This is a genomic window from Actinoplanes subtropicus (assembly GCF_000721705.1).
GTDB classification, from domain to species: Bacteria; Actinomycetota; Actinomycetes; order Mycobacteriales; family Micromonosporaceae; genus Actinoplanes; species Actinoplanes subtropicus.
The window spans coordinates 1-55394 of record NZ_JOJL01000035.1; the positions used below are offsets into that span (position 1 = coordinate 1).

Consider the following 55394-nt stretch of genomic DNA (forward strand, 5'->3'; position numbering starts at 1 on the left):
CGCGTACCGCAGCAACTGCCCGTCGCCGGGGACGCGACGTTGCAGGGAGTGCCGTTGCAGGTACTGCATCAGCGTGGGCGAGACCGGCTGCCACCGGAAGGTGCCGCCCTTCTCCCGCAGCAGGATCAGGCATTGGTCCACGTCCAGATCCATCGGCCGCAGCGCGAGCGCGCCGCCGCGACGGCACGCGGTTTCGATGTGCAGCCGCACGAGCAGCGCGTCCAACTCCGGATCATTGCCCGTGGTCGCCGCGGTCGCGACCAGTTCGGCGATCCGTTCGTCGGCCAGGGCGCTGCGGGTGCTCGACAACCGGCTGGGCTTGGCGACCTTCATCGCCGGGTTCGCGGCCTCGGTGATGATGCCGTCAGCGACCGCCCGTTTGTACAGGCACCGCAACGCCGAGATCAGATGCTCCGTGGCGCTGCGCCCACCCCTGCTATTGCGGCGCTGCAACGCGTTCGCTTGAGCCTCGCGGGCCAGCGCTTCGATCTCGGTCGGCGCGATCTCGTCCAGCCGCCGCTGCCCCCACTTCGCAACGACCTTGTTCCAGTAGGTGCCATACATACGCTGCGAGCCCGGGGGCACCGCGGCCGCCACGATCGGCACGTACTCGGCGAACGTGGGCACCGGCCGGCGGGTGCCGCCGGCAGCCTGCAGCAGGTCGGTCGCGCTGATGCCCATCTGGGTGAGCATCAGCCGCGCGGCCTCGAGGACCTCGGGACGGACCTGAGGTGCGGTCATCGGCCCTCACCGCCCGTGGCCGTGTCGTGCAAGGTTGCGGTCAACGTCGCGAGGGTCGCCGGCGGATGGAGGATCAGCCGTTGCTGGGTGGGTAATGCGGCGAGCAGGATCCGGTCTCCGGCCTGCAGCCGACAGGCGCGCCGTACCTCCACCGGCAACAGGAGACTCCCGTACTTGCCGAGGTCGCGGTGTCCCAGCGGATCGACCATCGCCACGATCAGACCGTCGCGGACGCTGAACCGGATCCGGTCGCCGGGCGACCACCGCAAGCTCGCCACAGTCGTCCGGGCGGTGATACGGCCGCCACAGTCAAGGCTACTCATGCCGAACACCACGTCCCGGCGGGACGGTTCGGGCAGTTGCGGCAACGACAGCGGAGACCGGCTCGATTCCCCGCCACGGCGGGGCTTACGTTGCCCGCCCTCCCGGTCCTGCTTGGTCAGCCGAGGCAGCAGCGGAGGCAGCGGCACGCTCCTCATCGCACCCACCCCCGACAGATAACGGCGTGGATTCCTTGGCGCACAAGTGATACGGGCAGGTGGTCGCGTGTGGACTGACACGCAGGTGTCCAAATTGCAGTGAATGCTACCCGTGGGGGTTCAATTCCCCCTCCGGACACAGATTTGTCCTGAAATGTCGGGTTTGAGCTGAGGCTTAGACCCAATTTTCGTGTTCAAGTGTCTCTTGAAGCACTTCTGCAACGCACGAGTGCTCTGATTTGGTGCTCAAGCGGGTTGCGACGTGATCCGGCAACCGAATCGCAACCGGCGCTGAAGCGAAACGGTGAGTTGGCCGACGAGATCGGTATGACTCGTTTCGCAGCACCTCAGGTTTCACAGCATCCACACCACGACGGCACCGAGGCGACTCGGAGGGTTGCCTGGCGCGCGCCGCGACCATTGCCGGGTATCAGAGGCATGTCCGTACGCCGTGTGATCGGCGAGGACGGTATGCCCGATCGGCGACTGCCCTGGCCACCGGGCACGGTTGTCGAGATCAACCCGGCCGGGGGTAGCGATGCGTAGGCGGATACCAACGATCGAGGAGGCCATCCCGAGAGCGCTGGTCGGCCTGGCTCCCCGCAGTCGTGACCTTTACGCCTACTACCTACAACTGCTGGCCGACCGCCACGGCCACCGGAAGATCGACCAACTCACCGTCTCGGACATCACGGAACTCGGCGCCTGGGTCCAAGCGATGGCAGTCAGGCGCCGCACCTCGGTCAACGGAACCAGCGCCCGAGAACACGCCATCGCCGCCTGCCGGCGCCTGTTCGACACCGCTATCGCCGACGGCTATCTTCTGCACAACCCTGCCAAGGCCGTTCGCAAGCCCCCGCGGGGAGAACGCCGGCGGACAGCGCTCACCGATGATCAGGTAGCCGAGGTCTTCGCTGTCGTCCGCGACGAAGAAACCGGATTGCTCACGTTCCTGCTCGAGACCGCGTGCCGGCGAGAGGGCCTGCTCGGCCTCACGCCCGAGAAGCTTCACCCGGCCCGCCAAACGGTGCTCCTCGACGAAAAGGGCAGCCGCAGACGCGAACAACCCGTCTCCGAACTGATGATGGAATACCTTCAACAGCCCGCGTGCCCCATCTACTCATGGACCCGACGCAGGCTGGACAGCCTATGGCAGCGAGTACGCCGAGACCTGCCCTGGGCGAACGAGATCGGACTGAGCACGCACTGGTTCCGGCACACCACCATCACCAACGTCGAACGCGTCACCCGATCACCCGTACTCGCCGCGGCATTCGCCGGACACCGACTAAGCAAGTTCGGAGCCACAGCCACATACATCGCACCCTACGGCGTACCGGACGTCGCCTGGGCGTTCACCCAAGTCTTCGGAGGCACGCATCCACTCGTCACGCCCGCCAACACGTCCGTCGAGCCGGAGCCGTCGACTGAACAACGCACGTAGACAAGACCGAGCCGAGACCCGATCCGACACCTGGCAGGCATCGATCACAACTTGGCTCGAAGCCGGCGAGAAGATGATCAACCTAGCCGCCGATCTCCGCGAGTTCCTGCGCATGCCGACACCATCGCGGTAACGCCACCGCGACTTCGAGGAGACCGTTCGGCACATGCGCCGAGCTGTGGCCCGAAACTCGTGATCACAGGAATCGCCGATCAACCCGTGGGCTCCAAGGTCACGAACATCTGGCGAAACAATCGCGGGGGGCCTGGCCGGTTATATCGGGGAGCCACAGCATCTACCGGCGACCCACGGAGATCAAGAGGCCCAAGCGAGGCATCATGTCGATCCGGCCCGCCGCGAGCCTTTCCGTCTGGCTTGCGACCTCGGCCGGTCCCTGGGGCGATGGCGGACCGGATGTTTGGCGGCGGCGGCCTATACCGAGCGACGTATGCCTGGCGGGCGATGCCCCGGCGAAGGCGATCCCGCCATCATGAACGCCGCCTGCACCGTCGACTCGGGAGGACCCCTGTGGCATCGAAGCGGACGACTCGTCGCATGCTGCTCACCGCCTGCGCCGGGATGGTCGCGGCCGGCTTGATCCCCGGCGTCGCCACGGCCGCCGAGGCCGGCGCCGTCGCGGCGGCGGCCGGGCGAATCCGGCTCACCCTTCCGGCTCCGACCGGCCCGTACGCGGTCGGCACGATGCCGCTGCACCTGAGGACGCCGGCCGGCCGGGAGCTGATGATCAGCCTCTGGTACCCGGCGCGCGACACGGGCCGCAGTCCGGTCGCGCCGTGGCTGCCGACCGGCGTGGCGCAGCGGTACAAGGCCGCCGAGGGCCTGCCGGCCGAAGTGGAACTTCCCCTGACGCACGGCCATGTCGGCGCCGCGGTGGATCGGCGCGGTGGTCCGTTGCCCGTGGTGCTGTACTCGCCGGGCAACGACGCGTTCCGTTCGACCAACACCGTTGTCGTCGAGGAACTGGCCAGCCGCGGCTACCTCGTCGTCACGATCGACCACACCGGCGACGCGTACGTCCAGTTCCCCGACGGGCGCGTCCTCGTCCCGCTGCCCGACGGTCCGGACACGCAGTGGATCGCCGCGGCACGGGTGACCGATGTCCGGCACGTCCTGGACATCCTCGGCCACCTCAACCGCGGCGTCAGCCCCGACCTGGAGCAGCACCGGCTGCCGGCCGGCCTGACCGGCGCGATCGACCAGCGCCGGATCGGGATCGCCGGATACTCCGCCGGCGGCGTGACCGTCGCGTCGGCGATGTACGCCGACGACCGGATCGACGCGGGACTGAGCCTGGACGGCGGCGTCGGCGGACCGGTCGTCACCGCCGGCCTGGATCGGCCGTTTCTCTTGATGACCGCCACGAAAGCGGTTCGCGCCACGGTGCCGGAGCTTGCCGAGTTCTGGACGCACCTCCGCGGCTGGAAACGCAACATCCGGATGGCTGACGTGTCCCACGTGTCCTACAGCGACGATGAGGCGCTGGTGCCGCAACTGACGACGGGACAGGACACCACGGCGCTGATCGGGAGCGCCGACCCCGCCCGCGTCCTCGCCGTTCAGCGCGCCTACCCGCGCGCCTTTTTCGACCTGCACCTGCGCCATCGAGGTCACCTGCTGGACGGTCCCTCGAAGCTCTACCCCGACGTTCAGTTCATCCCGTGAGCCGACGGCCGCCGCGAGACCTGAGGACTTCGCGAAGTCAGGTGGCAAGGTGCGCCTCGGGATATCGATGGTCTACCTGTGGTGCGGGTCCGCCGCGCAGCACGTGGTCCGCGAACGTGGTGGCATACGCCGATACCACGGTCAGGCAGCGGTCGCCGTTGATCGGGCCCAGCTGCGCCAGACCGTGCAGTGGCGCCGGAATGTAGTAGGCGCCGTAGTCGCTGAAGTTGAGATGCCTGGCGCCGGCGATCTCGTAGCGGAAACTGGGGCCGGTGCTGCTGGCGTGCAGGTTCCGGCTGGCGGTGTCGATGTCGCGGTCCACGGCGTCCGAGGGGCGACACGAGCCGGCCACGCAGTCGCCGGGAGTGCCGAGCAGCATCATCGGCGCGGCCAGGCCCTGGTGCACGACCGCACCGTACGGGGTTCCGTCCATGTCGACCGCGCCCGCGCAGTGCGGGTCGTCGTGGCATGCCTGCAGCGAGGCCGCCCCGCCGAAGGAGTGTCCCAGGTAGACGACCCGTGATCCGTCGACGTGGCCCACGAGCGACCCACCCGCGGTGACCATCCGGGCGGCGACGAAGCGTGCGTCCGCGGCCCAGACCGTCACGAGCCGATCCTGTCGGGCGCGGTCGATGTCCGACGGCTTGCCGGCGAGCGTCGGCCCGACCGCGCGCCCGTTCAGGACTGTGACGTTGGCGCTGTACGTGGGCGTGACGCCGGCGACCGCGTAGCCGTGGCTGGCCAGGTCCTCGGCGAGCGTGGCGAACTGCGGGACGGACAGGCCCATCCCGGGCTCGAGCACGATCAGCGGGAAGCGGCCGGCGGCCACCGGAGCATCGGCGACCGAATGCGTGCGCACCACGTCCAGGCGGCTGGCCAGGATCCCGAACTGCAGCATCCTCGCCCAGTGGCCGGGCGCGTACGGCGCGGGCCGCCCACCGGTGGTGGCCGGTGCGGGGTACCAGATCCAGATCGACAGCTCGCGACGCCGGTTCGGTTCGGGGGCGAGCGGATCGATGCGGTCGGTGTCGGTCCAGTCGAAGGTGGTCCGACCCACCCGGTACGGCCCGGTCGGCGCCGGAAGGGCCAGTGGCTGGCTGTGCCGCACACCCAAGTAGCACACCGTGCCGACAATCGTCAGCAGCAGTGCCAGCGGCAGCGCCAGCAGTGTCTTGGTGAGCCAATGCCGGCGCCTGCGGATCGCTTGTCCCAGCAGAGCGATCAGGCCGGACGTCACCGCGATGACCATCACGAGGCCGGCCAGCCGGCCCCAGCCGGCCACCGGGACGTCGAGAAAGCTCCCGATCGCGGCGCGAAAGCCCACCGTGACCGGCACGCTCGCGGCGGCCACGTAGGCGGCGGCGCGCCACGCCGTCAGCGACCGGCCGGCCGGCTGCGGCACACCCTCGATGTGCTCATCCATGCACGTCCCCCGTCCCACTAGTACGTGCGACGGTACTACGTGACCCGATGTATCGCCAGGCGATATAGCACGGCGGAGGGGGAGCGAACGCCCGGGTACGCCCTCGGCGTACCCGGGCAATCGGGTTGGAATTTGGGGGTTCGGTCAGCTCGCGTCCTTCACGAACTGGTCGGTGTAGGTCTTGGTGAGGTCGATGGTCTTGCCCTTGACGTCCTTGTTGAACGTGCTGAGGACCTTCAGGTTGGTCGGCGGGCCGTTCGGGGGCATGATGCCGGTCGGGTTGTAGATGCCCTTCTCGTTGTTCAGGGCGTCGATGTAGGCCTGCTTGCCGGCGCCGGCGTAGTAGTCGGCCGGCATCTGGTCGGTGATCTCCGCGGCGCTGTGGTCTTGGATGTACTTGAGCGTCTTGACGAACGCGTTCACCAGCTTCTGGACGATGTCGGGATGGGCCTGGACGTAGCTGGTCTGCATGTAGAGGCTGGTGGCCGGGTACTCGCCGCCCAGTGCGGCCGAGGCGCCGTCCGCCGAGCGCATGTCGAGCAGGATGTACGCCTGTTTGGTCGCCAGCAGCTGCGACACGGTCGGTTCGGTGGTCATCGCGCAGTCGACGTTCTTGTGCGCCATGGCGCCGATCAGCGTGTTGCCGGCCTGAACCCCGAGGCGGTGGATCGAGCTCGGGGCGACGCCGTTCTTCTGGGCCAGGTACTGGGTGAGGAAGTCGGTGGACGAGCCGATGTCGGTGACGCCGAGGGTGCGGCCCTTCCAGTCGGCGGGTGACTTGATCTGGCTCTTGAGATCGCTGCGGCACAGCTCGACCTCGCCGGGCGTGACCAGCATCGACACCACGGACTCGGCGTTCTGCCCGAGGCCCTGCAGATCGATGGTGTGGTCGTAGAAGCCGCCGACGCCGTCGACCTTGCCGGCCATCATCTGGGTGGTGGCGTCGACGCCGGCGCCCTCGTCCTGCAGGTTCACGTTGACGCCCTCGGCCTGGAAGTAGCCGAGCCGCTGGGTGAGCATGAACGGAAGGTAGATCTGTTTGCTCAGGCCGCCGACCATGATGCTGACGGTCGGTGCGCCGGAGAGGGTCGCGGCCGGCGCGGCGCCCGCGTTCGAGGCCGCTTTGTTGGCGCAGCCGCTCAGCGCGACCGCCGCGGCGGCGCCGATCGCGAGCCATTTCCTTGTCCGCATGAATCTGCTCCTTGTTTAGAGGTCGGGTCCGGAGAGCTGAGGCGGGCGCCAGCGCAGCAGGCGTTTCTCGAGCCGGGTGATGAGCCATTCGGCGGCGAGCGCGACCGCGCCCATGATCACCATCGCGGCCCAGACGCCGTTGGCGTCGAAGGTGCCCTGCGCGGTCTTGATCAGGACGCCGAGGCCCTGGAGGCCGCCGATGAACTCGCCGACGATCGCGCCGATCAGCGCGAAACCGAAGGCGACGTGCAGGCTCGCGACGATCCAGGTGAACGCGGAGGGCAGCACCACCTGGCGGGTCACCTGCCAGCGGGAGGCGCCGAGGATCCGGGCGTTCGCGATGAGGTTGCGGTCGACCTCGCGGGCACCCTGGAAGGCGTTGAAGAAGACGCCGAAGAAGACCAGGACGATGACCAGCATGACCTTGGACTCCAGGCCGAGGCCGAAGGCGAGCACGAAGACCGAGCCGAGCACGATCCGCGGGATCGAGTTGAGCACCTTGATGAACGGCCCGAAGACGTCGGCGAGGAACCGGACCCGGCCCAGGGCCAGGCCGAAGACGATGCCGAGGACGGTGCCGATCAGGAAGCCGAGGATGGCTTCCTCGATGGTCACCTTGATCTGGTCGCCGAGCGAGCCGACCGCCGTGCCGACCGTGACCCACTCCTTGAGCCGGGCGACGATGCCGCTCGGCACGCCGTACAGGATGATCTTGCGGGAGTCGGCGCCGACGTAGAGCTGCCAGAAGCCCAGCACCGCCACGAGGACGGCGGCCTGTACGCCGTGGACGAGCAGCCGGCGGCGTACGGCATGAAGGTGGAAAGCGCCCGATCGGCGGACCTCCCCGCTGGTAGCCGGCACCGTGGTGGAGGTCATCAGGCGGCCCTCGCCCGGGTGCGGCTGTAGGCGATGTCGACCTCGGCGCGCAACGTCTCCCAGATGCGGTGGTAGAGATCGACGAACTCGGGCTCGAACCGGATCTCCTGCACGACGCGCGGCCGCGGCAGGCCGATCGGGAACTCGGCCTTCACCGTGCCGCCGGGCCCGGCGGTCATCACCACCACCTTGTCGGCCAGCGCGATGGCCTCCTCCAGGTCGTGCGTGACGAACACGACGGCCGGGTGGGTCTGGTCCCAGAGCCCGAGCAGTTCGTTCGACATGAGGGCGCGGGTCTGCACGTCGAGCGCGCTGAACGGCTCGTCCATGAGCAGGATCCGCGGCTCGTTGATCAGGTTCTGGGCCAGCGCGACGCGCTTGCGCATGCCGCCGGAAAGCTGGTGGGGGTAGCGGTCCTCGAAGCCGGCCAGGCCGACCCGGCGGATCCAGTCCCGCGCGTTGGAGTGCGCCGTCCGCTTGGCCACGCCCCGATACCGTGGTCCCGCGGCGACGTTGTCGAGCACGTTCTTCCACGGCAGGATCGCGTCCGTCTGGAACATGAACCCGGCGCCGCTGGTGATGCCGGAGACCTCCTGTCCGGCGACGCGGACGCTTCCCTCGGTGGGGCGCTCCATCCCGGCGACCAGGGTCAGCGTGGTGGACTTGCCGCAACCGGTCGGCCCGACCACCGCGCAGAACTCGCCGACGCGTACCGTCAGGTCCACGTCCCGCAGGGCGGTGTAGATCTCGCCTCCGGGACTGCGGAAGTCTTTTCGCACCCCCCGCAGCTCGATCGCGGGCGGCGCTTGGGCCGGTTGAGTCGTCATCGCATCGGGCTCCCTCCATGCAGTGCCGGGGAGCCTAAATTTCGGCGAGTAGCCGAAACAGATTTCGGAACGGTTTCGCGCGATGGCCGCGTTACTCGCTGTTAAGTGCGTTTTGCTCGCCTGGACTTACCCCTGCCCGCTGTCGCATGCTGCCGATACACCGCGACCCGGAAGCAGGTGAAGGTCATGTGGCCGCCTCGAACGCTCGCTTCCCAGGTGCTGTTCGGAGTGCTGAGCATCCTGCTCGTCACGACGGCGTTCGGCGGATTCCTGTACGTGACTCTGAGTAATCAGAGTCTGGACAAGCAGACCGAGCAGCAGGCGCTGGGCATCGCCGAGACGGTGGCCCAGATGCCGGACGTGCGGGCCGCGCTGCTGGCCGGCGACCCGCAGGGCCTCATCCAGCGCAGGGCGGAGGACGTGCGGGGATCCACGAACGCCGCGTACGTGGTGGTGGCCGACCGGACCGGCCGACGGTACTCGCACCCCAACCCCAGCCTGATCGGCCACATCCTCGAGGAGCCGGTGGTCGTGCTGGACGGCCGGGCGCACACCGGCACCGATCACGGCAGCCTGGGCCGTTCCGCAAACGGCAAGGCGCCGATCTTCGACGCCGGCACGGTCGTCGGGGAGGTGTCGGTGGGGATCCTGGAAACGCGGGTCGCGAGCCAGGTGCACCACCAGGTGGCGGCGATTCTGGCGTACTCGGCGCTCGCGCTGGCCGTGGGCGTCCTCGCGTCGTGGCTGCTGGTGTGGCAGATCAAGCGGGTCACGTTCGGGTTGGAACCGGCCGAGATCGGCTCGCTGCTGCAGGAGCGGGAGGCGATGCTGCACGGTATCCGGGAGGGTGTGATCGGCTTCGACGCCAAGGGCCGGGTCGATCTGATCAATTCGGAGGCCCAGCGGCTGCTGCAGCTGCCGCCGGGTCAGACCGGCCGGCACATCGACGACCTGTTCGCCCGGGGCCGGCTGCGTGACCTGCTCGCGGGCACGGTCACCGGCGACGACCAGATCGTGCTGACCGACGAGTACCTGCTCGTGGTGAACCGGATGCCGGTGGTGCTAGGCGGGCGCAATGTCGGCTCCGTGGTCACCTTGCGTGACCGTACGGAGATGGAGGCGCTGCTGCGCGAATTGCGCTCGGTCAACGGGCTGACCACCGCGCTGCGGGCCCAGGAGCACGAGTACGCGAACCGGCTGCACGTGATGGCGAGCCTGCTGGAGATGGGCGAACAGGAGGAGGCCGCCGACTACCTGGCCGAGATCTCCGCCGGTTCGCTGGCCCGCGCCGACGACATCCGCGCCCGGATCGCGCCGCCCGCGGTGGCCGCGCTGCTGCTGGCCAAGACCACGGTGGCGGCCGAGCAGAACGTGCGGCTGACCATCACCGACGACTCGCACCTCGACCAGCCGGGCGTGGACGTGCACGCGCTGCTCACCATCGTCGGTAACCTGGTCGACAACGCCATCGAGGCACTCGGCCGGCGGCCCGGGCCCCGGGAGATCACTCTCGAGCTCACCGACGAGGACGGCCTGCGGATCGTGGTCACCGACAACGGCCCGGGCATCCCGGCCGAGCAGGTCGAGGACATCTTCCGGGACGGATACTCGACCAAGGCGACCGGCAACGGCGGCCGCCGAGGGCTCGGCCTGGCCCTCGTGCACCGGCTCGTCCACCGGGCCGGCGGCACCATCACGGTCAGCCGCGACGCCGGCGCCCGATTCGAGGTGTGGCTGCCGGTGCCGGTCGCCGAGCCGGTCGTGGAGGTGGCTCGATGATCCGTACGCTGGTGGTCGACGACGACTACCGGGTGGCCCGGGTCCACGCGGCGAGCGTGGAGCGAGTGCCCGGCTTCACCTGCACCGGGCAGGCCCACTCCGCCGCCGAGGCCCGCGCCTTGATCGCGGCCGACCCGCCCGACCTGCTCCTGCTCGACATCTACCTGCCCGACGAGGACGGCCTCTCCCTGCTGCGCTCGCTGCACACCACCCCCGCGGCGCCCGACTGCATCATCATCAGCGCCGCCCGCGACCTGCAGATGGTGCGCTCCGCCATGCAGGTCGGGGCGGTGTATTACCTGGTCAAGCCGTTCGGCTTCCACCAGCTGCGGGACCAGTTGGAGGCGTACCGCAGGTGGCGCAACCGGGCCACCGTCGAAGGCGTGGCCGACCAGGCCACCGTCGACAGCCTGTACGGCCTGTTGCGAGGCTCGTCGTCCTCGACCGTGGCGCGGCGGTACCTGTCCCCGACCGCGCAGAAGGTCCTCGACGTGGTGCGTGCGGCGCCGCAGCCGGTGGGGGCCTCGCAGATCGCGGAACAGTTGGGGGCCAGCCGGCCCACGGTGCAGCGGTATCTCGCCAAGCTGGAGCGGCAGGGGATGATCGAGCTCCACCTGGAATACGGCGCCACCGGCCGCCCCAACCATCTCTACCGAGTCTTGGAGACCTCCTGAGCCTCGCTACGGGTTCGCGGCCTTGTCACGGCGGCGGCGGAGAACGCCTGGCTAGGAAAGCGACGCCACCCCCGAGCCCGCAGTGATGATCATTTGCGCCCGGAACGGACTGGACGCGGTGCAGTCCGGCTCGGTGTAAACCTCGTCGAGCGTGGCAGTCAGCCGGAACTGGCCCGCGACGCGCTGGTAGGCACCGCTGCCACCGGCTATCGCACCGTCCGCCACCGCCGCGGCGGTCGCTGAGCAGGCAACCACGTTCGCATGCCGCCCATCCTTCTGCCCCGCATGTTTTCGAGGTATCAGGTTTACCCCGGAGATCTTCCCTGGCTGCGCTGGCGCTCTCCTCAGGCCCGTTCCTGAGACAACGCTGAAGAGAGCCGAGAAGCAGATCCCTCAACGGGCAACGATGCGTGCCGACGATCTCGGGCGTCCCCGCCGCCCCCGCTGGAAGGTCACACCGTGATCGCCCGTTCGTCGTTGCTCGCCGCTGCCGCAGGCATCGTCCTGCTCACGTCCGGAGCCTGTGCCAGCACGACGCCGGTCAAGGCGTCGCCTCCACCCGCGCCGTTGCCCTCCTCCTGGTACAACTCCGGGGTCGCGGCGGCACCGTCGGTGGCGTCCGCTCAGGTAGCGCCCGGCGCCTATCACCCGGCACTCTCCTCGACCGGGGTCCTGCTGGCCGTCGCGCCCGGCAAGTTCTCGGCCTCTCCAGGCATCACACCTTCATCGGGCCCGGTCGCCTGTGCGCCGATGCTCGGCCCAGCCACCAACATCCCCGTCACCGCGACGCCCGGCACGGGAACGATCACGGCCCACTGGACCGACCTCAGCGACCCTGCCGTCCTCACTTACCGGCTCGCCGCGATCCCGAACAACGGCGCGCCGACGAAATGGCTGACCGTCGCGGCTACCCACAACTGCACCACGCTGTCGACAACGATCACCGGGCTGACGAAGAACACCAACTACCAGATTTGGCTCGACGCCGTGCACACCGTGACCGCGTACGGAATGAACGCCGTCACCCAAGAAACGATGATCGGCCGATCTGTCGCCGTCGCCGTCCTCTGATCCGCCCAGCCACAAGGAAACCCATGGCAACGCTCCCCCGCCGTCCTGCCGCTCTGCTCGCCGCCGGACTTGCCCTCCTCAGCACACTGGCCGGCTGCGCAACCGCCACAACGGTCACCGCCGCCACCACCGCCACCGCGACGACCTCCGCGGCCAACGCCAGGCCGCCGGCCACCGCGATCCCCTCCCCCGCCGCGCCGACCAGCAAGGCACCCACCCTCACCAACACCGGCACCACCTGGCCGAAAATCGTCGGCTCGCTGACCACCTACGGCCAATGGCTGCTCGCCAACCCCAACCCGGCACTGGCGGCCGCCATCACCGTCCCCGGCTGCGCCGCCGACAACGCCCTCACCGCCGAACTGCAGGCCCGTGTCAACAACGGCACCTACGTCCAGCCCGCCGCACCGATACTCGTCAGCATCTCCGGGCCGACCGGCTCCATCGGTGGCCAGGTCATCGTCGACATTCGGGCGGTACGCGGCGCCGAACCCGTCTACTACCACACACGGCCCCGCAGCACGACCCATGTCGTCTCGGACCGCCCTGCCCTCCCACCCACCGACCTGAGCCTCACCCTGATCCGAGGCTCCGACTCCCGCTGGCGACTCTGCACCGCCAGCAGCGACCAAAATCCGGACACCGAGGCCCTCACCAGCCTGCTCTGAAACACCCGTGCGGACGATCACTGAGCGGAAGACGTTGAGCCGGCCGCCAGGTTCACCACCCGGGGCCGGCCCGCATGAGGCGGTGGATTCAGGCTTGGCCGCGGAGTTGCAGGCTGGCGGCCAGGACGGTCAGGACCACGACGGCCAGGATGATCAGAGCGAGCCGCACGGCTCGTCGTCGTCGCGCCCTCGAGGTCGGCGGGTTGGCCGGCTTCGGTGTGGTCATCGGGTTCACACCTCCCCGACCGGGTCGGCGGCAGGGGCGGATTTGCGGCGCACCAGGTATCCGGTGAGCGCGGCGGCAGCCCACCCGACCAGGGCGATGAGCAGCGTCGTGACCGCGAGGTGGACGACGTTGTTGCCGAGCCGGTCGCTGACCGTGCCGCGGACGGTGAAGCCGCCGTCGGCGTCGGGTGGCCCGCCACCGCCGAGGACGGCGACCGCGACAGTGGCGTACAGCAGTTGCAGCAGCCCCGCGCTGAGGGCCGCCAGACGGGCGACACGGCGGCCCGCGGCCGGGTCGCGGCGCCACAGGGTGCCCGCGGCGCCGATGGCGGCCGGGACCGCGAGGACGAGGACCCCTCGATGCCAGCCGGTCGAGATGTAGGTGACCTGGTCGACCGCGGTGAACCCGGACAACACGAGTCCGACCAGGGTCGCGAACAGGCCGCCGACGAGGCCGGGCAGGGCGATCCCGGGCCGGCGCAGCAGCGCGCTGGCACCGAGCAGGCACCCGACACAGATGAGCAGGACGACCGCGAGGGCGATCCAGCCGCCGACACCGAACCAGCCACCGACGCCGAGCCGGTACTGGACGGTGAGGACGGCGTAGACCGCGACGCTGGCCGCGGTGATCCCGGTCAACGCCCACAGGCCTACGGCGGCGCGGCCCCAGGGCGGCATGACCAGCGCAGCGCCGGCGCAACCGATAGCGAACCGCACCCGTCGCCAGCGTCCGTCGAGATAGGCCAGTTCGCCGAGCATCGCCTGGCCCCACTCGGCCCGCTGCGGGGACAGCAAGCCGATCGCCCAGCGCAGCAGCCGCAACGGCGCGTCCTCGGTCGGACCGTCCAGGAACCGGCGCGGGTTGCGACGAAACAGCGCGACCGCCACGGCGATCGGCGCCACCAGGAAGACGAAGAAGACCGGCATCACGCCTCACTCAGACGACGACGGGGGTGGGTGACACTACGGTCGGAGCGTGCCGCCGTCAGGGCAGCCACGAAGTCGCGACCGTCGCCGGTCAGGCGGTACAGATGCCGGGGCGGCCGGCTACCCGCGCTCGGTTCCCAGGCCGTCTCGAGCAGGCCACGATCGGCCAGCCGGACCAGGATCGGATAGAGCGAACCCGATTTGAGGTTCACCTCGGCCCCGAGGTCGTAGCCGTATCGCCACCGGGCCGGGTCGGCGGCCAACGCCCGCAGGACGTTGACGGTCTGCGGTGACGGGGGCCGGTTGCGCTGCACGAGCGTTAACTCTACTCATGTAGCGATAGCCGTCAAGAAGCAGCCGTGAGCCGGTCCCGCTTGCGGCTCAGCCAACGGGCTGGATGTGATCACCCGGGTGCAGGCCTTTCCGGGTTTCCTGCACATGGGCGTACGCCATCAGCCCGAACAGCACGGTGAGGAGCACGAGTGACGATCCCAGTGTGCCCAGGGCCAGCCCGCCCTTGGCGGTCGGCTTGGTGAGGAAGTCACCGGCGGTGGCGCCCAGCGGCCGGGTAAGCACGAAGGCGAGCCAGAACAGCACGACGTTGGGGATAGGCGGCACGTACTTGAGGACGAACAGGACCGCGAGCAGGCCGGCGACCAGCGTCGCCCCGCCGGCGTAGCCGAGCCCGGAACTGTCGGACAGGAAGTCGCCCATCGAGGTGCCGAGCGTGTTGGAGACCAGAATGGCGGCCCAGAACAATGCCTCGCCCCGGAAGGTGTCGATGTCCCGGATCTGGAACGTGAGCCCGGTCGCCGTCCAGATCAGGAAGATGACGATCAGCAACGAGATGAGGATCGTCGCGCCGGTCGGATAGCCGAGGCCGAGGCCCTGCGGTCCCCAGCCCAGCGACTCCTCCCCCGCCGGTAGGTAGCTGGTGTCGCGGTTCATGAAGTCCGACATGGTGGTGCCGGCCATGCTGGTCGACAGGATCACCGTCCAGTAGAAGAACGGGTTGTACCGCCGGGCCCGCAACTGAATCACCAGCGTCACCACGAAGATCGCAAACAACGCGACGGTGGTCAGGAAGTACCCGAGCTTCAGCGTCTGGGCGAACAGGTCGCCGGCCGTCTCGCCGAGCGTGGTGGCCGCAATCTTCATGATCCAGAACGCGAGGGTGACTTCGGGAAGTTTCTTCATGACGTATCGACCCGCGCCCGCCACGTCCATTTCCGTGAATACTTCCGGCTGCCTGATCGCCATGATTCCCCCCGCGCCCGCTGTCTTCGCCATCCAGCATGAGCGCCGGAAAGCGGCGTCCGGGGAGGCTCGCCGAAACCGGCGGGAACATCACCTACAAGGTGTAGGATTTGCGGTTCACGTCGATGTTTCCGTCATCGGGATGACGCAGTAACTCGACATTGTCGAATAGGCAGGACAATTGGCACGAGTGCTTGTCGCGCAGTCCTTCTCTCGCCTTCTCAGGCCAGCCTCAGGTACGACCGGACAAGATCTGCGGCCATGGTTCACGCGTCACTGACCTATCCCGAGGCGATCGTCATCGGGCTGTTGCAGGGTGTCACCGAGCTCTTCCCCGTGTCGAGCCTCGGGCACAGCGTCCTGCTCCCCGCGGTGATCGGCGGCCAGTGGGCGCGTGACCTCAGCATGAGCGCCGACCAGTCGCCCTACCTGGCGTTCGTCGTCGCCGTGCACGTCGCGACCGCCGTCGCGCTGGTCTGGTTCTTCCGCGCCGACTGGGTCCGGATCGTCCGCGGGCTGGTCACCTCGATCCGCAGCCGCGCGATCACCAACGCCGACGAACGGCTGGCCTGGCTGCTGATCGTGGCGACAGTGCCGGTCGGGCTGGCCGGGGTGGCGCTCGACCACGTCGTGCGGAGCACGCTGGGCAAGCCGCTGCCCGCCTCGATCTTCCTGATCCTCAACGGGGTGCTGCTCGCCACGGTCGAGCGGCTGCGCAGCCGGCAGCGCGCAGTTCCGGACCTGGTCGGCGCCGACGGGGTGCACGGCGCAGCGACAACTGGCGGAGTCTCGGCCGGACACGGCGGCGACATCGAGTCGGACCAGCGGATCGCCGACCAGTCCTTCAAGCAGGCCCTGCTGATCGGGGCCGCGCAGATCCTGGCGCTGCTGCCGGGCATCAGCCGCTCCGGCTCGACGATCGGCGCCGGCCTGCTGAAGGGGCTTTCCCACGAGGACGCGGCCCGGTTCGCCTTCCTGCTGGCCACGCCGGTGATCGCCGCGGCCGGCGTGCTGAAGCTTCCCGAGCTGGCCGGGCCGGAGGGCAAGGGCATCCTCGGGCCGGTGCTGGCCGGCAGCCTGGTGGCCGGCGTCGCCGCGTACGTCTCGCTGCGGTTTCTCACCAAGTATTTCGAGACCCGGACGCTGAACCCGTTCGCGATCTACTGCGTGATCGCCGGCACCGCCGGCGTCGTCTGGAGCCTCGCCTCGTAAACCTGCGGTCCCTATGCGCCTGGGGCGCCGGCGTGGAGGGAGCCCCCGGGTGGGCCAGCGGGGCGGGGCGCCGTCCCCCCGTGCGGCAAGCCGCTTCGCTGGATCCCACATTCTGCCGATAGCGTCGATGGGGCCCCGCCCAGCCTCGGAAGATGCCGACGGTGTCAAGCTGCCTCCGTTCCCGCTATATCGCCCAACGTACTACGCCGGACGATATAGCGCGAGAGAGTGCACACTGATCCCTCAGACCGCCGGGAAGTGACTGGGCTAGCGCCAACGGCTCGGGAAGCGGCTTGCCTCGGCGGTCAAAGATGGCTCATCACGGTGGCTTACGGTCAGATACGTGACGGCCCCTACCATCGTCACTAGCGCGGCCGCGGTGGTGGCGGCCGGCCTCGCCACCAAGTCGGCCACCGTGGCGCCGAGCGGGAAGGTGAGCACGTACCCGATCCAGAACGCGAGCGCACCGTTGACCTTCAGGAATCGGTGCGTGGCCCACACCGCCGCGATCGCCACTGCGAGGACCGTCGCGGCACCGCCGTATCCCAGGCCGAATGACTCGCCGCCGGCATCGCTCGCCGCGGCCCCGAGGGCGAAGGTGAACAGGACAGCCAGCCAGTAGTAGGCCTCTCGGCGCGGCGTGTCGATCGTGTGGATCGACAGCGTCCGCTCGGTCGCGTACCAGGTCGCCAAGACGGCGGCCAGCAGCACGGCGAACGCGAGGGCAGCGGTCGTCGCAGGGACATCGAAGATGTCCGTCAGGTTGTCGTTGATCAGGATGCCGAAAACGCCGATCAACAGCACGATGAGCCAGTACAGCCACGGGACGTAGCGGCCGATCGCGAGCTGAGCGACCAGCAGAACGGCGAGCGGCGTGGCGACCAGCATCGTGGTGATGCCCAGACCGAGCAGGCCGGTGAGGTAGTCCACCGTCCCGTCGCCCACCGGGGTCACGAGAACCTTGATGAGCCAGAAGAGGACGGTCACCTCGGGCACCGTGCTCAGGTATCGCCGGAACGGCCGTTGCAGGTCGTCCTGCCATCCGCTGGTCATGCTCAGCACGCTCGCAACCAGCGGCTAAGAGACCGCTGAACGCCTCAGGCCGGCCGGATCGGCTCGGGCGCATCGTCGCGTCGCACGGCAAGGTAGGCGATCAGCGCGACGATCACCGCCGCCCACGCCACGGTCACCGGCCCGGTCCCCCAGCCCAGGCCGCCCCGCGCCACCGACACGCCCATCCAATCGGCGAACGACGCCCCGAGCGGCCGGGTGATCACGTACGCGGTCCAGAACGCTGCCACCGCGTTCATCCACCGCGCCCGGAACGCCAGCGCCGGCACCACGATCGCCGCCGCGAACACGAACCCGGACACCAGATAACCCCACCCGAACGTGGTCGCCGTCAGGTCACCGGCCGCCGTACCCAGCGCGAAAGTGACCAACACGGTCGCCCAATAGAAGAACTCCGGCCGCCCCCGGGTGACGGTGTGGATCGACAGCGTCCGCTCGCTGACGTACCAGAAGCCCAGCACCACAACCAGCGCCACCGCGAAGAACGTCGTCGAGATCGTGTACGGAATACCGAGCCCTACATGCAGCACATCGGCGGCCATCGTCCCGAACACGCTGACCATCACCACCGCGAACCAGTACAGGCCGGTCGAGTACGCGCGCGCCCGCATCTGAGCGAGCAGGGCGCCGGCCAGTACCAGCCCGGCCACCCCGACCGCGATCTCGGGCGCGATCGTGCGGGCCAGGAAGTCCGAGGCGGTCTCCCCCATTCCGGTGGTCAGCACCTTGATGATCCAGAACAACGCCGTCACTTGCGGCACCTTGACCGCCAGCGTTGTCGAGCCGATGGGACGCCGGGTCTGTTCGTTGACAGTCACGACGGCACAGGCTCTCGACTCGATCCTGAAAATGCGCTGAAAGGGCCGGGACCGCTCTTATGCGGCTCTTATGAAACTGTGCCGATTGTTTTAGAGCCGATGCCGATCGTGAACGGCGTCCCGCCTGGACGCCGAGTGCCGGCAGCCGCGTAGCCCGCGACCACCGACCTCCAGACCTGCTGACGACACGGAGGAGGACCTGTGGACGACGGACGCATCGTCGTGTCGGCCCTGACCAAGCACTATCGCGGTGTCACTGCGGTGGACGACCTCTCGTTCACCGTCGAGCCGGGCCGGGTGACCGGGTTCCTCGGCCCGAACGGGGCCGGCAAGACCACCACCCTGCGCATGCTGCTCAACCTGGTGATGCCGACCGCCGGCACCGCGACGATCGGCGGCCGGCGATATCTCGACCTGCCCGAGCCGGACCGGGTCGTCGGCGCCGTGCTCGAAGCGTCGTCCGCGCACAAGGGCCGCACCGGCCGTAACCACCTGCGCGCCTGCTGCCTGACCACCGGCCTGCCCCTGACCCGCGCTGACGAGGTGCTCGACCTGGTCGGCCTCGGCCCGGCCGCTGACCGCAAGGTCAAGGGCTACTCGCTGGGCATGAAGCAGCGCCTCGGCATCGCCGCCGCCATGCTCGGCGACCCGCAGGTGCTCATCCTCGACGAGCCGGCCAACGGCCTCGACCCCGAAGGCATCCGCTGGATGCGGCAATTGCTGCAAGGGCTGGCGACGAACGGCAGAACCGTGCTGGTCTCCAGCCATCTGCTGTCCGAGATGCAGGCGCTGGCCGACGACGTGGTGATCGTGGCGGCCGGTCGGCTGGTTCGTCAGGGCGCCGTCGCGGACGTGCTCGCCTCGATGGGCGGCGACCACCGGGTGAGGGTCAGCACCCCCGAGACCGAGAAACTGACCGCCGCCCTCGCCGGCGCAGGTGCGACTGTCACCGCCGACGGGCCCGGCAGCCTGGTGATCAGCGGCGTGACCGCCGCGGCGGTCGGCGACACCGCCCTGGCCGCCGGTGTGCCCCTGCATCACCTGAGCGCCGAGAGCCCCGACCTCGAAGACGTGTTCCTCGACCTCACCCACGCGAAGGCAGCCATCCGATGAGCCGAACCACCCTCATGCTCCGCCTCGTCCGCGCGGAGTTCTACAAGCTGCGCACGACCAGCACCTGGTGGATCTTCACCCTGGCCACCTTGGTCAGCACCACCGTGATGCTCATCGTCGACTGCGTGAACGCGAACTCGCTGCTCAAACCCTTCGACCAGTACGTGGCGCTGGAGGCACACGGGCACGGCGGCCGGCCGATCCCGGCCGAATTCCTCGCGCACATGCGCAGCGAATGGGAACTGGGCCACTCCGCGGTCACCCAGGCCACCACCATCTACACCGCCGGGCAGCTCATCGGCGTCCTGCTGGCCTGCCTGCTCGGCATCGTCCTGATCACCAGCGAGTTCCACCAGCAGACCGCGACCACCACCTTCCTGCTGACCCCGCACCGCGACCGGGTCGTGGCCGGCAAACTCGGCACCGCGGTGGGCATGGCGTTCCTGTCCTGGCTGCTGTCCACGATCATCAGCGTCACCACCGGCGCGATCTTCCTGCACCACCTCGGCTACGGCACCCAGCTCGGCAACGCCGGCGTCCTGCGAGCGATCGCGCTCAACCTCGCGGCGTACGCGATTTGGGCCGTCTTCGGCATCGGTTTCGGCGCGCTGATCCGCAGCCAGCTCGGCGCCACCGTCTCGGCCACTGTCCTCTACCTGATCGGCGCCACGGCCGCCGCGAGCGTATTCGAGCTGATCTACACCTACCTGATCCCCAAGAGCTGGATCCTCGCCGCGCAGGTCGTCGTGCCCGCGGTCGCCTCCACCGTGATGATCTCGCCGACCAAGACTTTCGACCAGAGCCCACCGCAGTGGGTCGGCGCCGCGATCCTGATCGGCTACGGCATCCTCGCCGGCGTCATCGGCACCCAGATTCTGCGGCGCCGCGACATCGCCTGACCTAACACGCCGCGCCGGAGTTGTAGCAGGCTGGGTGGCGGTGGGTGTTTTCAACCTTTTCTCAGGGTACGGTCGGTAACGTCCGCCTGCATGACTCCACAGCTGTGGCCCCGGCCGGCGCGTCGCGCCGCCAACGCTCGCCGACGGCGTGAGAAGCGTGCTCGCCGGGGGCCATTGATCGTTGTCGCGGGACTGGCCGCGGCCGCGGTTGCCGCGGCATGCCAGCACAGTCCCCCGCAAGCGAGAGCGTCCGCCGGTGCCTCTCGACTTTTGCCGGACTCCGAACGCAAGGTGATGGTGATCGTCGAGGAGAACCACGGATACGGTCAGATCATGGGCGACTCCCGCGCTCCGTACCTCAATCAGTTGGCTGCCGACTACGGCACCGCGACCGACTACGACGCCGGCTACCCTACGCATTGTCCGTCGCTGGCCGCGTACATCCTGCTCACGAGTGGCACCACGGCCGGCATCTGCGACGACAAGGACCCGAAGTCGCACCGGCTGACCGGTGACAACGTCTTCCAACAGATCAGCGGGTCCGGGCGGCAATGGCGCGATTACGCCGAGTCGTCACCCGGCACGTGCGGGCTGACGAGCAAAGGCCGATATCTCGTACGGCATGTGCCGGCCGCCTATTTTGTCCGCTCCCGCGCCGACTGCCGACAATGGGCGATCCCGATGGGCACTACTGCCGGCGGCGCCTTGCACAACGACATCGCAAACGGCGCGCTGCCCTCCTACGCCTTCGTCAGCCCCGACGCCTGCCATGACATGCACGGCGCCCCGGAGTGCCCGGCGGGCATGGTCGCGGCCGGGGATCGCTGGCTGAGGACCTGGCTGCCGCAGATCCTGGCCGGCCCCGATTACCGGGCCGGCCGCCTGATCGTCGTCATCACCTGGGACGAAGGCACCTCGACCAGCAATCACATCCCCACTGTCGTGGTCGCGCCCTTCCTGCGGCACGTCTCGGCGACCCGGCGGCTCAGTCATTGCTCCACGCTGCGGTTCACCGAGGAACAACTGCGCCTGCCGTTGCTCGGCTGCGCCGCGACCGCCCTGTCACTCGGAACCGCATTGGGAATGTGAAATCACCGCGTCGGCGCAGCCACGGATGCGATGCTGGCGACGGTGGGCGGCGCCATTTTCAGCGTTCCCTCAGCCGACGTTGGTGATCGTGGCCCGGTCCGATGCGGTCGAGCGATGGAGGAGCGCGTGCCGATGCGATTCCCCGCACGCCCTTCGTCGTGGCGTTTCCTTCCCGAGCCCGGCGTGCGGCCATGACGGGAGTCGCGGTCGAGCATGATGCCGCGCCATCCGCGTCCGGGGCGCGGCGGTGGCGTATCGCCCTGGCAATCGCCATTCTCGCGGCGGCGGTGTGGGCGGCCGGCCGGGCCTCGGCCGCGGGTGCGTCGTGGCCGAGGGCATTCGCGCTGATCGGCGGCCTGCCCTGGGTCCAGATCCTCGGTCTCGGTGTGTTGTGGATCCTGGGGCTGTACGTGCACACGATCGTCCTGGCCTCGTCGCTGCCGGGGCTCAGTCGCCGCCGCGCCTTGACGCTGAACCTGACCGGCAGTGCCGTCTCCAACGTCCTGCCGCTGGGCGGTCTCGCCGGTACGGCCCTGAACCTCACGATGACCGCGTCCTGGGGGCACAGTCGACTTGATTTCGCCCGCTTCGTCGTGGTCTCCAAGGCCTGTGACATCGTGGCGAAGCTGTTCATGCCGGCCGTCGCGCTGGCGGCTCTGCTGGCCACGGGTGCCCTCACGACCACACGCGCCGCGCCGTGGGCGATACCCGTCGCCGGCGCCGTCGTCGCCGGAGCGCTGCTGCTGTGGGCGTTGTGCGGACGGGCGACTGCCTTGCTGCACGTTGTCGGCCTTGCGGCACACGCTTGTTCGTGGGCTACGCGAGGCCGCGTCGTCGGCACCACCTGGGCGGCGGGTGTCCGCGCCCTGCTCGAGGGAACCGACGTGCTGGTGCGGCGGCGCCGGGTGGCGCTGGCCCTGGGCATGGCCGGCTACTGGCTCGCTCAGGGCGCCTTGCTGTGGTGCTGCCTGACGGCCGTCGGCCTGCGCCCGCCGGCGGCGGTGGTGTTCGCCGGGCTGGTCGTCGAGCGGGCGATGACCCTGCTGCCGATCACGCCGGGCGGCACGGGACCCGCCGAGGCCGGCATGGTGACGATTCTCCTGGCGCTCGGCGTCGACCCCACCGGGGCGCTCGCCGGGGTCCTGCTCTTCCGCTCCTTCGTGTTCGCAGCGGAGATCCCGGTCGGCGCCGCGGTGGGGCTCGGGTGGTGGGTCACCAGGCGGCTGAGCGCACGCCGGGATTCCGCAGGCCGCCGGCGTGGGGCTCCACCGGTATGCGCGTAGCCCACGTCACCGACGTCTACCTCCCCCGGCTGGGCGGCGTCGAACTGCAGGTCAGTGACCTTGCCGCACACCAACGCCGCCGTGGCGACAACTCCCTGGTCATCACCACCACCGAGGGCGGCGACCAGCTCGGCGATGTCCCTGTTCTCCGGCTCGGCGCGGGCCGTCGCCTCGCCGCCGGTCCCCATCGGCGGGTGCCCGCCGCCGAGTTGTCCGGTGTGCTGCGCGTCTGCGCCGCGGAGCTGGTACACGTACACATCTCGGCCTTCTCACCGCTGTCCTGGACGGCTGCCCGCGTGGCCGCCGCGAACGGCCTGCCGACGGTCATCTCGGTGCACTCGATGTGGCATGACATCCTGCCCCTGGTCCGCCGGTACGCCCGTCGGCAACGGGCGGCGAGCTGGCCGGTGGAGTGGACGGCGGTCAGCACCGCGGCGGCCCAGGCGGTGAGTGCGGCGCTGGACGGCGCCGTCGTCGGAGTGTTGCCCAACGGCATCGATCCCGGCGACTGGCAGACCGTGGGGCCGCCGGCCGAGCCGCCGGTCCCCACCCTGGTCAGCGTGATGCGCATGGTCCGCCGAAAGCGACCGCAGGCCCTGCTCGACATCCTGCTCGCCCTGCACGCAAGCCACCCGGCACGGTTCCGGGCGGTCCTGGTCGGCGACGGCCCGCACCTGCCGCGGCTACGACGCCGGGTGGACGCTTCCGGCTCCGCCGGCGCCATTCACCTGGCCGGCGCGCTGTCCCGCCCGGCCATCCGCGGCATCCTCTCGGACGCCCAGCTCTACGTCGCGCCGGCGCCGCGCGAGTCGTTCGGCATCGCCGCCCTGGAAGCCCGCACCGCCGGCCTGCCGGTCGTGGCCCGCGCCGGCACCGGCATCGCCGACTTCATCCGGCCCGAGGTCGAAGGATGGCTGGTCGGCTCCGACGCCATGCTCGCCACGACGATCGCCGGGCTGCTGGACGATCCGGCCCGGCTCGCCGCCGTCGCCGCGCACAATCGGAGCACCACACCGGCCATGAGCTGGCCGGCGGTTCTCGGCGCCGCCGACGCCATCTACGAGGCAGCGATCCGGCGCCAGACCGGCCCGCTGCTGCGGCACACGGCCGGGCAACCCGGATGACGCAACGGTTCACGCTGGTGGCGTTCCACGCACATCCCGACGACGAGAGCCTGCTCACCGGCGGCACCTTGGCGCGCGCCGCCGCGGAAGGCCATCGCGTCGTGCTGGTCGTCGCGACCCTCGGCGAGGCCGGCGGTGCCGCCGGAGGACGGGAGCTCGGCGCTCGGCGGGAAGCCGAGCTGCACCGCGCGGCCGAAGCGCTCGGCTGCGCCCGCGTCGCCGTACTCGGCTACCGCGATTCCGGTCTGAACGGCGACTCGCCCTCGACGGCCGGCGATCCACCGCGATTCGTCGACGTCCCGGTCGAGCCGGCCGCGGCGGGGTTGATCGAGATCCTCCGTGCGGAGCGCGCGGACGTCCTCACCGGCTACGACGCAAACGGCGGATACGGTCACCCCGATCACCGCCACCTGCACTTGGTGGCACGGTATGCCGCAGCCGCGGCCAGGACTCCGGTGTTGCTGGAGGCGACCGTGGACCGGAGGAAGCTGCGAGCCCTGCTCGGCGTGATGAGGCTGGCCGGTCGCCTGCTCCCGCGGCTGCCGCTGAACGCGGCATCCGACGCGTACACCGCCGGCTCGGCGACGACGCACGCCGTCGACGTCCGCCGCTACTGGAAGCAGAAACGCGCCGGCCTGCGCGCACACGAGAGCCAGACGCAGGGCGGCCAGGGATGGCGGACCGTCGCCCTGCTGGCACGGCTGCCCGGTCCCCTGTTCCGCCTGATCGCCGGACGGGAGTGGTTCACCGAAGTCGGCCGGCGGCCGGTCACGCACCGTGACGGCGACGTTTTCGCCACCCTACGGCGATCGGCCTGTGTTCTACCAGAAAACGCGACGCCATGTGCGCGATTGCGGTTACCACTCGAATGAGCGCTTCAGCGGAATTTAAGGCGGCATGCTTCATGGTGGGCAGCCGTCGCAAGCCATTCTGAGCCATTCTAAGGAGAAATAATGTCGGTGACTTATGCCACCGCAGAACGCACGCGTGTCTGGTTGACAAAAGTACCGGCCATCACCGCGACGTTCTGGGTCATCAAAGTATTGTCCACGACAATCGGTGAGACGTTTGCCGACTATCTGACCGTTAACGTCGGACTGGGGCCGCTGGTCACCGACGCCCTCATGGCCGCCGTGCTCGTCACCGCACTGGTCATCCAGTTCCGCACCCGGCAATACACGCCCTGGATCTACTGGCTGTGCGTGGTGCTGGTGAGCATCGTCGGCACCCAGATCACCGACTTCTTCACCGACACGCTGGGCGTCAGCCTCTACCTGAGCACTGCGGTCTTCGCCGTCGTTCTCGCCATTGTCTTCGTCGTCTGGCACCGCCAGGAACACACCCTGGCGATCACCTCGATCGACACCCCGCGCCGCGAGGCCTTCTACTGGGGAGCCATCCTCACCACGTTCGCGCTCGGCACCGCGGCCGGCGATCTGGCCACCGAGGCGCTGAGCCTGGGCTTCCGCAACGGCGTGCTGATCTTCGGCGGGCTCATCGCGGCGACCTGGATCGCGTACAAAATCGGATTCGGTCAGGTTTTGACCTTCTGGATCGCTTATGTGCTGACCCGGCCGCTCGGTGCCTCGATGGGCGACCTGCTCACCCAGGACAAGCAGTTCGGCGGGCTCGCGCTGGGCGCCAGCGCGACCAGCATCCTGTTCTTCGCAGTCATCATCGTGCTGGTCACCCGGGAGCAGCTGCTGGTCAATCGGCACGGGGTGGCGGCGAAGGGCAGCGGACCCGCCGGTGGGCATCGGGCCGACTACGCGTGGGCCGCCGCCGGTCTGGTGGTGGTCGCCGGCGTGGGCCTGGGGCTCAGCGCGACCCACTCCGACACCTCGGACAGCGGCAGCAACTCCCTGGCCGTGGTAGACCCGGGAGCGCCCGCGGCCGGTCAGTCCGCCGGCACCACCGGTCGAGCGGCGCCCGCGCGGAAGGTGCACCCGACCACACGGCTCGGCGACCTCACCAGCTTCGCCACCATTGTGACTGACGTGAAGGGCAAGGTCGCCAAGAACGACCTGGCCGGCGCCAAGGCCCGGATCAAGGATCTAGAGGTGGCCTGGGACGACGCCGAGGCCGGGCTCAAGCCCCGGGACGCCGGCAAGTGGCACCAGCTCGACGGCCAGATCGACGATGCCCTCACCGCCCTGCGTGCGGGCAGCCCGAGCCAGTCGACCTGCGCGTCGACGCTCGCCACCCTGCTCACCACCCTGAACAAGTTCGACGGCATCTGACCGGCCGGGCCGCTGGGTCGTGCTGCGCGGGACGCATCATGACCCGGTGGTCTCCTCCGGGATTCAGCTCCTCGTCAGGTTGGGTCACCTACGTTCCCGCACATGAGCAGATGGCTGGGTGGCGTCCGGCTGCGCACGGCGATCGCGGCGGCGGTCGTCGTCGGGGTGGCCGGGGTGGTTGCCGCGTTCGGTTTCGTGCGAGCGACGGAGTCGATTCTGACGCACAACGTCGACAGCGCTGTTCGCCAACGTGTCGCCGAGGTCAAGACCGGGCTGCGTGACGACGAGGCGTCCGACGTGCTCGAGACCCTGACCGGGAACACCACGCTGATTCAGGTCCTCGACAGCTCGGGAAACCCCGTCGCGACGTCGTTCCCCGTGGGGTCGAGACCGCCGCTGGCGAGCCACGCCGTCCCCGTCGGCAGCACAGTGAAGTCCACGCGGCCGTGGCCGACCGGCGACGACGCTCCGTACCGGATCTGGGCGGCCGGGGTGAAGACGTCGAAAGGGCCGCAAACGGTGGTCGTCGCGCAGTCGCTGCAGCCCGTCCGGGAGAACACCGAGGCGCTGACTCGTACCCTGGCCACCGGCATGCCTTTCCTGGTGGCCGTCGTCGGGTTGGCCACCTTCGTCTTCGTCGGACGCTCGCTGCGGCCGGTAGAGGCTATTCGCCGGCGGGTCGCCTCAATCACGGCCCAGGACCTGCACGCCCGAGTGCCGCTGCCGGGCGGCCATGACGAGGTGGCCGCGCTGGCTCGCACCATGAATGCCATGCTCGACCGGCTCGAGGCGGCGGCCATCGCGCAGCGCCGGTTCGTCGCCGATGCCGGGCACGAGTTGCGGAGCCCTCTCACTACGGTTCAGGTCGGCCTCGACTACCTGGCAACCCGGGCCACCTCCGAGACCGGGCTGGCCCAGATCAGCTTGCTGCAAGGCGAGGCGGAACGGCTCGGCACGCTGGTGGCGGATCTGTTGCTGCTGGCCCGCTCCGACGAGCACGGGCTCGCGTTCCGGCAGGACGAGCTGGACCTGGACGACCTGGTGTTCGCCGAGCGTGAGCGGTTCACCGCCCGCTTCCCGTCGGTGGATCTTCGGCTTCGGCTGGAGCCGGTGCGCCTCGTCGGAGACGCCGCCCGGCTGCGGCGGGCCGTACGCAACCTGCTGGACAACGCGGCCCGGCACGCGCGCTCGACGGTGACCGTCACGGTCCGGCAGGACGATTGCGCCCATCTGGTGATCACCGACGACGGCCGCGGTATCGACCCGGTCGACCGGGAGCGGATCTTCGATCGGTTCGTACGCCTGGACGACAGCCGGTCCCGGCACGACGGTGGCTCGGGTCTCGGGCTGCCGATCACCCGGGAGATCGTCGACGGGCACGGCGGCGACGTCCGTGTCGACGACGGTCCGGGCGCCGTCTTCCATGTCCGGCTCCCGCTGCACGCGGAGGGCGCGGATCACCCGCCGTTGGCCGCCAGCCGGTAACCGGCGCCGCGGACGGTCTCGATCGCCGACCGGCCGAACGGCTGGTCGATCTTCTTGCGCAGGTAGCGGATGTAGACCTCGACGATGTTGGTGTCGCCGTCGAAGGTCCAGTCCCAGACGCCGCCGATGATCGCGTTCTTGGAGACGACCTCGCCGCGGTGCCGGATCAGGAATTCCAGCAGCGCGAACTCCCGGCTGGTCACCGAGATCTCCTGGTCGCCGCGGGTGACCCGGCGGGTCGCCGGATCGACGCTCAGGTCGCCGGCGACGAGCACGGCCGGCCGCTCGGGCCGCCCGCGGCGGACCACCGCGCGGAGCCGGGCCAGCAGCACCACCAGCGAGAACGGCTTGGTGAGGTAGTCGTCGGCGCCCAGGTCGAGGGCGTCCGCCTGGTCGTACTCGCCGTCCTTGGCGGTCAGCATCACGATCGGCGTCCACACCTCCCGGCCGCGCAGTTGCCGGCAGACCTCGTAGCCGCTGAGCCCCGGCAGCATGATGTCCAGCACGATCACGTCGTACGGGTGCTCGGTCGCGGCCCACAGCCCGTCGTCGCCGGTGGTCGCGACGTCGACCGCGAAGCCCTCCCCGATCAGGGCGTCGCGCACCATCGCGGCCAGCGCCGCCTCGTCCTCCACGAGCAGAACACGCACTTGTCGTCCTCTATCCGAAGTAGAGCGCCGCGGTCGCCATGGATCCCCAGGCGAAGCCGCTGATCAGCAGGAACCGGTCCGAGACGAGCAGGTTTTCGGGTGCCTCGCCGTCGCCGCGGGCGACCAGCAGGCTGTAGCGCATCAGCCCGGCCAGGAACGGCACCAGCGACAGGCCGAGCAGCGGCAAGGAGGCGTCGCCGGAAAATTCAAAGGCCCAGCAGGCGTACGCGATGACGGTCCCGGTCAAGGTCATGGTAAGCGTCTGCTGCAGCCAGGGCAGCGAGTACCCGGCCAGGACCGCCCGCGCGTCCCGGTCACGGCGCAACTCGCTCAGCCGCTTGCCGGTCACCAGGAACAGCGACCCGAGCAGCGCGGTGAGCAGGAACCAGCTCGACATCGGCACCCCGGCGGCGACTGCCCCGCCCACGGTGCGCAGCAGGAACCCGCCGGCGACCGCGAGGATGTCGACGACCGCGATCCGTTTGAGCCGCCAGCTGTAGGCGAAGGTCAGGGCCAGGTAAGCCGCCACGCACCCGAACAGGGCAAAGCCGGCCAGCGGCGCCACCGCCAGCGCCGCCACCAGCAGCCCGAGGCCCCAGAACCATGCAGTGCGCACCGAGATGACCCCGGACGCCACCGGCCGCCGGCACTTGACCGGGTGACGCCGATCGGCCTCGACATCGGCGGCATCGTTGATGAAATACGTCGCGGCCGACGCCAGCACGAACGCGAGCAACGCCACGAAACTGGCCGGCTCGACCAGGACGCCGGCGGCTAGCGGAGCGGCGAACACGAGCCCGTTCTTGATCCACTGCCGGGGCCGGGCGGCGGCCAGCAGCGGCGACGAGACCGGCTGGGCGAGGGTCGGCGCGGCCATCTCAATTCGCCGTCACGTAGAAGAAGTCTCGCTGGTCCGGGTTCAGATAGCGGTAGGCCGACCGCGGCATCCGGGGCAGCAGCTTGGTCGGGGCCGCCGCGTTGCCGGGCAGCGGCTGCCAGGAGGCGAAGCTTGCCATCCCGGAATGGATGTCCAGCTGCATGCCCCGGACCACCCCCGCGTCGGCCATCGCCGCGGCCAGCGTGGCCAGGTTCATCTTGTCGCCGGCCACGTAGATCAGGTTGCCGTGCGCGTCGATCCCCGCGCCCGACCGCCAGGTGTACTGGTACTGGTTGTGCGCTGACCCCCAGCGCCCGTCGGCGTTGGTGCTCAGCCCGGCCACCGGCCGCCCACGATCAACAACGAGGGCGAGATTCTGTCGTACGGCGACGACGCCGGCCGTCATCCGCACATCCGTGCCCCAGGCGCCGATCGTCACGCCCCCGTGCTTGTCGATGACCAGCGACGCCTGCCCGGTGACCAGCCGCCGGGTGGTCTGCCCGTCGAGGTAGAACCCGCCGGCGATGTCCTGCATCTTCCAGCCGGAGTTGAACGTGGCGACCAACCGGCCGACGTCGCCGGCGGGCACCGACGCGGTGCCCGGCCATGCCGGGCCGCCCGGCTGCCTCGTTCCCGCGACCAGATGGGTGATGGTGCCGCTGCTGCGCATCCAGGCGACCCCGGCGACGATGCTCAGATGGGCCGGGTCGGGCCGCAGGAACCCGGTGTAGATCAGCGGGAGACCGGACGCTGCCGTGCGGCCGGCCGCCCAGGTCGCCTCGCCCGGCAACGGGGCGACGCCGGGCAGTCGCGGCAGCGCGTCCGGGCCGATGACCTTCGCCGGGCCGGGCTCGATCCGCGGAAGAGCAGCGGCGTCGGGTGGTCCGGCGGCCGGCTTGTGCCGGGTGTACCACCAGTTCTCGATGGCATTGATCAGGGCGCCGCCGTGCCGCAGGCGGATCCAGTCGACGGTGCGCATCTGCCAGGTGGCGCTGCCGGGCGCGGTGAGCGCCTGCGTGTAGGAGATGGCGGGCCAGATCAGGATCAGCGCCACGGCGATGCCGATCAGCCGGCGAAGGCGACGTCGACGCGGGTTGGGCGCCCGGCGCTTGCGCCGTCGAGGCAGCATGTGGATCGGTGTCGGCCTGGTGGAGGTGCTCATCGGTCGTCCCGGACCGTGACGTGGCGATAGGTGGTGACCCGGACGGCGATGTCGGCGATCTCCAGCAGCGGGCGGTCGGTGGCGCCGTTGGCGTAGGCCCAGACCTGACTCGCCGGCTGCTCGGCCAGATATTCCAGGACCCGTCGGGCCTTCTCGTGCCCGTGGCAGTTGCGGCCCTTGAGAGCGCCGGTGAGCCGGCCGTTGACCACCGCCATCTCGGTGCAGATCACCGTGTCGGCGCCGAGCAGCCGGCCGAGGTGGTGCACGTAGATTCCCGGGGAGGCCGAGGCGATCACCAGGCGGTGACCGTGGTGGCGGTGCCAGGTCCACAGCTGCGTGGAGTCTGCTCGTAGCTTGTCCTGGACCCGGGTGGCGTAGTCGCGGGCGATCGGATCGATCTCGGCGAGCGGCCGCCCGCCGAGCAGTTGCTGCAGCACCAGCGCCTTGGCGGCGCTTCGCCGCCTGTGTCGGGGCAGATCCCGGGTCGCGGCCACGGCCAGGGCTCGCACGACCGACGCCGTGCCGGCGACTCGGCGCAGGAACGGCAGCAGCGTGTCGGCGCGGGTCAGCGTTCCGTCCAGATCCCAGACGGCGGCCGGGCGCCCGCGGCGCGGCCGTGGGTCATCACCGGGGCCGCCGCTCGTCGGCAAGACTTGCGGCGGCTCGATGACGGTCAGCGGTGGGACGTTGGTCTTGCTCAAGGGGTGCTCCTCTGCGTTGCGCCGCGTCGAGCCGGCGATAGACCGCCGCCGGCAGCAAGCGCAGCGCGGTCATGACGGGCCCGAGTAGGGCAGGGGCGTAGACGACGCGCGCCCGGCCGGACAGGACCCGGCCGACCCGGGCGGCAACCTCGTGGGCCTCGGTGGTGAAGGGTGGCTCGGGCAGGCCGGCGGTCATCCGGGTGCGTACGTGGCCGGGCCGCACGACCAGGACGCGGGCGCCGCTGCCGCGCAACGATTCGCCGATGCCGCGGGCATAGAGGTCCAGGGCCGCCTTGGCGACGCCGTAGCTGAGCAGCCCGTCGCGGGTGCGTACGGCGGCGACCGAGGAGAGGACCACCAGGGTGCCGTGCCCCTGCGCGCGTAGCCGGGCGGCGGTGGCGTGCACCGCGAGCATCGGCCCGAGCAGGTTGGTGTGCATGGTCTTTTCGACCGCGCTCGTGTCGGCCAGCGCCGTTTCCTCGGTGAGTGTTCCGACGCCGAGGATCACGACGTCGAGGTCGCCGTGGCGGGCGGCGGCGACCGCGAGCAGGTCGACGGTCGCGGCGGCCGGGGCGAGGGCGTCGTAGTGCAGGGTCGCCACCTGCCGTCGTGCCTTGGTCAGCCGCTCGGCCGTCTCGGCGAGCGCGGCCGGGTCGCGTCCGGCCAGGATAAGCGTCCCGCTCTGGGGCAGGAGTTGCTCGGCGATGGCCTGACCGATCTCGGAGGTGCCGCCGAGCAGGAGCACGGTCTGCGGGCGGCCGAGTCCGTCACGCATGACTGGCTCCGATCTGGTCGTCGATCCGTTGATCGGCCAGGCGCAGCCGGCGCGCCAGGTCGGAGACGAGCAGACCGTCCGGATCGAGCAGGGCCCGTACGGCGCGCCACCGGGCCAGGCCCGGATACATGGCGGCGATCAGATCGGGGTGGGCGCGGCTGTCCTTCACCAGGTAAACCCGCCCGCCCGCAGCGGCGATCCGCTCGTCGAGCCGGTCGAGCAGCGGGCCGAGGGCGGGATCGGCGGCGAAGTCCATCGCCAGGCTCCAGCCCGGCCCGGGGAACGACAGCGGCGCCGGGTTGGCCTCGCCGAAGACTTTCACCACAACGAGCGACGGCGGATGCCCGGCCTCGCGGGCGGCCTGAAGCGCATAGGCAAGCACATGTTCGGCACCGAACGGGACGGCGAACTGATGCTGGACCAGCCCGCGCCGGCCGTGCAACCGCGGCCAGCCGGGCAGAGAGTCCAACGGGAAGTGCAGCTCCGACAGGGGCCGGAGATGTCGCGGGCGGAGCACGACAGCGGTGCGGCGTGCCGCGTTGGCGGCGGCGGCCAGCGGCGGCCAGGCGATGCCTCTGCCGGGCAGGGTCGGCGTGGCGCGGGTCCGGGCGGCACGGCCGGGAGTCAGGGCGCCGAGTCGTGCCGTCGTCGCTCGGGTGATCACGCCGGCCCCGAGAGGGTCCACCCAGGCCACGGCGTGGTCGCTGCTCACCGAGGCCGCGTGTAGCCGATCGAGGACGCGGTGCAGGCGTGGTTGCTGTTCGTCGACGGTCGAGACCCACCAGGAGGCGAGCGGGATCAGCCGCAGGGTGGCCCGGCGGATGATGCCGGTCAGGCCGAGGCCGCCGACCGTGGCCCAGAATTCGTCGGCGTTGACCGTCGGGCTCATCTCGACCGTCCCGTACGCCGGCGTGAGCACAGTCATCGCCGCGACGTGCCGGCCGAACGCCCCGTGCCGCTCGTGATTCTTGCCGTGCACATCGGCCGCGATCGCCCCACCCACGGTGACCGCGGCGGTGCCGGGCACCACCGGCAGGGTCCAGCCGCCCGGCGCCAGGTACCGGAGCAGGTCGCCGATCGTCACGCCGGCGCCTACCTCGACGGTGGCGGCGGCCGCGTCGACATCCCCGATGCTCGCCTCGGCCATCGTCGAGACGACCAGGCCGCCGGCGTTCTGGGCGGCGTCCCCGTAGGAACGGCCGCCACCGCGCGGGATCAATCCACGTGGGCCGGCCGCGCCGAGGAGTTCGGCCCAGTCTTCATCGCAGTCCGGTGTCACCACGGTGGCCGGGCTCCCGGTCACCCGGCCCCAGCCACCGATCATGGTCGGTCGTTCTCGCTGCAGCACGACACCCACGATGCGGCCGGTTACCTGAACGCGGGCTGAAGCGCTTGAGCTCCTGTTTCGGGCTCATTCAGCCCGCTCTAATGTGCGCCTGCCTAGCATCCGCCCATGCATCGTCGCGACGCCCTTCGCGCGGTCACCGCCCTCTCCCTCGGCGCCGCCGCCGGCTGCGATGCCGCACGGCCATCTGCCGTCCCGGCGACTGCCTCGTCCACAGCGGAGAGGTCCCCGAACACGCACCCCACGCCGACGACGAGTTCGGCCGGACCGATCCTTCCCGACGAGGTCCGGCACGGACCGCGCGACCGGCCACAGGTCGCCTTGACCTTCCACGGCCAGGGTGATGCTCGGATCGTGACGGCCCTGCTCGACGAGCTCAAGCGCGGCGGCGCCCGCGTCACGGTGCTGGCCGTCGGCACCTGGCTGGCCGCGAACGCCGACCTCGGCCGGCGGCTGCTCGCCGACGGCCACGAGCTCGGCAACCACACCCAGCATCACGCCGACATCAAAACCATGAAACCCCAGCTTGCGTACGCCGAGATCAGCGCGTGTGCGGAAGCCGTGCGTGCGGTCGCCGGTTCGATCGGCCGCTGGTTCCGCCCGTCGCAAACCCAGTACGCCACCCCGACGATCAAATCCGCTGCCCGCCGGGCCGGCTATCCGACCTGTCTGTCGTACGACGTGGATCCGCGCGACTTCACCGACCCGGGCCCCTCCGCGATCGTCTCGGCCACTCTCGCCGCCGCGCGCCCCGGCTCGATCGTGAGCCTGCACTGCGGCCACGAGGGCACCGTGGCGGCGATCGCCCCCATCCTGACCGGCCTGCGCGCCCGCAACCTGCGCCCGGTCACCGCCTCGGACCTGTTCGCATGACCCGGGCCCGACATACCCGCACCGGCCGGGCCGCCGCCCTGGCCGCACTGATGGTGCTGGCCGGCTGCACGTCGGCCCCCGCGCCGGCCCAACCCCGTACCTCCTCACCCGCGGCCCAGCCCTCCGCGAGTGCCCCCATGACGTTGTTGCCGGGCATGGCACCGCCGCTCGATCCGGCCGACGTCTACGCCGCCGACCGCCCCGGGCATTTCGCGGCTGCCGCGGCCCGCGCCCGTCCGCTGGTCTACGTGCCGAACTTCGGCGGCGACACCGTCTCGGTGATCGACCCCCGAACCTACAAAGTGATCCGGACGGTGGCCGCCGGGCACGGCCCGCAGCACGTGGTGCCCTCCTGGGACCTGCGCACGCTGTGGGTCAACGACAACACCGGCAACACGCTCATCCCGATCGACCCGGTCACCGCCCGATTCGGCAAGCCGGTCCCGGTGGACGACCCGTACAACCTCTACTTCACCCCCGACGGCCGGTACGCGATGGTGATGGCCGAGTCGCGCCGGGCCATCGTCTTCAGCGACCCGCACACCATGGCACCCCGGCACGTGCTCTCGGTGGGCTGCGACGGCGTCAACCACGCCGACTTCTCGGCCGACGGCCGGTATTTCATCGCCACCTGCGAGTTCTCCGGCGACCTCGTCAAGGTCGACACCGCCGCGCAGCGCGTCGCCGGGCGACTGCACCTACCGGGGCACGCCATGCCGCAGGACATCAAGATCTCGCCGGACGGGCAGACCTGGTACGTCGCCGACATGCAGACCAGCGGCCTGTGGGTCGTCGACGGCGACCACCTCACGGTCCGCACCTTCATCCCCACCGGCGACGGCGCCCACGGGCTCTACCCCAGCCGCGACTCCCGCTACCTCTACATCGCTAACCGCGGCGCCGGCAGCGTGTCCGTCCTGGACCTCCGCACCGGCCGGGTGGTGTCCACCTGGCGGCTGCCCGGGCACGCCAGCCCGGACATGGGCGGCGTCTCGGCCGACGGCCGCGTCCTGTGGCTCTCCGGCCGCTACGACCGCGAGGTCTACGCCATCGACACCGCCACCGGCCGGCTCCGCGCGCGGATCCCCGTCGGCGCCGAGCCGCACGGCCTCTGCGTCTGGCCCCAGCCGGGCCGTTACTCGCTGGGCCACACCGGAATCCTCCGCTGACCGAACCGGTCACCAAAGGGGCCGTGCCGAGGATCCGGCGCGGCCGGAGGTCGAGGTGGCCGTGCGGATGCCGTGCTCGGCGAGCGGGCCGACGGCCAGACCGCGGGCCCGGCAGGTGGTCAGGATCGCGGGCAGCGCGCCCAGCATGGACAACCAGCACTTCGGGGCGGCCCAGTGGTCGCTGTCGTGCAGCAGGATCGTGCCGCCGCCGCCGAGCTTACGCATGATGCTGCGATAGACGGAGTCCGGCGTGCAGGTCCTGGTCCAGTCCCGGCCCCACGTGGTCCACAACACCGGCCGCAGCCCGAGCCGGCGGGCCTCCAGCAGGGCGGCGGCGTTGGCCACCCCGTACGGCGGACGCCACCACCGCGGCCGCACCCCGGTCACCGCGATGATCGCCGCGGTGGCCCGGCTGATGTCGAGCCGGGTGGCGGCCGGGCCCTGCTTCAGCAGCAGCCGGTGCTCATAACCGTGCACGCCGACCTCGTGCCCGGCGTCCGCAACGGCCCGAGCGACCTCGGGCAGTTCCTCGGCCATCCGTCCGAGCAGGAAGAACGTGGCCCGCACACCGGCGCGGTCGAGCAGGTCCAGCAGCTCGGGAGTGGCGTCGGGGTGCGGGCCGTCGTCGAAGGTCAGTGCGACGTGCCGGGGGTGGCCGATGCCGGCCAGATATGGGAGAAGCTGCCGGCGCAGTGGGCCGATCGCGGCGACTGCGGGGAACGGATGACCGACTGCCGCTATGACAGTCCGAGCCGGGTTCATCGCGCCACCGACCGCAGGATGAGCTCGGTGGCCTCGGCCGCATCGGCCCCTGGGCGGATGCCGGTCGTTGACGGCGCGGTCGTCCGCATGGCCGCGTGCAGGGCGGGGCCGAGCTCAGCGACGGTGCGCGGCCAGGCCGCCAATCCCAAGCGCTCGAGTGCGGCGGCGTTGGCGACCCCGTGCCCCGGCAGGCACCGGTAGCTGATCACCGGAACGTGGCTGACGAGGGCCTCCATCGCGGTCAGTCCGCCGGCGTTGGTGACCACGACGTCGGCGGCGTGCAGCAGCGAGGGCATGTCGTCCACCCAGCCGAAGGCGATCACCTTGCCGGTGACGGCCAGTCGCTCGCGCAGCGCGTGGTTGTGCCCGCAGACCACCAGGGGGATCGCCTCGGAGGCGCTGATCAGGTCGTGGACGGTCGTGTCGATGTCGCCGACGCCCCCGGATCCGGCCACCACCAGCGCCAGCCGAGCGTCCAGCGGCAGGCCGAGCCGCTGCCGCGCGGCGACTACGTCTTCCGGCCCGGCGCTGGGCCGGAAGGCCGGATCGACCAGCGGGGCATGGGTGATCGCGGGTAAGCCGTATCGCTCGTGGATCACGATGGTGGCGTCCTCGTTCGGGGCCAGATGCTGGCCGAGACGACCAGGACGGGGGAAGGGCTGTTCATGGCCCAGAGGCTGAGGATCGCGCGCTGAAGAATCCCTGAACGCTACGGCCGTCACCCGCCGTCGGCCGCCAGCCGGTATCCCGCTCCCCGCACCGTTTCGATCGACGCGCGCTCGAACGGGTGATCGATCTTCTTGCGCAGGTAGCCGATGTAGACCTCGACGATGTTCGGGTCGCCGGCGAAGTGCGCGTCCCAGACGTTCTCCAGAATCGCCCGCTTGGTCATGGCCTCCCCGCGGTGGCGCATCAGGAACTCCAGCATCGCGAACTCGCGCGGGGTCACCGCAATCGGCTCCTCGTCGCGGAACACCCGCCGCTCGGCCGGATTCAGCGACAGGTCGCCGGCGGCCAGCACGGCCGGCCGCTCGGGCGCGCCGCGCCGGATCAGCGCGCGCAGCCGGGCGATCAGCACCACGAACGAGAACGGCTTGGTCAGGTAGTCGTCGGCGCCCAGATCGAACGCGTCGGCCTGGTCGTACTCGCCGTCCTTCGCGGTCAGCATCAGGATCGGCGTCCACACCTCCCGCGACCGCAACTGTCGGCACACCTCGTAACCGCTCAGCCCGGGCAGCATGATGTCCAGCACGATCACGTCGTACGCCCCGTGCGGCATCTCGGTGGCCTGCCACAGCCCGTCGACCCCGTCATGCACCACGTCGACGACGAACCCCGCCTCGCTCAGCCCATCCCGCAACGTCTCGGCCAAACTGACCTCGTCCTCCACCACCAGCACTCGCATGCGTCCAGCCTGGCCCCACTCCCCCTGAAAAACCGCTTAAGACCGCCACCTCGGCGACTTCTCCGCCGTTACCGTGACGGCCATGCTGGTCACCCTGCGCCGTCGTCTGAGCGTCCCGTCGCTGCGCCGCCGCCTGGGCGTGCGCCTGCGGTCGGCCCTTGCCGCCGCCGTCGTGGTGGCCATCGCGTCGCTGCTGGCCGGCGGGGTGCTGTTCGTGACCGCGCGCGCCATCCTGCTGGACAACATCAACACCGCCGCCAACGACAAAGCCGCCCAGATCGCCGCCGCGCTCACGTCCGGGTCCGACCTGCCCACCCTGCTGCGCCCCTCGGCCCGGGACCGCACGGTCGTCCAGATACTCGACGCTGCCGGCCGGGTCGAGGCCGCGTCCGACGCCTTGGCCGGCGAGACCGCAATCTCCGCACTCCGCCCGGGCCCCGGCGAACGGATCAAGGAGCAACGGCATCTCCCCGGCGTCCATGAGGAACCGTTCTGGATCGTCGCGCAGGGAGTGAGCACGCCGGTCGGCAACCGCACGGTACTAGTCGCCGAGTCCCTGGACACCGTCGGCGACGGCAGCGACGCGGTGATCGTTGCGTTGCTGCTGGGCTTGCCGTTGCTCGCGTTGACGGTCGGCGTCGCCACGTTCCTGTTCGTCGGGCGCACCCTGCGGCCGGTCGAGGCGATGCGCCTGCAGGCCGCCACGATCACCGCCCACAACCTGCACGAACGGCTGCCGGTCCCGGCCACCGACGACGAGATCGCCGCGCTCGCCTCGACGATGAACACCATGCTCGACCGGATCGAGGCCTCGTCCGCCGCCCAGCGCCGGTTCGTCGGCGACGCCAGCCACGAACTGCGCAGCCCGCTCGCCACCGTGCAAGCCAACGCCGACCTGCTCGAGACCGCCGGCCTGCCGGCCACCGCCGCGCGATCGGTCGGCCGGATCCGCACCGAGAGCACCCGGATGGCCCGCCTGGTCGAGGACCTGCTGCTGCTCGCCCGCGCCGACAACGACCAACTGCGGACCCGTAGGCAAGATGTCGACCTCGACGACCTGGTCTACACCGAGCGCGAACGCCTGGCCGAGCTCCACCCGAACCTGAACGTGCGGGCCATCTTCGACCCGGTCCGCGTCGAGGGCGACCCGGATGCCCTGCTTCGCGTCGTCCGCAACGTGATCGACAACGCGATCCGGCACGCCCACACCAAGATCACCATCAGCGTCGCCGGCCGGGACCGGATGGCCGAGATCGTGATCGGCAACGACGGCCCGCCCATTCCGCCGTCCGACCGAGAGCGCATCTTCGACCGATTCGTCCGGCTCGACGGCAGCCGGTCACGCATGGACGGCGGCAGCGGACTGGGCCTCGCAATCGCCCGCGACATCGTGAGCGCGCACGGCGGCACGCTGACCGCCGACGACCTCGACCAGGGCGCTGCCATGCGGATCCGGCTGCCGCTGCCGACGACGTTCAACGATTCTTCAGCCGCCGAACCCTACGTTTCGCGTTATGAGTCTTCTTGATCCGCAACATCTGATCTCGGCGTTCGGCCTGTTGGGTATCCTCGCCATCGTCTTCGCCGAGTCCGGGCTGCTGATCGGGTTCTTCCTACCTGGCGACTCGCTGCTGTTCACCGCCGGGCTGCTGGTGGCCGGCGGCACCTACCTGCATGTACCGCTGTGGCTGCTGTGCCTGCTGGCTGCGGGCGCCGCGGTCGCCGGTGACCAGGCCGGCTACGCCTTCGGCCGCCGCTTCGGCCCCGGCCTGTTCCGCCGGCCCGACTCCCGGCTGTTCAAGCAGGAGAACCTCGTCCGGGCGCACGGCTTCTTCTACAAGTACGGCGCTCGCTCGCTGATCCTGGCCCGGTTCGTGCCGGTCGTGCGCACCTTCACCCCGATCGTCGCCGGCGCGGTCCGCATGCACTACCGCACCTTCGTGCTCTACAACGTCATCGGCGGAGCGCTGTGGGCCACCGGCGTGACAACCCTGGGCTACTTCCTCGGCCAGGTGGCCTTCGTCCGCGACCACATCGAGCTGATTCTGATCGGCATCGTCGCCGTCTCGGTCGTGCCGATCGCGATCGAATTGCTGCGGGCCCGCGGACGCTCCCGCGAGACGAGCGCCTCGCGTTTCTAAGCCGCGTCGGCGCTCAGCACGTCGGCCACCGGCCGGCGCGCACCGACGCCCGCAGGTATCGCCGTGCAGACCACCACCGCGAGAATCGCCCCAACCAGGACCGCGGCCAAGCCAGCTAACGACGGCATCGTCAGCGAGGTCTGCGTGACCAGGCGGTAGACGATCAGGCCGGCCGGCAGGCCGAGCAGCGCACCGACCGCGGCCGGCACCACCTGGGCGGCCGCCAGGCCACCGGTCACCTGGCTCGGGGTGGCGCCGAAGGCGCGGGCCAACGCCGACGCGTGCCGGGCATCGGCGACCGTGGCCCAGGTCAGGAACACCGTGTTGGCCGCGGCCAGCACCAGCAGCATCACCGTGATCATGGTGGTGACCTGGGTCAGCCGCTCGGTGCGCAGGTTGTGCAGCCCGCCGGTGCCCCGGCCGGAGACCGCGTCGCTCGTCAGAATGGTGACCAGACCGGTGACGGTGACCGCGGTGCTGAGCACCGCCAGCGCGGCCCGGCCCGGCCGGCGGCCGATCAGGCGCAGCCCGAGCAGCAGCGGAACCGGCAGCGAGGCGGACAGCGCGATCAGCCGGCCGTGCCGGCGCGGCGTGCGGGCCGGCGCCTCGAGCGCGGTGATCGTGGCGGACCGGGCGGCCCGCAAGGCCGGCAGCAGCGTGGCGGCCAGGGCCACCAGCAGGGCGGCGGTGACCACCACGGCGACGGTCGTACCGGTCAGCGACGCCGGGCCGGGTGAGCCGAGCAGCCCGGCGCTCGGGGCGGTGAACCGGCCGGCCAGGACGCGGCCCACGCCGAGCCCGGCTGCCGCGGCGAGCACGGCCAGGGCGAGATGTTCGACGAGCAGCACGAGGGCGATCAGGCCGGGAGTGCCGCCGACCGCCTTGAGCAGGCCGACCCGCCGGGTCTGCTCGAGGGTGCGGCGCCCGGCCAGCACGGTCAGGCCGGCGATCGCGAGCAGGGCGAGCAGGACCGCGCCCACCTGCAACGCGGCCTGTGCGGAGCGGGTCACGCCGGCGTCGGCGTCGCGGATCTGCTGCCAGGACAGCAGGAACGGTCCGCTCGCGCCGGGATCGCGGCCGGGCAGCGTGCCGTGCGTCGCGGCGAAGGCCGGCGCCGCGGACGGGTCAGCCAGCCGCAGGTCGAGCAGGTAGACCACGGCCGGGGTGGTGCGCTCCTGCACCGTCGCCAGATCGGCCGGGGTCAACCAGACCAGGCCGATGTCGAACGCGTTCGGACCGGGCGCGACCCCGGCGAAGCACAGCAGGTGACACAGGCTGCTCGGGTACGCCGGCAGAGCCGCGCTCACCGCCGTACCGCCGATGTGGAAGGACCGGCCGCCAAGGGTGACCTGATCGCCCACCCGGGCGCCGAGAGCGTCGGCGAAGCCGCGCTCGAGCACCACAGAACCGGCGCCGACCCAGGCGCCCGAGGTCAGCCTCGGCTGATCCACCGGATCACCGGCCGGCGATCGGCCCAGCGCCTGCACGGTGGCGGTACGCCCGCCCATCGCCAACGTGGTGTGCGCCAGCGGCATCAGCGCACCATGGGCGCTGACACCCGGCAGGTGCGTGACCGCATCGACATCGGCGGTCTTGGGCGGTGTGCCGTCCTCGCTCAGAAAGCCTGCCACCGCGTCCGGCCCGGCGGTTGCCGCCCGCGTCTGCTCGTAGGGATGATCGGTCACGCCGTGCAGGGCGAGCCCGATCGTCAGCGTCGTGGTCGCCGCCGCCATCACCAGCACCGCGAGGATCGCCTCCACCGGACGGCGGCGCAGATCGCGCCAGGCGAGCCGGAGCACGAGCAGATATCGGCCCATCACGCCGCCACCTCGGCGAGCAGGGTCTGGTCGACCAGGGCGCCGTCGCGCATCGACAGCAACCGGTTGGCGGTGGCCGCGATCCGCGCGTCGTGCGTGACGATGATCAAGGTCTGCCCGGCCGCACGCAGCCGGTCGAACAGCCGCAGCACCTCCGAGGTCGCGGCGCTGTCGAGATTGCCGGTCGGCTCGTCGGCCAGCACCACCAGCGGCTCGGTGACCAAGGCCCGGGCGATCGCGACCCGTTGCCGCTGCCCGCCGGACAGCGCCGACGGCAGATGACCGGTCCGATCGGCCAGGCCCACGCGGTCGAGCAGTTCCAGCGCCGCGCCGCGGGCCGCTCGCGGTGAGCGACCCGCCAGCAGAGCGGGCACCTCGACGTTCTCGACCGCGGTCAGCTCGGGCATCAGGTGGAACGCCTGGAACACGAAACCGATCCGATCACGCCGGAGCCGGGCCAGCGCCCGCTCGCTCATCTCGTCGACGCGCCGACCATCCAGGACGACTTCCCCGCCGGTCGGCCGCTGCAACCCGCCGAGCAGGTGCAGCAGGGTGGATTTGCCGCAGCCGCTCGGGCCCATCACCGCGACCGTCTCGCCCGCGGCGACCTCGAAGTCGATGTCGTCGACCGCGCGGACCCGGCCGGCGCCCTTGCCGAATTCCTTGCGCACCCGCCGGGTACGCAGCACCACGTCACTCATGACTTGTCCCTCTGTGTCGTCCAGGCTTGTTCACACGCGTCCAGCCACTTCAGATCTGCTTCCAACCGCAGCACCTGGCCCTCGAGCACGAGTTCGGCCGGCGAACCGGGCGCCTCGGCCAGGGCGGCCCGTTGCGCGTCGCGCAGCAGGCGCAGCAACTCCCGCCGCTGGGCGTCGATCAGCGCGATCGGGTCGGCCAGCCGCGCCGTGGCGGCAGCGGTCAGCTTGAGGTGGAAATCCGTGGGAGCCGGTCGTGGCCAGGCCACCTCGGTCAGCCACTCGGCAACCCGATGCTGACCCGCAGAGGTCAGGGCGTACACCTTGCGGTCGCGGCCCTCGCCGTCACCCGCTGGTTCCCAGGTGACCAGGCCGGCCTTTTCCAACCGGGTCAGGGTCACATAGATCTGCCCGTCGTTGAGCGACTCACCGAGCGGGCCGAGCGCGTCGCGCAGCCGAGCGCGCAGCTGATAGCCGTGCGACGGCTCCTTGGCCAGCAGGGCCAGCACCACGTCCTGCATCGCACCGAACCTCCACCGATAACCGTTACCTGTCAGATAACCGTTAGCGGTGCGGCACCGTCAATCAGGGTCATCCCCGAGGGGCTCACTAGGGGTCACCGGCGACAGCCGGTCCAGCAGCAAACCGGTCGCGGGGACGATGATCAGGACGAACAGCCAGGCGCCGAGCACGTCGGTCGGCCAGTGCACCGCGAGCACGACCCGGCTGAGGCCGACCGCAACAGCCCAGGACCCGGCGACGACGTACAGCAGCACGCGGCTCCACCCGCGGCGCAGCAGTGGGCGGCAGACCACGACCAGGACCAGGGCCGCCGCCGCGGACGCGGTGCTGTGGCCGGAGGGGAAGGAGAAACTCGCAACCGCCACCAACGGCTCGGTCGGCCGGGTTCGCGCGATAAGCGTCACCACGATCAGCCGGATCGCAACCGTAGTGATCATGGCGACGGCCACGAAGACCGCCTGCCGCCACCGCCTGAACGCCAGCAGGATCACGCAGCCCAGCGCCGCGAGCGGGCCGAGAACGCGAGTGCTGCCGGTAAACGTGACGGCGGACATCGCGGCCCGCAGGAGCGGATGCGCCAGCGCCGCCGAGCGCGCGGTACGGCTCACCCGCTCGTCGAAATCCAGCAGCGGATCGACGTGGCCGAGGACGAGTGCTGCTAGCAGGACGAACCCCGCCGCCGCGGCGCCGACCAGCCACCACCGCGACACGCGGCGCCCGACGGTGACAGCCATCCTCCGAGCCTATCTCCTACATCTTGTAGGAGATAAATCGTCAATGAGCCCGACACCGGATCACCGAACGATAGTCTGGGGGCGGAGGTCAGCGACGGTGACAACGAAAGACAGCCGACGACCGCCCGGCACGCTCGAGGCGGCAGTCATGGGCGTCCTATGGACGGCAGACGACCCGATGACAGCGGCGGAAGTACACCAGGCGCTCGGCGGTGACCTGGCCTACAACACCGTGCAGACCGTGCTCTTCCGCCTGCACGACAAGAAATCCGTCGAGCGGCACCGCGCCGGCCGCGGGCACGCCTACTGGCCCGCCCGGGACGCCGCCGCCGCGGCCGCGTCCCAGATGAAGGAGACGCTCGCGGATCGCCCGGACCGGCACACCGTGCTCCAACTGTTCGCGGAATCTCTCGACCGGTCCGACGCGGAGCTGCTTAGCCGGCTGCTGGCCGGCGCCGAACGGCGGCGCCGGCCATGACGATCAGCGTCTACCTGCCGCTGATCCTGGCGCTGCCGCTGGCCGTCGCCGCCCGCCGCATCGCTGCCCGCGGCGCGCCCGGGCCGGCGGCCTGGACCCTCACCGCCACCGCGGTGCTCGCCGCGGCCGCGTCGACCTGGTCGCTGGTCATGCTCGCGCTGACCATGCTGGACGACCTGCCACCGCTGGCCGCCCTCGACGATCATCCGACGCTGGAACTGCCCGAGCCGGTGCCGGGCGCGGTCGCCCTGCTCGCCGGGCTCCTGCTGATCTGCGGGACTCTGCGGCTGGCCGCAGACGTGCACCGCCGGGTCGGCACCAACCGGCGGCTGCGCGCCATCGGCGAACCCATCCACGACCTGGTCATCGCCGACTGGTCGGCGCCGATGGCCGTCGCGGTCCCCGGAACGGCGCGCAGCCCCGGCCATCTGCTGGTCACCACCGGCATTCTGCGGCTGCTGAGCACGGACGAGCGCCAGGTGGTCTTCGCGCACGAGCGGGCCCACCTCGCCCACCGCCACCACCGGCTCACCGCCGCCGCGGCAGCGGCCGCCGCGCTGAACCCGCTGCTGATCCCGGTCCGCACGGCCGTCGAATTCCTGGTCGAACGGTGGGCCGACGAGGACGCGGCCGCCGATGTCGGCGATCGTGACCTGACCGCCCAGGCGGTGGCCCGAGCCACCCTCGCCGCGTCCGGTTCCGGAGCCGGCCCGGTGCTCAGCATCGGCGGCAGCGCGGCGGTCCAGCGCGTGCAAGCACTGATTCGACCAACTCCCGCCCCGCTGCGGCGGCGTCTCGCCGGGCCGGCGCTGCTCGCCGCAACCATCGTCGCCGTCGCCGCAGCGGCCACCGAGGCGTTCGTCGATCTCGCCCGGGCGTGGCTCTAGCGCGGCTCGTTTCCCCCCGATCGAGCGCGCTGTCGGCTGCGCAGGAACTCGACGCCGATCGGGATCACCGACAGCACGACGATGCCGACGAGGATGAACTCGATATTGTTCTTCACGAAGGCGACCTGGCCGAGGAAATAGCCGAGTACCGTCACGCCTGTGGCCCAGAGCGCACCGCCGACGACGTTGTAGGCGAGAAACGTCCGGTAGTGCATGCGGCTCGCGCCGGCCACGATCGGGGTGAAGGTACGCACGATCGGCACGAACCGGGCGAGCACGATCGAGCGGGCGCCGTACTTGGCGAAGAAGGCCCCGCCGCGGGCCAGATTCTCCTGCTTGAACAGCCGCGAGTCGGGCCGCCGGAACAGCCCCGGGCCGAACCGGTGCCCGAACCAGTACCCGAACTGGTCGCCGGCCACCGCCGCGACGGACACCAGCGCGCACATCAGCCACAGCGGCACGTGCAGATACCGCCCGTCGGCGACCAGCAGGCCGGCGGTGAACAGCAGCGAGTCGCCGGGCAGGAAGAACCCGATCAGCAGCCCGGACTCGGCGAAGACGATGGCCAGAATGCCGATCAGTCCGAAGGTGGAGATCAGCCATTGCGGGTCGAGAAACGATGGGCCCAGCGCTGACGTCATGAATTTCGGGTCCCTCTCCATCGGCTCCGCGTCGTTCGTGGCGATGCCCGGACCCGCCAACCGTAAACCTACAACTTGTAGGAGATGCTGAAGATTCGCTGAATCGCTGAGCTGGGAACCGCCGGCCCACCGGGGTTACCGTGCGTACATGAGCGATCTGCTCGTGAACGGCTTGACCATCCCGTCCAAGGTTCTGGTCGTCGAGGACGATCAAGGAGTCGGTTCGGGTCTGGCCGGTGTCCTCGCCGCGGACGGTCACGAGGTCCGCTGGGCGCGTACGGCGGCCGACGCTCTCCGGTTGATCGCCGATCGGGTGCCCGATCTGATCATCCTGGATCTGGGGCTACCCGACGCCGACGGCCTCGAGCTGTGCACGGCGATCCGCGAGCAGCACGCGGAGGTCGTCGTGGTGGTGGTGACCGCCCGGACGGACGAGACCGACGCGGTGTGCGCGCTCGACGGCGGCGCCGACGACTTCGTCACGAAGCCGTTCCGTCCGGCGGAGCTGCGGGCGCGGTTACGCGCCCATCTGCGGCGCCGCGGCGAGACCGGGCCGCCGGAGCTGCGGGCCGGCCCGGTCCGGCTGGATCAGGGGGCACGACGGGCCTGGGTCGGCGAGCAGGAGGTCGCCCTGCGGCCGAAGGAACACGAGCTGCTGGCCGTCCTGGTCGCCGCGGCCGGCGAAGCGGTACGCCGCGAGCACCTGATGGATGTCGTGTGGGACATGCACTGGGCGGGCTCGACGAAGACGCTGGATGTGCACGTGGCCAGCGTCCGCCGCAAGCTGGCCGAGGCCGGCGACCGATGGGACCGGATCGCCACCCTGCGCGGCTATGGCTACCGCTTCGAGCCGGACTGAACGAGGTCCTCCGGCGAGGGAGCTTCGGGCACCAGCAAGGCCACCCGCGGCTGAGGTGTACGACGTCGGATCAGCAACGACCCGCCGGCGCGCTCGATGAGGCCCGTCGCGAGTGTCAGCCCTGTTCCGAAGGCCGCATTGTCGGCGAACCCGTTTCCTTCGTCGGCGACCTCGATGACCACGCTGTCGCCGTAGGGCTCAACCGTCACGGTGACGGTCCCGCGGCCGTGGCGTAGTGCGTTGTCGACGAGCACGTCGAGGCTCTGCCGCAAGGCCGGCCCGCTGATCGCCACGGGCCGATCGCTGTCGCTGCGCAGGATCACGCGCCGGGTGGCGGTACTCCACCGCCGGACCGCCGCCTCGGCGATCAGGACAGGGTCCGCGGTGCCGCGCCCGGTGCGCCGTCGCAGCAGCACCAGATCCGCGATCGTGGTCTCGAGGTCCCGGGCCCGGGCGACGGCGGTGGGCACATCCGGCACCGGCTGTTCCAGGGCGAGCAGAACTGCGGCGAGCGGCGTCCTCAGCTGATGAGAAGCATCCCGGACGAAATTGCGCTCGTCTCGCAGCAGCTCCTCGATCTGCCGGGCGCTGTCGCGCAGCGCATCGCCGGCCGCGTCGGCCTCGGTGACGCCGCAATGCGGCAGGTGCACGTCGTACTGCCCGTCGCCCAAGCTCCGCGCGGCTACCGTCAGATTCTCGAAGGGCCGGGCGATGCGGATCGCCGATCGCCATGCGAGCAGGACCGCCACGGCGATCACCAGCAACGCCAGCGCCGCGAGCAGCCCCCAGATCCGATAACTCTGCGCTCGCAGCCGCCCCAGCGGAACGGCGGCCCGGACGCTGCCGGCGATCGTCGTGTCGGACAGCACCGGCACCACGACAGCGAGGTCCGCCCCGTCATGACCGTCGTGTTCATGCCCGTCGACAGCCCGGCCGGCCAGCGCCGACCGCAGCGGGCCGGCACCGGCGACCCGGGTCCCTTGCGCGTCGTACACCGCGATCAGGAAATCGTTGGTCCCGGCCGGTACCCGCACCGGCGTACCGGCCTCGAGGATGTTGTCCGGCACCGCCGCCACGCCCCTGGTCGCGTCGCGCTGCAGTCCGGTCAGGGCCTGGCTGGTGACCAATCGATCCAGCACCACCGCCAGCGGCACCCCGAACAGAAGCAGCGCCAGCGTCACGACCAGCACGATCGCGTTGTGCACCCGCGACCGTGTGCTGCGAATTCGCGCTCGGCTCATGCTTTGGACTGTAGGGCGGGCAAAGGCAAAGTGGGCCTTTACCTTTCGTTGTCCGGGCGATGGCCGACCCCCGCCTAGCGTCGCCGGCATGAGACGAGCAAATCCGTATACCGTGTCGGGCGTGCTGGTCGTGCTGGTGGCCGGGTGCAGCTCCGGCAGCCCCGCCGCCAGCACTCCGACAGCCACCATCCCCACGGCGATCGCCTCCGCGGCGCCGGCCAGCGCCGGGCCGAGCGCCGGGCCGAGCGCCGCCCCGCAATCCGCGGTCGCGGCCGAGAGCAACCCGCCCGGCGACATCCCGGACAACATCGCGTTCGTCGCCTACACGAACGCCGCCGGGCGATACCGGTTCACCCACCCCGAGGGCTGGGCCGAGAAGACTCACGGCTCCACCGTCACCTTCACCGACAAGCTCAACGGCGTCCAGGCCACCGTCGGCACGGCCACCACCGCGCCGACCACCACCACCGCCAAACAGCAGGACGTCCCCGAACTGGCGCGCAACCAGGCCGCGTTCGAGCTGCGCGGCATCACCGACGCGAGCGTGCCGGCCGGCCACGGCGTGCGCATCGTCTACCGCCGCAACTCGGCGCCCGACCAGGTCACCGGCCGGCAGTACCGCGACGAGGTGGAACGCTACGAACTGGTGGCGAACGGCCGTGAGGTCATCGTCGAGTTGTTCGGCCCGGTCGGCGCCGACAACGTCGACGCGTACCACACCATGATCACCAGCCTGAAGATCCTATGACGCCGCTGGAAGCCCGCGGCCTGCACCGCTTCTACCGGCGCGGCGACACCGAGATCCCGGCCCTGAAAGATGTCTCGGTCGTCTGCGCGACCGGCGAAACCGTCGCCGTTACCGGGCCCTCCGGCTCCGGCAAGTCGACACTGCTGAGCCTGCTGGCCGGCCTCGATGATCCGGACGGAGGCGCCGTGCACGTGGCCGGTCAGCGGCTGAGTCATCGCAGCCCGGCGGCCGCGGCCCGGATCCGTGCCGAACACATCGGCATCCTCACCCAGAGCAGCGGCCTGTTCGGCCACCTCAGCGTGCGGGAGAACATCCAACTGGCCGCGTCGCTCGGCCGGGCGGGCGGGCCGAGCCCGGCCGAGCTCATCGACGGGCTCGGCCTTACGGCGGTCCGCGCCAGCCTTCCTCGCACCTTGTCAGGAGGCGAGACCGCCCGGGCCGGCCTCGCGGTGGCGCTCGCCGGCTCGCCGACCGTGCTGCTCGCCGACGAACCCACGGCCGAGGTCAGCCGCGACGAGGAAAGCACCATCCTCGGCCTGATCGACGCCTGGCGCCCCCACGACGGCGCGACCGTCATCGTCACCCACTCCCCGGCGGTCGCGGCCCACGCCGACCGGGTTCTGCATCTGGCCGACGGGAGGCTGACGTGATCCTGGCCGCCACGAACGTCTCGGTCAGCCTGGGCGGCCGAGTCCTGCTCGATTCCGTGTCCCTGAAGCTTGCGGCCGGCGATCAATGCGCGGTGACCGGCCGATCGGGCTCCGGCAAGACCACCCTGCTGCTCGTCCTCGCCGGACTGATCATCCCGACGACCGGATCGATCGACCTGCGCCTGAAGCCCGCGGAGGTCGTCTACGTGCCCCAGGCCCCGTCGCTCGTGCCCGAGCTGACCGCCCTCCAGAACGCCACCCTCGGCCTCCGGATCCGCGGCATCGCGCCCGCCGACGCCAACGAACGGGCCCGGGTTCACCTGGCCTCACTCGGCCTCGACGACATCGACGACGCGCTGCCCGCCGAACTCTCCGGCGGCATGCAGCAACGGGTCGCGATCGCCCGCGCGCTGGCGGTCGAGCCGCGCCTACTGCTGGCCGACGAACCCACGGCGGCCCTGGACCTGGCCACCGGCGTTCAAACGATCAACACCCTTTCCGCGTACGCGTCGAGCACGGCAACCGCACTCGTCGTCGCGACGCACGACCCGAATGTCGCCAGCCGCTTTCCGGCCCAGGTCGCGATCGCCGGACGGGCCGACCAGGAGCTTGCCCGATGAACCTTCGATACGTGCTGCAATCCCTGCGGCGGCGCCCGGCCGAGACGATCGCGGCCGCGGTGTCCGTAGCGCTGACGGTCGCGTTTCTGATCCTGCTCGGATCGTTCACCGCCCAGACGGGGGCGCGGCTGACGCTGCGGGCCGCTGCTCGGGTTCCGGTCGACTGGCAGGTCCAGGTCACACCGGGCAGCGATCCCGCGGTTACGGCAACGGCCCTGCGCGACATCCCGGGGCTGCTCCGCTTCCGTGCCGTCGACTACGCCAAGGTGCCGGGCCTGAGCTCGGTCTCCGCCGATGGCGGGACCCGCACGACCGGCGCGGCCTATGTCGTGTCCGTCCCCGACGACTACCGATCCTTCGCCCCCGGCGAGATCCGCTTGCTCGTCGGCGCCGCCGATGGCGTGATCCTGCAGCAGCAGACAGCGTCGAATCTGAGCGCCGCACCCGGCACGACCGTGACCGTCTTGGGCGCCCGGCGGACCGCGCAGGTCACCGGCGTGGCCGACCTGCCCAACGCCGATTCGTTCTTCCAGGTCGTCGGCGCACCGCCGGGGTCCGGCGCCAGCGCCCCACCGGACAACGTGCTGCTGGTCAGCCCGGCCCGGTTCACCACACTGACCGCCGGCGCCACGGTGGTGCACCAATTCCACCTCCGGCTCGAACGCGCGAGCCTGCCCACCGACCCGGCGAAGGCCGCCGATGAGGTCACCCGCCGGGCCAACCACCTCGTCGCGGCGGTGGCCGGTGGCGCCCTGATCGGCGACAACCTCGGCACCTCCTTGTCGGCCGCCCGCGAGGATGCCATCTACGCCCGGCTGCTGGTTCTGCTGCTCGGCGTGCCCGGTCTGCTGCTGGCCGGGGTGGTCACCGCGCTGGTCGTCTCGCTGCGCAACGACCGGCAGCGCCGGGACCTCGCGCTGCTGCGCCTCCGCGGCGTCAGCCCCCGGCGGGCGGCGATCCTGATCGGCGGCACCGCACTGCTCGACGGGCTGATCGGCGCGGCCGTCGGGGTCGGCGTCGCCTTGCTGGCGCCCCGCTTCGGGCCGTACGGCGATCCCTCGACGACCTGGCTCATCGCCGGAGCACTGACCGGCGTACTGCTGGCGCTGGCCACCGAGCTCACGCCGCTCGCTCGGACGCTGCGCGGCTCCGCACCGACAGTACAGGCGGGCGTGAATCCGCTTCCGCCGACCCGAACGCCGCTCGCGCTGCGCCTCGGCCTCGACGTGGTGCTGCTGACCGGCTCCGCGATCGTGTTCTGGCTGACCGCGCGCGGCGGCTACCAGGTAGTGGTCGTTCCCGAAGGCGTACCGGTCGCGTCGGTGAACTACGCCGCCCTGCTGGCCCCGGCCCTGGCCTGGCCCGGCATGGCATTGCTGATCTGGCGAGTGACCGTGCTGGCCCTCAACCGGGCCGCCCGCACGCCCGACGCCGACCGCAGCGGGAGCATGCCCGACCTGCGCCACGACGTCGTCCGCCGCCGCCGGATCCCGATAGCCCGCGGCGTCACAGGACTCGCGATCGCCGTCGCCGTCACCGTATCGGCGGCGGTGTTCACCCACACCTACGACCAGCAGGCACGCCTCGACACCGCGCTCACCGTCGGGTCGGACGTCGCGGTCACCCTCCCCCCGGACAGCACAACCGGCCTCGATCCGGCGATCGCCGCCGTCCCCGGCGCCGCCGCCGTCGAGCAGGTCAGCCACCGGCTCGTCTACGTCGGACCGGACCTGCAGGACCTGTACGGCATCGACGCCGCCACCATCGGCCGCGCCGCTCCCCTGCAGGACGCGTTCACGCCCGGCAGCTCGATCAAGACAGCGCTCGGCCGGCTCGCCGCCACACCCGACGGCGCCCTGCTCTCCCAGGAGACGCTGCACGACTACCAGCTGCGCACCGGCGACACAGTGCAGCTGCGCCTCAAGGACACCGGCGGCGCCTACCGCACCGTGCGCTTCCACGTCGTCGGCGTGATCACCGAGTTCGCCACCGCGCCGCGGGACAGCTTCGTGCTGGCCAACCGGTCGTACATAGCCTCCGCCACCGGGCTCTCGGCCGTGCAGACCCTGCTGGTGCGCACCGACCGGCCGGCCTCGGTGGCGGCGGCCATCCATGCCCCAGCGGCGGCGCTGGTCAACGACATCACCGCTCCCCGGGTCGCGGTGCCCTCGGCATCCGGGCTCGCGGCCGGCAGCCTGTCCGGCCTCTCCCGGCTGACGCTGGCCTTCGGGATTCTGCTCGCCGCCGCCAGCGCCGGCCTGGTGCTGGTGGTCGGCGCCACCCAACGGCGGCGCTCGACCACCGCGCTCGCGATCCTGGACGCCTCCCCCCGGCAGCGGTCCGGATTCCTCTGGACCGAGGCACGGGCGCTAACCATTGCCGGCGCGATCGGTGGACTGGCCGCGGCGACGGTGATCGCCGCCGAGCTGATCAAGGTGTTGAACGGCATCTTCGACCCGCCGCCGCAGCACCCGGCGGTGCCGTGGCTGTTCGTCGGCGCAGTCCTGGCCGCCGCGATCGCGAGCGCGGCGCTGGCGACGACGCTGGCAACCCGCTGGGCCGGCCGAGTCGACCCGTCCCGGCTGCGGGATCTGTGACCGTCGACCACCTGGCTTGACAAGCTCCTACACCGCGTAGGAGCTTGTCCAGGTCAGGTAAGGCTCAACTAACCCTGGGAGCGACCACGTGGGCGGCGCGTTCTTCGCCAGCTATCTCATCGGCCTGCGCGACGGCCTCGAGGCGGCGCTCGTCGTCTCGATCCTGGTCACGGTCCTGGCCCGGGCCAAGCGCCGGGACGGACTGCTCCCGCTGTGGGCCGGGGTCGGCGCCGCCGTGGTGTGCGCCGCCGCCCTGGGCGTTGTGCTCACCTACGTCGCCACGTCACTGCTCTCCGGCGTACGGCTGGAACTGTTCGAAGCCGTCAGTTCCCTGATCGCGGTGTCCATGGTCACCTGGATGATCTTCTGGATGCGGCGCAGCGCCCGCACCATCAAGACCGAGATGACCGATCGGCTCACCGTGGCGCTAGGCCTGGGCAAGGCGGCCGTCGCCGCGCTCGCCTTCGTCGCCGTGATCCGCGAGGGCGTCGAGATGGTGCTGCTCGTCTTCGCCGCCGCGCAGGCCGCCACCGAGACCGTCGCCCCGCTGCTCGGCATGATCGCCGGCGTCGCCTCCGCGGTCCTGCTCGGCTGGCTGATGTACGCCGCCGTGGCCCGGGTCAACCTCGGCCGACTGTTCACCTGGACCGGCGCACTGCTCGTGCTGGTGGCCGCCGGCATCATCAAGTACGCGGTGCACGGCTTCCAGGTAGCGGGGCTCCTGCCGGGCTCGACCACAACCGCGTACGACCTGTCCCACACCATCGAGCCAGCCTCCTGGTACGGCACGGTGCTGGCCGCCACGATCAACGTGACCCCTTCGGCAACCATCCTCGAGGTAACGATCTGGCTGGCGTACGCCATCGTGGTCTTGTACTTGTTCTTCCGCCCGGTCCGCGCGCGGGTACCGGCCGCCGCCTGACGGCCTGGCACCTGGCCGGCGGCCGAGCTTAGCGGGCGATCACCCCGGCCACCTTGCTGATCGGCTCGGCGACCGCATTGATCACATCCGAGAGCTCCCTGAGATCGGTCTTGGACAGCTCCGTGTGCAGCCGGTAGCCGTCGCCGGCCCGATGCTTGGCCAGCGCCGCGTCGACCGCCCCGAACCCCGCGTCGATCCTTCGCACCAGCTCGGGAGCACGTTGCTGCAGAACCGGACGGAGCGCCCCGATGGCAGCTTTCGACCCTTCGATATTCCCGGCGAAGTCCCACAAATCGGTGTGCGAGTACCTATCCTCCTCACCGGTGATCTTCCCGGTGGCGACCTCGTCCAGCAGCGACTTGGCGCCGGAACAGCCGCTGAGGCCGACGGCAACCGCGCCGGCGACACCAGCCACGGCGAGCAACCGGTGTGTGCGCATGGAGACTCACGCCTTGAGGCAAGGCAATCTGACCCGCCGAATCTCCTACAACTTGTAGGTGTAGTCAAGCGGCGGCATCACGCGGCCTCGGAACGGCGCAGCGGCCCGCGGGCGACCAGCTCGATGGTCACGGCGACCGCTATCGCCTCGACCGCGAGCAGCGCGACCAGCACGATCAGCTGGGTCGCGCCGGCCTGAACGGCCGAGCCACCGCCGAGCAGGACCCCGACGAACGCGCCGGGCAGGGTGACCAGTCCCACCGTGCGCGTCTGGTCGAGCGCCGGGACCAGCGCCCGCCCCGCGGTCGGCCGGCAGACCAGCAGCACGGCGTCGCGGGGCAAGAAGCCGAGGGCCAGCGCTGCCTCGTACTCGCCGTACCGGCCATGCAGTTCGTCCAGCGCTCGCCGGCCGGACAACGACGTCGCGGTCATCGCCCCGCCGATCAGAATCCCGGCGATCGGCAGCACCGCCACCTCCGTCAGCGGCACCGTTCCGGCGACGACGATCAGCACGCCCGCCGGCAACGCCCCGGCCACGATCGGCAGAATCGTGAACCGGACGAAACTCCAGGAACCGATCCGGCGGCCGGAAGTGGCCGCGGCAACGACCACCATCAGCGTGATGAACGCCGCAGTGGCCCACCACGACCGCAACACCGCAGCGATCAAAAGCGACACCGCGGCCAGCTGTACGACGGCTCGCAGCGACGCGAAGACGACCGCTCGACCGACGCCCAGCCGGCCGACCACCGCCGCGGCCACGGCCAGCAGCAGCAGCCCGGCCAGCACCACGACCAGGACCGGTCCGATCGAGACCGCTGCCTGATTCACCGTCCCGCCTTTCACCGATCCTTAAGGTGCCCTGCCGGAGGTTGCCGATCGTGAACCACGTCCTGCAGCTCATCATGGCGGTCCCACGATGGCTCAGGTACCTCATGATCGGCCTGCCTGCCTTCGGGGAGTCCGCGGCGTTCGTCGGCCTGGTGCTTCCGGCGAGTCCGCGCTGCTGGTCGGCGGGGTTCTGGCGGGAACGGGGCGGCTGAGCCTGCCCGGAATGGTGGCGCTCGCCGTCGCCGCCGCGATCGCCGGTGACTCCGTAGGCTACGAGATCGGCCGGCATGGCGGGCTCGCGATCAAGTCCAGTCGAGCCGGCCGGTTCATCGGCGAGGCGCGCTGTGCCAAGGCCGAGACCTACACACGCCGGCACGGCAACTGGGCGGTACTGGTGGGCCGCTGGGTCGGCCTGATGCGGGCACTCGTTTCCGCCCTGCCCCGCTGCGTCCGGGGTCCGGCACCGGTGGGAAGTCCGCGGTGAGGTCATGGCCGCGGGCTGGGTGAGTGGGTGCGGCTCGCCCGTCAGGCCGCTCAGGGCGGCGGCCACCTCCTGGATGTCGGCCTGGACGTAGGTGAGTGTGGTCCCGGCGTTCTTCGTTCCCTGAGGCTGTCACAGTTCCCTATATCATGATGGCCGCGACCGACTCCCGGCACTTCATCGCTATCTGCCCGCGGATCTACCGTTTCGCGCCGCTGCGGATGTCGAAGGATCAACGTGCCGCGATCCACTCCTACGATGAACGCGTAGGCGTGAAGGACTTTCACGACGGGGTGACGTGGTACCGGCGTCTGCTCCAGAATCTCGCCTGAGTACCTGTCCCCATCCGTGCCGCCGGGGTGGGCCTGTGGCGACATGGTCCGAGCACGACCCCGACCGGCGCAGGCGCGTCATCGGCTTCGCGCTGCAGGGCGCGTACGTCGTCTGGCTGCCGATGGAAATCTCGATCATTTACCGGCGTACGGCCGGCAGCCCTCGCCAGCACGCGCTCACCCGCAACGCGGCGGCAATCCTCGTCGGTGCCCTCGAACTCGCCGTGATCGTCGGCGCGCTGACCAGCGGTGCGCTCGTCGAGTCGACCTCCATGCCGGTCGTCCTCGCGCTGCCCGCGATCGCTGTCTCGCTCGTGCTGGTCCTCGTCGTCGTCGGCATCGAGCATGTGCCCGGGCAGGGAATGACCGACCCCGATCTGCCGGGATTCTGCCTGCTGACCCTCACACTGGGCCTCGTCATGGCTGGGCTCATCACCAT

General features: G+C 70.5%; 59 protein-coding genes and 2 pseudogenes (1 of these 61 running past the window's edge). 32 read left to right on the top strand and 29 right to left on the bottom strand.

Annotated features, from left to right (window positions below; genetic code table 11):
- The coding region (locus IH26_RS0139530; RefSeq protein ID WP_030441507.1) for a tyrosine-type recombinase/integrase at positions 1–741 on the bottom strand (741 nt) is incomplete at its 3' end.
- A complete protein-coding gene (locus tag IH26_RS60375; RefSeq protein WP_157437603.1) occupies positions 738–1220 on the bottom strand; it encodes an AbrB/MazE/SpoVT family DNA-binding domain-containing protein in 483 nt (160 codons plus the stop codon). The genes IH26_RS0139530 and IH26_RS60375, both read right to left, overlap by 4 nt.
- A gap of 538 nt (positions 1221–1758) precedes the next feature.
- On the opposite strand from IH26_RS60375, the gene IH26_RS0139540 reads away from it, so the two are divergent.
- The 3 genes and pseudogenes from IH26_RS0139540 to IH26_RS0139545 all read left to right on the top strand — a co-directional run bounded on the left by IH26_RS0139540 (position 1759) and on the right by IH26_RS0139545 (position 4347).
- Entirely contained in the window at positions 1759–2664 is a 906-nt protein-coding gene (locus IH26_RS0139540; RefSeq protein ID WP_030441422.1) for a tyrosine-type recombinase/integrase, read from the top strand.
- Between the two features lie 16 nt (positions 2665–2680).
- Positions 2681–2797, top strand: a pseudogene (locus IH26_RS63475) (DUF6228 family protein); the annotation flags it as partial.
- 422 nt (positions 2798–3219) lie between these two features.
- Positions 3220–4347 carry an alpha/beta hydrolase family protein gene (locus IH26_RS0139545; protein ID WP_051809316.1) on the top strand — a complete coding sequence of 376 codons (1128 nt, stop codon included), beginning with the start codon at positions 3220–3222 and terminating at the stop codon, positions 4345–4347.
- A 37-nt stretch (positions 4348–4384) separates the two neighbouring features.
- Here the strand turns inward: IH26_RS0139545 and IH26_RS0139550 are convergent, their stop codons facing one another.
- The 4 genes from IH26_RS0139550 to IH26_RS0139565 all read right to left on the bottom strand — a co-directional run bounded on the left by IH26_RS0139550 (position 4385) and on the right by IH26_RS0139565 (position 8664).
- Positions 4385–5770: an alpha/beta hydrolase family protein gene (locus IH26_RS0139550; RefSeq protein WP_211268840.1), complete on the bottom strand. Its 1386-nt coding sequence runs from the start codon at positions 5768–5770 to the stop codon at positions 4385–4387.
- Positions 5771–5914: 144 nt separating this feature from the next.
- Entirely contained in the window at positions 5915–6961 is a 1047-nt protein-coding gene (locus IH26_RS0139555; RefSeq protein ID WP_030441425.1) for an ABC transporter substrate-binding protein, read from the bottom strand.
- 15 nt (positions 6962–6976) lie between these two features.
- Complete coding sequence (locus IH26_RS0139560) at positions 6977–7837, bottom strand: ABC transporter permease (RefSeq protein ID WP_030441426.1); 861 nt, start codon at positions 7835–7837, stop codon at positions 6977–6979.
- On the bottom strand, positions 7837–8664 hold the full coding sequence (locus IH26_RS0139565) for an ABC transporter ATP-binding protein (protein WP_030441427.1): 828 nt from the start codon (positions 8662–8664) through the stop codon (positions 7837–7839). The genes IH26_RS0139560 and IH26_RS0139565 overlap by 1 nt, the downstream gene beginning before the upstream one ends.
- Positions 8665–8850: 186 nt before the next feature.
- On the opposite strand from IH26_RS0139565, the gene IH26_RS0139570 reads away from it, so the two are divergent.
- From IH26_RS0139570 to IH26_RS0139590, 4 genes are all read left to right on the top strand, one after another.
- A complete protein-coding gene (locus tag IH26_RS0139570) occupies positions 8851–10443 on the top strand; it encodes an ATP-binding protein (RefSeq protein WP_034216954.1) in 1593 nt (530 codons plus the stop codon).
- Positions 10440–11117 (top strand): response regulator, encoded by a 678-nt coding sequence (locus IH26_RS0139575; RefSeq protein WP_030441429.1) that lies wholly within the window; start codon positions 10440–10442, stop codon positions 11115–11117. The genes IH26_RS0139570 and IH26_RS0139575 overlap by 4 nt, the downstream gene beginning before the upstream one ends.
- A 459-nt stretch (positions 11118–11576) precedes the next feature.
- A complete protein-coding gene (locus IH26_RS56540) occupies positions 11577–12188 on the top strand; it encodes a fibronectin type III domain-containing protein (protein ID WP_157437604.1) in 612 nt (203 codons plus the stop codon).
- A 23-nt stretch (positions 12189–12211) separates the two neighbouring features.
- Complete coding sequence (locus IH26_RS0139590) at positions 12212–12856, top strand: hypothetical protein (protein WP_030441432.1); 645 nt, start codon at positions 12212–12214, stop codon at positions 12854–12856.
- 88 nt (positions 12857–12944) lie between these two features.
- Here the strand turns inward: IH26_RS0139590 and IH26_RS60380 are convergent, their stop codons facing one another.
- The 4 genes from IH26_RS60380 to IH26_RS0139610 form a co-directional block, all read right to left on the bottom strand.
- Positions 12945–13082 carry a hypothetical protein gene (locus IH26_RS60380; RefSeq protein WP_157437605.1) on the bottom strand — a complete coding sequence of 46 codons (138 nt, stop codon included), beginning with the start codon at positions 13080–13082 and terminating at the stop codon, positions 12945–12947.
- A 5-nt stretch (positions 13083–13087) separates the two neighbouring features.
- On the bottom strand, positions 13088–14008 hold the full coding sequence (locus tag IH26_RS0139600) for a hypothetical protein (RefSeq protein WP_030441433.1): 921 nt from the start codon (positions 14006–14008) through the stop codon (positions 13088–13090).
- Positions 14008–14322 (bottom strand): PadR family transcriptional regulator, encoded by a 315-nt coding sequence (locus tag IH26_RS0139605; protein ID WP_051809318.1) that lies wholly within the window; start codon positions 14320–14322, stop codon positions 14008–14010. Before IH26_RS0139605 ends, IH26_RS0139600 begins: the two co-directional genes overlap by 1 nt.
- A 67-nt stretch (positions 14323–14389) precedes the next feature.
- Entirely contained in the window at positions 14390–15205 is an 816-nt protein-coding gene (locus IH26_RS0139610; RefSeq protein ID WP_051809320.1) for a COG4705 family protein, read from the bottom strand.
- A gap of 321 nt (positions 15206–15526) precedes the next feature.
- Here IH26_RS0139610 and IH26_RS0139615 point away from each other — a divergent pair, with 321 nt between their 5' ends.
- Positions 15527–16477 (top strand): undecaprenyl-diphosphate phosphatase, encoded by a 951-nt coding sequence (locus tag IH26_RS0139615; protein WP_030441436.1) that lies wholly within the window; start codon positions 15527–15529, stop codon positions 16475–16477.
- 267 nt (positions 16478–16744) lie between these two features.
- Here the strand turns inward: IH26_RS0139615 and IH26_RS0139620 are convergent, their stop codons facing one another.
- Both IH26_RS0139620 and IH26_RS0139625 read right to left on the bottom strand, forming a co-directional pair.
- Positions 16745–17530 (bottom strand): COG4705 family protein, encoded by a 786-nt coding sequence (locus IH26_RS0139620; protein ID WP_063763809.1) that lies wholly within the window; start codon positions 17528–17530, stop codon positions 16745–16747.
- Between the two features lie 44 nt (positions 17531–17574).
- Complete coding sequence (locus IH26_RS0139625; protein WP_034216956.1) at positions 17575–18366, bottom strand: COG4705 family protein; 792 nt, start codon at positions 18364–18366, stop codon at positions 17575–17577.
- 201 nt (positions 18367–18567) lie between these two features.
- Here IH26_RS0139625 and IH26_RS0139630 point away from each other — a divergent pair, with 201 nt between their 5' ends.
- The 8 genes from IH26_RS0139630 to IH26_RS0139665 all read left to right on the top strand — a co-directional run bounded on the left by IH26_RS0139630 (position 18568) and on the right by IH26_RS0139665 (position 27599).
- On the top strand, positions 18568–19479 hold the full coding sequence (locus IH26_RS0139630; protein ID WP_030441439.1) for an ABC transporter ATP-binding protein: 912 nt from the start codon (positions 18568–18570) through the stop codon (positions 19477–19479).
- Entirely contained in the window at positions 19476–20378 is a 903-nt protein-coding gene (locus tag IH26_RS0139635) for an ABC transporter permease (protein ID WP_051809324.1), read from the top strand. Before IH26_RS0139630 ends, IH26_RS0139635 begins: the two co-directional genes overlap by 4 nt.
- A gap of 333 nt (positions 20379–20711) precedes the next feature.
- Positions 20712–21467, top strand: coding sequence for an alkaline phosphatase family protein (locus tag IH26_RS56545; protein WP_169789882.1), 756 nt, complete (start codon positions 20712–20714; stop codon positions 21465–21467).
- 191 nt (positions 21468–21658) lie between these two features.
- Positions 21659–22750, top strand: a complete 1092-nt coding sequence (locus tag IH26_RS0139645) for a lysylphosphatidylglycerol synthase transmembrane domain-containing protein (protein WP_030441442.1) — start codon at positions 21659–21661, stop codon at positions 22748–22750.
- Positions 22741–23874, top strand: coding sequence for a glycosyltransferase family 4 protein (locus tag IH26_RS0139650; RefSeq protein ID WP_051809327.1), 1134 nt, complete (start codon positions 22741–22743; stop codon positions 23872–23874). Before IH26_RS0139645 ends, IH26_RS0139650 begins: the two co-directional genes overlap by 10 nt.
- Positions 23871–24746, top strand: a complete 876-nt coding sequence (locus IH26_RS0139655; RefSeq protein WP_063763807.1) for a PIG-L deacetylase family protein — start codon at positions 23871–23873, stop codon at positions 24744–24746. The genes IH26_RS0139650 and IH26_RS0139655 overlap by 4 nt, the downstream gene beginning before the upstream one ends.
- Positions 24747–24917: 171 nt before the next feature.
- On the top strand, positions 24918–26114 hold the full coding sequence (locus IH26_RS0139660) for a COG4705 family protein (RefSeq protein WP_245665897.1): 1197 nt from the start codon (positions 24918–24920) through the stop codon (positions 26112–26114).
- Positions 26115–26216: 102 nt separating this feature from the next.
- Positions 26217–27599 carry a sensor histidine kinase gene (locus IH26_RS0139665; protein WP_051809329.1) on the top strand — a complete coding sequence of 461 codons (1383 nt, stop codon included), beginning with the start codon at positions 26217–26219 and terminating at the stop codon, positions 27597–27599.
- On the opposite strand, the gene IH26_RS0139670 is transcribed toward IH26_RS0139665, so the two are convergent.
- From IH26_RS0139670 to IH26_RS0139695, 6 genes are read right to left on the bottom strand one after another with little or no spacing between them, the layout of a single operon-like run.
- Entirely contained in the window at positions 27572–28249 is a 678-nt protein-coding gene (locus IH26_RS0139670) for a response regulator transcription factor (RefSeq protein WP_030441447.1), read from the bottom strand. The genes IH26_RS0139665 and IH26_RS0139670 overlap by 28 nt on opposite strands.
- Positions 28250–28259: 10 nt before the next feature.
- Positions 28260–29126, bottom strand: coding sequence for a decaprenyl-phosphate phosphoribosyltransferase (locus IH26_RS0139675; protein ID WP_051809331.1), 867 nt, complete (start codon positions 29124–29126; stop codon positions 28260–28262).
- A gap of 1 nt (position 29127) precedes the next feature.
- Complete coding sequence (locus IH26_RS62380) at positions 29128–30288, bottom strand: phosphodiester glycosidase family protein (RefSeq protein ID WP_051809333.1); 1161 nt, start codon at positions 30286–30288, stop codon at positions 29128–29130.
- Complete coding sequence (locus IH26_RS0139685) at positions 30285–30989, bottom strand: HAD-IB family hydrolase (RefSeq protein ID WP_169789883.1); 705 nt, start codon at positions 30987–30989, stop codon at positions 30285–30287. Before IH26_RS0139685 ends, IH26_RS62380 begins: the two co-directional genes overlap by 4 nt.
- Entirely contained in the window at positions 30913–31764 is an 852-nt protein-coding gene (locus IH26_RS0139690; RefSeq protein WP_051809336.1) for an SDR family NAD(P)-dependent oxidoreductase, read from the bottom strand. The genes IH26_RS0139685 and IH26_RS0139690 overlap by 77 nt, the downstream gene beginning before the upstream one ends.
- A complete protein-coding gene (locus tag IH26_RS0139695) occupies positions 31757–33112 on the bottom strand; it encodes an FAD-binding oxidoreductase (RefSeq protein ID WP_157437606.1) in 1356 nt (451 codons plus the stop codon). The genes IH26_RS0139690 and IH26_RS0139695 overlap by 8 nt, the downstream gene beginning before the upstream one ends.
- Positions 33113–33217: 105 nt before the next feature.
- Here IH26_RS0139695 and IH26_RS0139700 point away from each other — a divergent pair, with 105 nt between their 5' ends.
- Both IH26_RS0139700 and IH26_RS0139705 read left to right on the top strand, forming a co-directional pair.
- Positions 33218–33982, top strand: coding sequence for a polysaccharide deacetylase family protein (locus tag IH26_RS0139700; RefSeq protein ID WP_030441453.1), 765 nt, complete (start codon positions 33218–33220; stop codon positions 33980–33982).
- The gene (locus IH26_RS0139705) at positions 33979–35151 is read left to right on the top strand and encodes a YncE family protein (protein WP_051809341.1); all 1173 of its coding nucleotides are present in this window, start codon (positions 33979–33981) and stop codon (positions 35149–35151) included. The genes IH26_RS0139700 and IH26_RS0139705 overlap by 4 nt, the downstream gene beginning before the upstream one ends.
- 9 nt (positions 35152–35160) lie before the next feature.
- Here IH26_RS0139705 and IH26_RS0139710 read toward each other — a convergent pair whose 3' ends face one another.
- The 3 genes from IH26_RS0139710 to IH26_RS0139725 form a co-directional block, all read right to left on the bottom strand.
- Complete coding sequence (locus IH26_RS0139710) at positions 35161–35913, bottom strand: polysaccharide deacetylase family protein (RefSeq protein ID WP_030441455.1); 753 nt, start codon at positions 35911–35913, stop codon at positions 35161–35163.
- A complete protein-coding gene (locus IH26_RS0139715; RefSeq protein ID WP_051809343.1) occupies positions 35910–36512 on the bottom strand; it encodes a glycosyltransferase in 603 nt (200 codons plus the stop codon). Before IH26_RS0139715 ends, IH26_RS0139710 begins: the two co-directional genes overlap by 4 nt.
- Positions 36513–36631: 119 nt before the next feature.
- Entirely contained in the window at positions 36632–37318 is a 687-nt protein-coding gene (locus IH26_RS0139725; RefSeq protein ID WP_030441457.1) for a response regulator transcription factor, read from the bottom strand.
- Positions 37319–37400: 82 nt separating this feature from the next.
- On the opposite strand from IH26_RS0139725, the gene IH26_RS0139730 reads away from it, so the two are divergent.
- Both IH26_RS0139730 and IH26_RS0139735 read left to right on the top strand, forming a co-directional pair.
- Entirely contained in the window at positions 37401–38846 is a 1446-nt protein-coding gene (locus IH26_RS0139730) for a sensor histidine kinase (protein ID WP_030441458.1), read from the top strand.
- A complete protein-coding gene (locus IH26_RS0139735; RefSeq protein WP_034216959.1) occupies positions 38833–39459 on the top strand; it encodes a DedA family protein in 627 nt (208 codons plus the stop codon). Before IH26_RS0139730 ends, IH26_RS0139735 begins: the two co-directional genes overlap by 14 nt.
- Here IH26_RS0139735 and IH26_RS0139740 read toward each other — a convergent pair.
- The 4 genes from IH26_RS0139740 to IH26_RS56555 are packed head-to-tail and all read right to left on the bottom strand — an operon-like array spanning position 39456 to position 43230.
- Complete coding sequence (locus tag IH26_RS0139740) at positions 39456–41276, bottom strand: FtsX-like permease family protein (RefSeq protein ID WP_030441460.1); 1821 nt, start codon at positions 41274–41276, stop codon at positions 39456–39458. The two genes, IH26_RS0139735 and IH26_RS0139740, sit on opposite strands and share 4 nt — an antisense overlap.
- Entirely contained in the window at positions 41276–41977 is a 702-nt protein-coding gene (locus IH26_RS0139745; protein WP_030441461.1) for an ABC transporter ATP-binding protein, read from the bottom strand. The genes IH26_RS0139740 and IH26_RS0139745 overlap by 1 nt, the downstream gene beginning before the upstream one ends.
- A complete protein-coding gene (locus IH26_RS0139750) occupies positions 41974–42495 on the bottom strand; it encodes a PadR family transcriptional regulator (RefSeq protein ID WP_030441462.1) in 522 nt (173 codons plus the stop codon). Before IH26_RS0139750 ends, IH26_RS0139745 begins: the two co-directional genes overlap by 4 nt.
- A 60-nt stretch (positions 42496–42555) precedes the next feature.
- Entirely contained in the window at positions 42556–43230 is a 675-nt protein-coding gene (locus IH26_RS56555) for a phosphatase PAP2 family protein (RefSeq protein WP_051809345.1), read from the bottom strand.
- A 97-nt stretch (positions 43231–43327) separates the two neighbouring features.
- On the opposite strand from IH26_RS56555, the gene IH26_RS0139760 reads away from it, so the two are divergent.
- Together IH26_RS0139760 and IH26_RS0139765 are read left to right on the top strand one after the other, a co-directional pair.
- The gene (locus tag IH26_RS0139760) at positions 43328–43708 is read left to right on the top strand and encodes a BlaI/MecI/CopY family transcriptional regulator (protein WP_030441464.1); all 381 of its coding nucleotides are present in this window, start codon (positions 43328–43330) and stop codon (positions 43706–43708) included.
- Positions 43705–44595 (top strand): M56 family metallopeptidase, encoded by an 891-nt coding sequence (locus tag IH26_RS0139765; RefSeq protein ID WP_030441465.1) that lies wholly within the window; start codon positions 43705–43707, stop codon positions 44593–44595. Before IH26_RS0139760 ends, IH26_RS0139765 begins: the two co-directional genes overlap by 4 nt.
- Here IH26_RS0139765 and IH26_RS0139770 read toward each other — a convergent pair.
- Positions 44592–45236 (bottom strand): DedA family protein, encoded by a 645-nt coding sequence (locus tag IH26_RS0139770; protein ID WP_030441466.1) that lies wholly within the window; start codon positions 45234–45236, stop codon positions 44592–44594. The two genes, IH26_RS0139765 and IH26_RS0139770, sit on opposite strands and share 4 nt — an antisense overlap.
- Before the next feature lie 148 nt (positions 45237–45384).
- Here IH26_RS0139770 and IH26_RS0139775 point away from each other — a divergent pair, with 148 nt between their 5' ends.
- Positions 45385–46095, top strand: coding sequence for a response regulator transcription factor (locus tag IH26_RS0139775; protein WP_063763808.1), 711 nt, complete (start codon positions 45385–45387; stop codon positions 46093–46095).
- Here the strand turns inward: IH26_RS0139775 and IH26_RS0139780 are convergent.
- Positions 46074–47426, bottom strand: coding sequence for a sensor histidine kinase (locus tag IH26_RS0139780; protein ID WP_169789884.1), 1353 nt, complete (start codon positions 47424–47426; stop codon positions 46074–46076). The two genes, IH26_RS0139775 and IH26_RS0139780, sit on opposite strands and share 22 nt — an antisense overlap.
- Between IH26_RS0139780 and IH26_RS61620 the strand changes: the two genes are divergently transcribed.
- From IH26_RS61620 to efeU, 5 genes are all read left to right on the top strand, one after another.
- Positions 47425–48084: a hypothetical protein gene (locus IH26_RS61620; protein WP_030441469.1), complete on the top strand. Its 660-nt coding sequence runs from the start codon at positions 47425–47427 to the stop codon at positions 48082–48084. The two genes, IH26_RS0139780 and IH26_RS61620, sit on opposite strands and share 2 nt — an antisense overlap.
- Positions 48081–48734, top strand: coding sequence for an ABC transporter ATP-binding protein (locus IH26_RS0139790; protein WP_030441470.1), 654 nt, complete (start codon positions 48081–48083; stop codon positions 48732–48734). Before IH26_RS61620 ends, IH26_RS0139790 begins: the two co-directional genes overlap by 4 nt.
- Positions 48731–49354, top strand: a complete 624-nt coding sequence (locus tag IH26_RS0139795; protein ID WP_051809349.1) for an ABC transporter ATP-binding protein — start codon at positions 48731–48733, stop codon at positions 49352–49354. The genes IH26_RS0139790 and IH26_RS0139795 overlap by 4 nt, the downstream gene beginning before the upstream one ends.
- Positions 49351–51951: an FtsX-like permease family protein gene (locus IH26_RS0139800; protein ID WP_030441472.1), complete on the top strand. Its 2601-nt coding sequence runs from the start codon at positions 49351–49353 to the stop codon at positions 51949–51951. Before IH26_RS0139795 ends, IH26_RS0139800 begins: the two co-directional genes overlap by 4 nt.
- An 88-nt stretch (positions 51952–52039) precedes the next feature.
- Complete coding sequence (efeU, locus tag IH26_RS0139805; RefSeq protein WP_030441473.1) at positions 52040–52873, top strand: iron uptake transporter permease EfeU; 834 nt, start codon at positions 52040–52042, stop codon at positions 52871–52873.
- 28 nt (positions 52874–52901) lie between these two features.
- Here efeU and IH26_RS0139810 read toward each other — a convergent pair.
- Positions 52902–53243, bottom strand: a pseudogene (locus IH26_RS0139810) (imelysin family protein); the annotation flags it as partial.
- Between the two features lie 146 nt (positions 53244–53389).
- Positions 53390–54142, bottom strand: a complete 753-nt coding sequence (locus IH26_RS0139815; protein ID WP_030441475.1) for an ABC transporter permease — start codon at positions 54140–54142, stop codon at positions 53390–53392.
- Positions 54143–54192: 50 nt separating this feature from the next.
- On the opposite strand from IH26_RS0139815, the gene IH26_RS63480 reads away from it, so the two are divergent.
- The 4 genes from IH26_RS63480 to IH26_RS0139830 all read left to right on the top strand — a co-directional run.
- Positions 54193–54354: a hypothetical protein gene (locus IH26_RS63480; RefSeq protein WP_245665898.1), complete on the top strand. Its 162-nt coding sequence runs from the start codon at positions 54193–54195 to the stop codon at positions 54352–54354.
- An 11-nt stretch (positions 54355–54365) separates the two neighbouring features.
- Positions 54366–54626 carry a DedA family protein gene (locus tag IH26_RS0139820; RefSeq protein WP_051809353.1) on the top strand — a complete coding sequence of 87 codons (261 nt, stop codon included), beginning with the start codon at positions 54366–54368 and terminating at the stop codon, positions 54624–54626.
- 146 nt (positions 54627–54772) lie between these two features.
- Entirely contained in the window at positions 54773–54955 is a 183-nt protein-coding gene (locus IH26_RS0139825) for a hypothetical protein (protein WP_030441477.1), read from the top strand.
- Positions 54956–54990: 35 nt separating this feature from the next.
- On the top strand, positions 54991–55394 hold the 5' end (the start) of the coding sequence (locus IH26_RS0139830; RefSeq protein ID WP_051809355.1) for an MFS transporter. Its footprint extends 754 nt past the window's final position; the window shows 404 of its 1158 coding nt (coding positions 1–404); it begins with the start codon at positions 54991–54993; the stop codon falls past the right edge of the window.

What these genes read in the sequence shown, in the direction of transcription:
- IH26_RS62380 (WP_051809333.1), bottom strand. Translation starts at nt 30,288, where the DNA reads ATGAGCACCTCCACCAGGCCGACACCGATCCACATGCTGCCTCGACGG.
- IH26_RS0139590 (WP_030441432.1), top strand. Translation starts at nt 12,212, where the DNA reads ATGGCAACGCTCCCCCGCCGTCCTGCCGCTCTGCTCGCCGCCGGACTT.
- IH26_RS0139725 (WP_030441457.1), bottom strand. Translation starts at nt 37,318, where the DNA reads ATGCGAGTGCTGGTGGTGGAGGACGAGGTCAGTTTGGCCGAGACGTTG.
- IH26_RS0139650 (WP_051809327.1), top strand. Translation starts at nt 22,741, where the DNA reads ATGCGCGTAGCCCACGTCACCGACGTCTACCTCCCCCGGCTGGGCGGC.
- IH26_RS56545 (WP_169789882.1), top strand. Translation starts at nt 20,712, where the DNA reads ATGGGCGACTCCCGCGCTCCGTACCTCAATCAGTTGGCTGCCGACTAC.
- IH26_RS0139770 (WP_030441466.1), bottom strand. Translation starts at nt 45,236, where the DNA reads ATGACGTCAGCGCTGGGCCCATCGTTTCTCGACCCGCAATGGCTGATC.
- IH26_RS0139710 (WP_030441455.1), bottom strand. Translation starts at nt 35,913, where the DNA reads ATGAACCCGGCTCGGACTGTCATAGCGGCAGTCGGTCATCCGTTCCCC.
- IH26_RS0139820 (WP_051809353.1), top strand. Translation starts at nt 54,366, where the DNA reads ATGGTGGCGCTCGCCGTCGCCGCCGCGATCGCCGGTGACTCCGTAGGC.
- IH26_RS0139700 (WP_030441453.1), top strand. Translation starts at nt 33,218, where the DNA reads ATGCATCGTCGCGACGCCCTTCGCGCGGTCACCGCCCTCTCCCTCGGC.
- IH26_RS0139610 (WP_051809320.1), bottom strand. Translation starts at nt 15,205, where the DNA reads ATGAAGAAACTTCCCGAAGTCACCCTCGCGTTCTGGATCATGAAGATT.
- IH26_RS0139740 (WP_030441460.1), bottom strand. Translation starts at nt 41,276, where the DNA reads ATGGGCCGATATCTGCTCGTGCTCCGGCTCGCCTGGCGCGATCTGCGC.
- IH26_RS0139560 (WP_030441426.1), bottom strand. Translation starts at nt 7,837, where the DNA reads ATGACCTCCACCACGGTGCCGGCTACCAGCGGGGAGGTCCGCCGATCG.
- IH26_RS56555 (WP_051809345.1), bottom strand. Translation starts at nt 43,230, where the DNA reads ATGGCTGTCACCGTCGGGCGCCGCGTGTCGCGGTGGTGGCTGGTCGGC.
- IH26_RS0139750 (WP_030441462.1), bottom strand. Translation starts at nt 42,495, where the DNA reads ATGCAGGACGTGGTGCTGGCCCTGCTGGCCAAGGAGCCGTCGCACGGC.
- IH26_RS0139555 (WP_030441425.1), bottom strand. Translation starts at nt 6,961, where the DNA reads ATGCGGACAAGGAAATGGCTCGCGATCGGCGCCGCCGCGGCGGTCGCG.
- IH26_RS0139615 (WP_030441436.1), top strand. Translation starts at nt 15,527, where the DNA reads ATGGTTCACGCGTCACTGACCTATCCCGAGGCGATCGTCATCGGGCTG.
- IH26_RS60380 (WP_157437605.1), bottom strand. Translation starts at nt 13,082, where the DNA reads ATGACCACACCGAAGCCGGCCAACCCGCCGACCTCGAGGGCGCGACGA.
- IH26_RS0139550 (WP_211268840.1), bottom strand. Translation starts at nt 5,770, where the DNA reads ATGGATGAGCACATCGAGGGTGTGCCGCAGCCGGCCGGCCGGTCGCTG.
- IH26_RS0139765 (WP_030441465.1), top strand. Translation starts at nt 43,705, where the DNA reads ATGACGATCAGCGTCTACCTGCCGCTGATCCTGGCGCTGCCGCTGGCC.
- IH26_RS0139825 (WP_030441477.1), top strand. Translation starts at nt 54,773, where the DNA reads ATGATGGCCGCGACCGACTCCCGGCACTTCATCGCTATCTGCCCGCGG.
- IH26_RS0139620 (WP_063763809.1), bottom strand. Translation starts at nt 17,530, where the DNA reads ATGACCAGCGGATGGCAGGACGACCTGCAACGGCCGTTCCGGCGATAC.
- IH26_RS0139675 (WP_051809331.1), bottom strand. Translation starts at nt 29,126, where the DNA reads ATGGCCGCGCCGACCCTCGCCCAGCCGGTCTCGTCGCCGCTGCTGGCC.
- IH26_RS0139690 (WP_051809336.1), bottom strand. Translation starts at nt 31,764, where the DNA reads ATGCGTGACGGACTCGGCCGCCCGCAGACCGTGCTCCTGCTCGGCGGC.
- IH26_RS0139570 (WP_034216954.1), top strand. Translation starts at nt 8,851, where the DNA reads ATGTGGCCGCCTCGAACGCTCGCTTCCCAGGTGCTGTTCGGAGTGCTG.
- IH26_RS0139600 (WP_030441433.1), bottom strand. Translation starts at nt 14,008, where the DNA reads ATGCCGGTCTTCTTCGTCTTCCTGGTGGCGCCGATCGCCGTGGCGGTC.
- IH26_RS0139780 (WP_169789884.1), bottom strand. Translation starts at nt 47,426, where the DNA reads ATGCCGGCGACGCTAGGCGGGGGTCGGCCATCGCCCGGACAACGAAAG.
- IH26_RS0139540 (WP_030441422.1), top strand. Translation starts at nt 1,759, where the DNA reads ATGCGTAGGCGGATACCAACGATCGAGGAGGCCATCCCGAGAGCGCTG.
- IH26_RS0139735 (WP_034216959.1), top strand. Translation starts at nt 38,833, where the DNA reads ATGAGTCTTCTTGATCCGCAACATCTGATCTCGGCGTTCGGCCTGTTG.
- IH26_RS0139665 (WP_051809329.1), top strand. Translation starts at nt 26,217, where the DNA reads ATGAGCAGATGGCTGGGTGGCGTCCGGCTGCGCACGGCGATCGCGGCG.
- IH26_RS61620 (WP_030441469.1), top strand. Translation starts at nt 47,425, where the DNA reads ATGAGACGAGCAAATCCGTATACCGTGTCGGGCGTGCTGGTCGTGCTG.
- IH26_RS0139645 (WP_030441442.1), top strand. Translation starts at nt 21,659, where the DNA reads ATGACGGGAGTCGCGGTCGAGCATGATGCCGCGCCATCCGCGTCCGGG.
- IH26_RS0139565 (WP_030441427.1), bottom strand. Translation starts at nt 8,664, where the DNA reads ATGACGACTCAACCGGCCCAAGCGCCGCCCGCGATCGAGCTGCGGGGG.
- IH26_RS0139545 (WP_051809316.1), top strand. Translation starts at nt 3,220, where the DNA reads ATGCTGCTCACCGCCTGCGCCGGGATGGTCGCGGCCGGCTTGATCCCC.
- IH26_RS0139745 (WP_030441461.1), bottom strand. Translation starts at nt 41,977, where the DNA reads ATGAGTGACGTGGTGCTGCGTACCCGGCGGGTGCGCAAGGAATTCGGC.
- IH26_RS0139705 (WP_051809341.1), top strand. Translation starts at nt 33,979, where the DNA reads ATGACCCGGGCCCGACATACCCGCACCGGCCGGGCCGCCGCCCTGGCC.
- IH26_RS0139775 (WP_063763808.1), top strand. Translation starts at nt 45,385, where the DNA reads ATGAGCGATCTGCTCGTGAACGGCTTGACCATCCCGTCCAAGGTTCTG.
- IH26_RS60375 (WP_157437603.1), bottom strand. Translation starts at nt 1,220, where the DNA reads ATGAGGAGCGTGCCGCTGCCTCCGCTGCTGCCTCGGCTGACCAAGCAG.
- IH26_RS0139730 (WP_030441458.1), top strand. Translation starts at nt 37,401, where the DNA reads ATGCTGGTCACCCTGCGCCGTCGTCTGAGCGTCCCGTCGCTGCGCCGC.
- IH26_RS0139790 (WP_030441470.1), top strand. Translation starts at nt 48,081, where the DNA reads ATGACGCCGCTGGAAGCCCGCGGCCTGCACCGCTTCTACCGGCGCGGC.
- IH26_RS0139575 (WP_030441429.1), top strand. Translation starts at nt 10,440, where the DNA reads ATGATCCGTACGCTGGTGGTCGACGACGACTACCGGGTGGCCCGGGTC.
- IH26_RS0139800 (WP_030441472.1), top strand. Translation starts at nt 49,351, where the DNA reads ATGAACCTTCGATACGTGCTGCAATCCCTGCGGCGGCGCCCGGCCGAG.
- IH26_RS0139655 (WP_063763807.1), top strand. Translation starts at nt 23,871, where the DNA reads ATGACGCAACGGTTCACGCTGGTGGCGTTCCACGCACATCCCGACGAC.
- IH26_RS0139635 (WP_051809324.1), top strand. Translation starts at nt 19,476, where the DNA reads ATGAGCCGAACCACCCTCATGCTCCGCCTCGTCCGCGCGGAGTTCTAC.